Here is a 57,671-nt window from a genome sequence, read left to right on the forward strand (position 1 = left end):
ACTGGCAACATGTTGCTGAATTATATGCTAAAGCTATAGCTTAATTTTGATAGCAGATTTCGGAATTTCTATTTCGGATTTATAAAATTTATATTTAAAGGTGGCAATCATTTGCTGCCTTTTTTTTGTTATTACTCAAATTGTCATTGCGAGCGTAGCCCCATAGCTGTGGGGATGCAAACATGCATTCTTGCGATTGCTTCGTCGTTCCTCCTCGCAATGACATAAAAGAAGACCATGAAAGCTAACGTACTCGAATCAGCCGATAAACCTATCACCTGGAAAGAAGTTGAAAAACCAGGCTTAGCTGCCGGCGAAGTATTAGTGAAAATTAAGGCCGCCGGGTTAAACCGCCGCGACTATTGGATAAGTGTAGGCAAATATGCCGGCTTAAAATATCCCATCATATTAGGATCGGACGGGGCAGGTGTGGTTGCTGAAACAGGTGAGGGTGTAGACTTGTCGTGGTTGAACAGGGAAGTAATCATTAATCCCGGCAATAATTGGGGCGACGACGAAAATTTTCAGGGAAGAGACTTTAAAATATTGGGCTTGCCCGATGACGGTACCTTTGCGGAATATGTAAAAACCCGCGCCGAATATCTATACGACAAACCAGCTTATTTAGATTGGGAGCATGCAGCTGCATTTCCGCTGGCCGGGCTTACAGCTTTCCGTGCGCTTTTTACCAAAGGCAAAGCCAAAAAAGGGGATACGGTTTTAATATCGGGCGTTGGCGGTGGTACCGGAGCTTTCGCTTTACAGTGGGCCGTGGCCGCAGGTTGCAAGGTGTTTGTTACCTCAGGCAACAGCGAAAAAATTGAACGTGCACGTCAATTGGGTGCAGCCGCAGGCGTCAACTATAAAGCGCAGGATTGGGCCGAAGAACTGCAACATCTGTCGGGTGGTTTTGATGTGATTATAGACAGTGCCTTAGGCCAGGGCTTTGCTAAATTCACTGATTTGGCTAAACCCGGTGGCCGTATAGTTTTTTTTGGCGCAACAGCGGGCGACATGCCAGCAATCCCCGGACGCAAGATATACTGGAAGCAATTGCAGATTTTGGGTACTACGATGGGTACCAAAAAAGATTTTGAAGTGATGCTGGCCTTTATGAACGAGCACCAGGTGATCCCGGTTATTGACGAGGTTCATCCGCTTGCCGAAGCAGCGAGGGCTATTGACAAGATGAGCACATCGTCCCAATTTGGCAATATCATCCTTAAAGCATAAAACTCAATGCTGCAATTAAGGGTTGACGCAATACTATGGGAAACTGTCGATACAGCCACTTTTTTTCTAGATGAGGTATCAGGTAAACGAATTAATTATAAGGCCGGGCAATTTATTACTCTGGTGTTCACACATCGCGATAAAGAAATTCGACGGTCATACTCCTTAAGCTCGTCGCCTGATGAAAAGCAACTATCCATCACTGTAAAGCGCATAGCCAATGGCGAGATATCGCGCTTTATGCTGACTAAAGTAAAGTTAGGTGATGTCCTTAATGCGGTCGAACCTGCGGGGCGTTTTACTGTGGTCAATTTTACTGCCCGGAAAGATATTGTATTTTTTGCGGCAGGGAGCGGCGTAGTGCCTGTTTTTTCGCAACTCAAATATATCCTGAATCGCAACGGCGATAGCAGGCTTACGCTTTTTTACAGCAGTCAAGATCAGGCTTCGATTTTATTTGGCGACGGATTGAACGACCTGCAAACTCGCCATCCCGACAGACTGAAAATTATTCACCTGTTAAGTAACGAAGGCAAACGATTAAATAACGTAAACGTTGAGCACCTTGTAAAACAATATATACATTTCAATTTAAATAAAGCAGAGTTTTATGTGTGCGGTCCGTTTGCTTACATGCGCATGGTACGGCTTACACTGTTATATATGGGCCTGGGAAACGCGCAGATCCGCAAAGAGAATTTTGTACTGGAAACCGTGCCGGTAACAGCTGGTTTTATTAACTATCCCCCGCGCTACATTCACATAAAATTTAATAACGAAATTCATGATTTAATGGTAGGCGAGAACCAGACCATATTGCAGGCGGCACTCCAGAATAACCTGCAGCTGCCTTACAGCTGCCGCGCCGGTATTTGTTCGGCCTGCACCGCTAACTGCACAAGCGGCAAAATTGATATGCCGGTTAACGATGTGCTAACTGATCTTGATCTGTCGCAGGGTTTGATATTGACGTGTACGGGGCACCCGATTAGTGATGATGTGGTGATTGAATTTTGTAGGTGATTTCTCTCCATTTGTCATTGCGAGGAGGAACGACCAAGCAATCGCACGCATTAGCAGTCCTACTTGCGGTTGTCACGCTCCGCTACCCATGACAGCTCTAAAATATATTTCAAAATAAGGTGTCAGCTTTTTTTTAATACGTATTGTCATATCTCCTTCAAAGCCTCACGGGTTAGTAAACAGCAATGACATAAGTAACTCCTAGGCTTTTCCGGTCAACTGCTTATTATGCATGCGCCGATGCACCACCTCTTTTACTTTTTTGCCTTTTTTATTACGCTTACCCCACCATATTATAACCCCGGTTATGGGTAAGCTGGCGCAGATCAGGCTGGCCAGGAAAGCTATGATCTTTGTCGGTAGCCCCAGTATCTGGCCTACATGAATATCATAGTTCATGTCGTTTACTTTTAAGCCTGCGCTTTTATTTTGGTGCATTAGTACCTTTAACGGCTTAGCGGTAAACTGATCAAAATCGTAAGTGTCGCTTTTGTAATAGTGCAGCGCTTTGTAATAAGCATTAATGGTTATTGTGCCGCCGGCTTTTTTGGTATCGCCATACATAATAAACATTTGTGCTTTTGCCGAATGCTGCTGTGCATAAAGGAACCCTTTATCCCAGGCGTCAATAGGCATTTGTGGTCTATGCAGCGAATCTGATACCGGAACCTGTTCTTCGGCAGTATAAGTCTGGCCAAGGTTTACCGCCTTGTTAATGCCTTTGGTTATCCACTGAAAAGCAATCGACAGGCCGGTTAAGGCTAATATCAGCGCTATGCTGCAGGCGTAAAAGCCTAATACGTTATGCAGGTCATAATTAACCCGGCGCCAGCGGCCGTTCCATTTTATGTTGAAGCTGCGTTTGCGGTCGCTTTTGCGTTTGGGCCACCACAGTACAATACCGGTTATCAAAAGAAACACAAAAGTCACAATCGACCAACCTACAATCTGCTTTCCGATTACCGGCGGTAGTAGCAGATACAAATGAATATATTCTACAACTACAAAAAAGTTGCGCTCAATATCTTCATCATGCAAAAATTTACCGGTGTATGGGTTAAGATTAATGTAATGCATCCCCAGTTTAGGTACCGGCAACATTACTATAGCCGGACGGTCTTTACCATAATAACCCACAATTGGGTCCTTCTCAGCCGTCGGGTAATATTTAAAAGCAATCTCCCTAAGTTGTGACGGTGGCAAAAAGGGCTTTTGCTCAACCGTTACCTTGCGGTAATCGTAAAGCGCATCCTGTATTTCATCCTGAAAAACAAAAAGGCAACCGGTAATGCTTACTATAACCACCACCAGCCCCGATATAAACCCCAGCCAGCGGTGTATGAAAAGGATGTTCTTTTTTAGCGGTGTCATATAACGGCCGCAAGGTACACCTTTTTTGTTATTATTTAGAATAAGTTTAAATAAAGATAATAAGCTCGCAATCTGAGATTACGCTCCTGAATATCTAAGATTTAAACTTGGCCGTTGTATTGGTGATATGTGCTAAATGATGTTTGCCATGCCAGGCATAAAGCGCCAGGTTTCTCTTAAGGCTGATCTCCGCACCGGTTTCCGGATGGATAAAATAGCGGTTCCATTGCTCGTCTGTTAAACTCTCAAACAAAGCCAACATGCGCTGATGAATGCCTTCAAGCAGGATCAGTGATGGTTCGATCGGTAATTTATAGTCGGCCAGATGCACCCAGTCGGCCTGTTTATACGCTTTAATGGTTGGGCTGTCCTCGGTCAGTGCCCACTTAAAACGGATAAGCCCATTCATGTGACTATCAGGAAGATGGTGTACAACTTGTCTGATCGTCCAGCCGCCGGGGCGGTAGGGGGTGTCTAACTGGGTATCGGTTAGCCCCGTTACAGCAGTGCGAACTTTGGAAGGCAGCCCGCGGATATCATTTATCCAACTTTGTATTGCCTCCTGGCTGTAAGACTCGGGTATCGAGAATTTGCCTACGGGATATTGTAAAGGGTCGATAGATTGGGTAATGCTCATGGTTTGTGTTAAAAAGCCAAAGTCGGATGTTTTTTATTAAAATTTGTCGCCTGCTGGTAAATTCTGGCGGCCTCCAAAGTTTTGCCCTCGCCAAAAAGCTGTCCCATAAAGGTGATACTGGTTGGCCTGCCCGCTCGGTTAAAACCGTTAGGTAAAACTACGCAGGGGTTACCGGTTAAATTGGTCAGCGTTAAATTTGCACTGAAAGCCGGTGTAATATAAATATCTAATCCTTTTAGCTTATTATACCATTGCTGTATCAACAAAGTACGGGCACGACTGGCCTGGATATACTCAACAGCCGGAACAAACTGTGCCGTCCGGAAAATATTGGGCCAGGCGTATTTGCTTTGTCGCACCAGCATATCGTCTTTATGATTCAATACTAACTCCTGGAAAGCGGCACCAGCTTCGGCATCCAGCATCATGGCGATTGCGCCTAATGGCATATCAGGTGTTTCTATAGGTACCAACTCTGCACCTAGTTCTTTTAATTTAACTAAGGTAAGTGAGCCGTTAGTTTTATTGGCATAACGGTTTTGAAAAGCCGCTTTCAGATAACCTATCTTCCATCCCTTAAGCGAGTTTACGTTACCGTCATAATTGAATGGGGCAGCTATTGTACTCAGGTCCTTGGGGTCGGTACCCTGCACGGCGTTAAAAACAATGGCAGCATCTTCAACGCTGCGGGTTATTGGCCCTAACTTATCCATGCTCCAACTTAGCGCCATTGCACCATATTTGCTAACGCGACCAAACGACGGACGTAATCCGGTAGCGCCGCATTCTGTAGATGGCGATACGATGGATCCCAGCGTTTCTGAACCGATGGCAAAAGGCAGACACCCGGCGCTGACCGCCGACGCCGGCCCTGCAGATGAACCACTCGAACCCCGGGTAATATCCCAGGGATTGCGGGTCATGCCACCAAACCAGGTATCGCCCATAGCTAACTCACCTAAAGTAAGTTTGGCAAGCAGCACTGCTCCGGCGTCGCGCAGACGTTTCACTACTGTTGCATCTATCCCTAATTTCTGATCAATATAAGGCGAAGCGCCATAGGTTGTTTTTGAATCGGCCGTTGATAATAAGTCCTTAACGCCATAGGGGACACCATGCAATACGCCACGATATTTTCCGGCTCTTATTTCGGCGTCGGCCCGGGCAGCTTCTTTAAGCGCCTGTTCCTCGGTAAAATTAACTACAAAAAGCAGTTTAGAATTATACTTCCTAAGTCGAGCGATATAAAATTTAGTCAGCTCAACTGATGTGATTTGACGGGTACGAAGTAGTTCGGCCAGCTCGCGAACATTATAGAAGGCCAGTTCATCTTTATTGGCAGGTAATTTAACGACATTTATTTTTGATAGTTTGAAACTATTGGTATTGTCCTGCGTAACAAAGCCTACTGGTACCGGATTAAAGTTGAGCGACGGTACCACGCTATTCGGTATATTTAATTTCCGCAGCGCCTGATAATCACGTACCCGGTCATTCAACGAGTTTAGCATAGAGTCGCTTTGAGCGGTGGTAAAATCCATGCCGATAATTTTTTGCGCCGCGGCAACAACCTGAATGGTTATAGGGCTTGATTGCACCTGGTTCCATACAAAGGCACCGAAAATAAAGCTCAAAATGAGGCTTAACGGTAAAACTATATACTTTAAAATAGAATTTTTTGCCATAAGTAAAAGGTTTGCTCTAATTTAGCATTTTATACGTGTTTATTGGCTGATGGTTAAAAAGTTATTTGTCTTAGTTTTTATTTTTTCTTCTTCATTTACTTTTGCAGAAACCATTAAAACTGATGTATTGGTAATTGGTGACGGTGCTGGCGCTGTGGCTGCTGCTATTCAAAGCTCGCGCAGTAAACTAAATACCGTACTGCTGGTTAGCGGCGGCTGGATGCCGATGCTACAAGGTAAAAATATGATCACGGTTAGTGATAACCGTACTATCCCGTCGGGCATTTGGGGCGAATTCAGAAAACAGGTGCATCAGTTTTACAAAAGTAAACCAGGCTATGACACTACTTATACGGCTCCTCTGCAGTTTGAGCCTTTTACGGGCGCGGGGATCCTCAAAAACATAGCTGATACCACAAGCCGTCTTAAGATAAAATTAGATGCGCCTTATAAAGCTATTGAAAAAGATGGAACGGGTTGGGAGGTGACATATACACAAAATGGCAAAGTGTATTATGTAAAAGCAAAAGCTTTGATTGACGCTACAAATAGCAATGAACTTGTCAGGCTGGCCGGTGCGTCATTGCCGCCTCCATTAACTTATGGTAATAATTTATATCGCACTTCAATAGCAGCCGGAGATGATATGCCCGTGCCAGCAAACGCCGGTAACGATGTCAAGCGATCAGCGTCATATTTGGTCCCTATGAGCCTGTTGGTAGTAAAGAATGCTGATAATTTATTTGTAACCGAAAACGTGCTGCAAAACAAACCTAGCCTGCCTATGCAAATGGCAATAGGCCAGGGCGTAGGTGTAATGGCAGCTTATTGTGCTTTTTTTAAAACCACCAGCAAGAATTTAAAGGTACGGGCTATACAAAGCGAGCTATTGGATTTTAAAGGATACCTGTTGCCTTTTGATGATGTTAGTCCAAAGGAACATTATTTCAGAGCGATACAGCAAATTGCGGTGACGGGGTTGTTAAAAGGCCTGGTTAGTAAAGTCAAGAATGATCAGACAGCATATTTGTTTCTGCCTGATTCGGCAGTTTATACAGCCGAGATCAAGCCGGTGCTGATTGAAATTTACAGTCGCGCCTTTATCTGGTTTAACAATACCAAACCGGGCATTAAATTCACTACAGGTAATCTGTTGTCGTTTATCAGTGAAATCACACTGACTGATCCGCAGTCTTTCCAAACTACCATGCAAAAGGAGTGGAGTGGCAAATACAAATTCAAATCAGGTTTCGATCTGAAACATGTAGTTACCCGCAGAGAGTTTGCTATACTGGCTAATCAATATCTGAATCCGTTTGCGCGTACCGTCGATCTAACCGGCCGGATGATCAATTAAACTAAATTAATCTGCATCAAAACGTTTCAGGATCTTCCTGCCCAGGTCAAACGTAATTCTGAATGCTTCCTGGTTATCATTAAGATGCCCTGGCGAGAAGTGAAAGCTACCGATAAACTGCCCTTTGATCCTGTCAAACATAAACGGCGTGTAAATAATGTCAATGCGGTTGTAGGTAGGTTTTGAATAGAAAGAATCGCCGTAGTCAATAGTGCTGCCCTGGCCATGATAAAACTCTTCATATAAAGCTATTTTATGATAGCTCAGATAAGCGCTAAATACAAAACCCTTTGGCATGCGAAAACCATCAACGCCACGCGCACGCTCAAATGACATTAATCCGCCGGCTTCAATAGTCAGTGAGTCTAAAAAAGTTCTGTGGCTAAAGTCGAGGCCAAGTTTAATTTCACCAGCACCGTTATCGTTAATCCTGTCGTTGGGTACAGGAATTTCGGCACCTGCGTCATGCATCAGGAAAAAGTAATGTGACACATAGAACGGACCATAAGCAACCGGCCTGTATTTGCCAGAAAAGCCAAACAAAAACTGCTCGCGGCGGGTGGTGGTTTGGCGGCTAACCCAATCTATCCAACCTGTTTCCGTAAAATTTTCAGTTTGATACCGCGCCAGCAAGCCCTCAATATTAGGGCGGTAGTAGCGCAGCGTATCATTGAGCAAAGCACGCGGATAATTGTCAAGCAGGCCCTGGCGCGGAAACTCGCCTGCGTAGAAGTTCCATTTGGTGCCGGTATATTTATAGTATGCTATGGGGTCAACTTTACCAAAAAAAGGTTGTGCGCCAAACTCATGCAAGGCGTTAACGCCCACGATAAAATGGTTCAGGCTATCCAGGTTCAAGCCAAAATCGAGCGCGGTGCGGGTACCTGAATAAGTACGTGAGCGGGGGATGAAAGCTTTATACTCGCGGTTATCTAAAAAGCCCAGGCCGTTAAAATTAACATCCAAACTTTGTTGCGCTAAAGCGGCTTTGCTGGTAACAATTGAAATGAAAAGAAATAAGCAGATTTTTTTTGACATAGATAAACTGTTTAATTGACCACCAGAGATATGATCCTGCTGTTTTTACTGCCTTTAAAAGGGTCTGTCCGAATAGAAAATATCATATCGTATTTCCCTTTTTGAGGTGCGGTGATATTGAATGTATAATGCGTGCTCTCGCCGGGCTTTAAAACGATATTATTAAAATCGTCGCCGCTTTTTTGCGCAACGCTTTTGCCATTGTCCTCAAAAAATACCGCCCCTAATAAGGCTTTGTGCAATTGCCCTTTGTTGCCAAAGTTTATGGTGTAAGGATATGGATTTGTGATGGTTAAATCAATAGCCTTTTGCTCCCCAGCACGTAATATTAAATGGGTTATACCTGCATCTATCTCTAATTTTTGATACGTGCGCACATTATCAATCCAACCGCCATACCATGTTCCTGCTTTAACCTGTATCTGTTCGTTGACATCTATTTCGGGTGCATCAAGCAGATAATAGGCGCGATGATGCTGTAACCTTTCTTCAATTGGCCAGATGTCATATTGTGTGCGCCGATAATAACGCGAGTCGTATGAAAACGCTTTCAGGCTATTGGTGTAATAATTATACTTCGATGGGTTTTGGAAACCTTTGTCGGTGATCAAATAATTATCGCCAATTTTTTTGTGGATAGTTTGTGCCCAGTCTTTAAAGCCGTAATAACTTTTAATCTGGCCGATTTGGGTAACTACCTGCCATTGAAATAGCATGCCCAATCTTAATCCCACAACAAAAATTATGTTGATCACGGCTGCGATATTGAACCATTTAGGTACACCGCCTTTTTGATTAAAGCGTATAAGCGACAATATAACCAGCGGTGCAAAGGCTATCAACGTCCAATGCGGCTGGGCTTCGCCCCTGAAAGTGGAAAAGAAAAAGAAAGAGAAAGTACCAATTCCGTTCACCAATAAACAGCGGATAAAGGCATCCTTAATTTTTACGGTAAAGGCCGAATAAAACAAGAACCAACCTATAAAGGGCCCGGCCATAAGCAACTGACCAGGAATATACAGATAACTGTTCTCGGCGCTGTAAATTTTCATAGCCTGCTCATATAAATGGTAGGTAACCGTGGGGAAGCCATGGCTAATCTGCCATAAAATATGGGGTATATAAAGAACCACTGCCAAAGCCGCAATAAACCAAAACGAAGGCCGCTTGAATAATTTAATGTTACTGATAACAGTAAAAGCAATAAGCAGCACCGCGTGATATTTACTATAAAACATGCAGGCAATTACTACACCCAGTATGGTTGCCAGCCACCATTTGTCTTCATCGAGATAACGCTGGTAGAAATAGTAAAACAGCATAGCAAAGAAAAACAAAGGTGCATCGGGCGTAGTGGTAAAGCCGTAAATATGCAGAATAAGCATGCCTGCTACTACCAGCACAAAAGCCCTGGCACTAACCGCGTATCGTTTTAGAATGAGCCATAAAATATAAATACTGATGCTGCTGGCGATGATGGTAAGCGATCGCAGGCAAAGCTCATTATGCCCCAGGCTATCGCCGATGCGAATGAACAAGGCCACCATGGGTGGATGGTCAAAATATCCCCAATCCAGAAAGCGCGAATACATCCAGTAGTAAGCTTCGTCGGCATGAAGCTCAAGAGTAGCCGCCTGGATGATGTTTAATGTCGTCCAGCATAACAAAAAGTACCAGACAGGTTTTTCAGATTGTTTTACTGATGGGGTGGATGATAACATTTAAATGTATAATTTCAGCAGAGGCAAATGTATACAAATATTTGCTCAGGCTAACAGAAATGTAATAGCGGCAGAACTACAACATTAGCGATTGCCTTATCTTTTCATGAAGAGGTACATATAGATATCCGGGGTTTTGAAGCGGGTTATTTGATTGTTCCCGAGCCGGTTGCATAATGCATTTACGCGTTTGAATAGCACGATCATAGATTTCTCGCTATGCTCGAAATGACAACGGAGTATAAAAGAAAAGCGGCCCGAATGTGCCGCTTTTCTTTTTACTTCTCCAGAGAAGATTTTAAGCGGCTATATTCCCAATAATAATCTTGCCGGGTCTTCCAGTAATTGTTTAACTCTTACCAGAAAGCTTACTGATTCGCGGCCATCGACAAGGCGGTGATCGTATGACAGGGCAACGTACATCATCGGGCGGATAACTACCTGGCCGTTTATGGCGACGGGACGCTCAATAATGTTATGCATACCCAGGATGGCAGATTGAGGCGAATTGATGATCGGTGTTGATAACATTGAACCAAACACTCCGCCATTGGTGATGGTAAAGGTTCCGCCGGTCATTTCTTCCAATGATAATTTGTTGTCGCGGGCTTTAGTAGCTAAAGTGACAACCGCTTTCTCTATCTCGGCCAGGCTCAGGCTGTCTGCATTACGGATAACTGGTACTACCAAACCTTTAGGCGCAGATACCGCTATAGAAATATCAGCAAAGTTGCTGTAAACAACCTCGTCACCTTCAATGCGCGCACCAACAGCCGGCCAGTCTTTCAGGGCCTCAGTTACCGCTTTAGTGAAGAATGACATAAAGCCTAAGCCAACGCCATGTTTTTCTTTAAATTTATCTTTGTATTTGGCGCGCAGGTCCATGATAGGCTGCATGTCTACCTCGTTAAAGGTGGTCAGCATTGCCGTTTCATTTTTTACCGTTACCAAACGCTTAGCCACAGTTTTGCGAAGTGGCGACATTTTTTCGCGGCGTTCGCTTCTTTCGCCGGCTGGTGCTGCGCCAGGCGCGGGTGGCGGAGTTGGCGCCACAGATGGCGCAGATGCTGGCGCTTTTACAGGTGCAGTTTGTGCAGCCAGTGCATCCTCTTTAGTGATACGGCCGTTAACGCCGCTACCGGTAATTGATCCGGCTTCAACGCCTTTTTCGGCCAATATTTTTGCAGCAGCAGGCGATGGTGTACCCGATGCATAAGTGGTTCCTTTTTCGGTTGAAGCAGAAGCAGGGGCTGTTGCCTCTGCTTTGGCGGCTGGTGCGGCTTCAGCTTTGGGTGCCGGCGTAGCGGCGGCCCCACCTTCTTCGATAGTGCAAACAACAGCGCCAATAGGCAAAACATCGCCTTCTTTGGCTATTGTTTTTAATACACCTGCTTTCTCAGCGGTAAGTTCAAAGGTGGCTTTATCAGATTCCAGTTCGGCAATGGCTTCGTCCATGGCTACGGTATCGCCGTCTTTTTTTAACCAACTCGATAACGTTACTTCTGTTATTGACTCGCCAACCGGCGGAACTTTAATTTCTAAGCTCATATTGTTAGGTATGTTATTTATCGTTATTTCCTGTCATCAGGTGTTAAAATCTTGATCTTGTCCCATAGCAAAGCTGCAATATTTCGCATCCCTTTATCACTGGGATGTGCTGCAACGCCCGCGTCCGCAAACAAACCTAATGAAAAGTTTGATCCGTCGTTTACTATTGACTTCAATAAAACATACGGCGGATGTTTTATCATTACGTTGTCAACTACGCTACCCCAAATCGATCCCCCACCTAAAACAATAACATTTGCATTGTCAGCTTTAAAATAATTGATCAGCGCTGTATACCGCTCATTAAACATTTGCAAGTCTATATCAGCCGATACATTTTCGCCAATGCGGATGAGCACCAGATCGGGCTTAATAGCCTTCAGAGTGCCTAATTCAGCATCAAGATCATAATGCAAGGGGTCAACCTCAAAAGGCTCTATGTTTTTGATCTTGACCTGCACATTAGGGTTCTTAACCTTAAAATGATTGATCAGGATATGCACATAGTCCGAATCCTGCATGGTAGCCGCCATACCCCAATTGCCAAACCAACCTATAGCTGTATTGTTCGGCGAGTAGGTAATGCTGTTGCCCAATATGACAACGTTATAAAATGTTAAAGTACTATCAACAGGTTTGCTCTTAACGTTTGTTTCAAGAGCTTGCTGTTTCTTACAGCATATCAGAAGCGGCAAAAAAGCCAGGGTAAGCACTCGCCATTTCATCATACAATCAATCTGCGCCTGCAGCGGCCATTTTCTTGGCTGTTGCTTTTACTGCTTCTTTTACTTTTTTGCCTGCAGGCGATTCGAATGCTTTTGATATCAAATACAGTTGCTGTGCGGCATGTTGTTTGGCAAAGCCGGTAGCAGTGCTTGCACTTTCATTTCTTGAGATCACATTATCAAAACGCAAAGCTTCTTCGGTACGCGATTTGCGCCATAAATAAGGCCAGGCACCCATGTTCTCGGGTTCTTCCTGTACCCAAATAAAATCAGTAGCCTTATTGTATTTGCCTCTGATTGCTTCTATTTGCTGTATCGGAGTAGGGTAAAGCTGCTCTAAACGTATAATAGCAACGTCTTTTCGGTCATCTGCAGTTTGTTTTTCCAGCAGGTCATAATATATCTTGCCAGAGCAAAATAATACACGTTTAACTTTTTTGGCGTCTGCTTTAACATCGTCAATTACCTCTTTGAAACCGTCGTCGGTAAAGTCGGCCAGCGGCGATACGCATTTAGGTGCACGCAATAAACTCTTAGGGGTAAAAATCACTAATGGCTTCCGGAACTCACGGTAAATCTGCCGACGCAGCAGATGGAAGAAGTTAGCCGGCGTGGTGCAGTTTGCTACCTGAATATTATTATCGGCGCAAAGTTCCATAAAGCGCTCTATACGCGCTGATGAGTGTTCAGGACCCTGACCCTCATAACCGTGTGGTAATAACATTACCAGACCGTTGCCTCGCTGCCATTTGGTTTCGGCACTAGCTACGTACTGGTCAACAATAGTCTGTGCGCCATTAAAGAAATCGCCAAATTGTGCTTCCCAAATGGTAAGTGCGTTGGGATTTGCCAGGGCATAACCATATTCAAAACCTAAAACGCCATATTCTGACAGCAGTGAATTATAAATATGAAACTTCTCACCCTGAATGTTATTCAGCGGGCTATATTCTTCTTCTGAATCGGCCAAAGTTAATACTGCATGACGATGGGAGAATGTGCCGCGTTTAACGTCCTCGCCGCTTAGGCGTACAATATGTCCCTCGCTTAATAGCGATGCATAAGCCATTAATTCGCCCATGGCCCAGTCAAACACCTGCGTTCCGTTAACCATTTTGTTGCGTTCTTCAAACAGCTTTTCAATCTTCTTGAAGAACACTTTATCTTTAGGCAATCCGGTTATTTTTTTACCGATAGCCAGAAAATCTTCCTTACTTATAACAGTTTTAACCGGAGCTGTAAAATCTCTCTCTGTAGCCAGGTGTAAACCATTCCAGGCACCGGCAAACATAGGTATCGACTCTGTAAAACGATCCTGAGCTTTTGACTCGTCAAGGTCTTTTTGCAAACGGGCGCGGAAATCGGTCTCCATTTGTTTCACCTCGTCATCTTTTACCACACCTTCGGCAGTTAGTTTAGTCATGTAAACCTCGCGCGGGTTAGGGTGGGCATCAATGGCCTTGTATAACAATGGTTGGGTAAATTTTGGCTCATCAGCCTCATTATGCCCATAGCGACGGTAGCAAAGGATATCAATAAACACATCACCGTGGAATACCTGACGATACTCCATAGCCATATTGATCACGTAAGCCAAAGCTTCAACATCATCGCCATTGACATGGAATACAGGAGCTAAAACGGTTTTAGCCACGTCCGTACAATAAGTACTTGAACGTGCATCAGTAAAGTTGGTGGTAAAGCCTATCTGGTTATTAATTACCAGGTGAATGGTGCCGCCGGTACGATAGCCATCCAGTTTTTCCATTTGCAACACTTCATAAACAATACCCTGACCGGCTATCGAAGCATCTCCATGTATTAATATTGGTGCGATCTTACTGTGATCGCCATTATATTTAAAGTCAATTTTTGAGCGGGTTAAACCCTCAACAACCGGGTCGACCGCCTCTAAGTGCGACGGGTTTGGGCATAGGCTAAGGTGTACTTTTTTACCATTCTCGGCTTCAACGTCAGTTGAAAAGCCCAGGTGATATTTTACGTCGCCACCCGCGGTTGAATCTTCATCATAGTTTTTACCTTCAAATTCAGAGAATATCTCTTTGTAGGTTTTTTTCATGATGTTGGCCAGGACGTTCAAACGTCCGCGGTGCGCCATACCAATGGTGAACTCCTCGATACCCAAAGTAGCGCCTTTCTGGATCACTGAATCCATTGCCGGTATCAATGCCTCTGCTCCTTCCAGCGAAAAACGTTTTTGTCCCAGGAATTTAGTGCCCAAAAAGTTTTCGAAAATTACCGCCTCGCTAACTTTGCGCAGCATTAGCTTTTTATCTTCGACAGAGAATGATGGTTTGTTGCGCTGGCTTTCCATGCGCTCCTGAAACCATTTTACTTTTATAGGGTTGCGGATATACTGATACTCTGCACCGATAGTGCCGCAATAAGTTTCTTCCAGCATCTGCACAATATCGCGCAGTTTGGCAGGGCCCAAACCAACCTCAATACCGGCATTAAATACCGTATCCAGATCGTTTTTTGACAGGCCGAAGGCTTCCAGTTCTGTGCCTGGAAAATGCTGACGACGCTCGCGTACTGGGTTAGTCTTTGCAAATAAATGACCACGGCCCCGATAGCCGTCTATCATGTTTAAAACATTAATTTCTTTTAAAAAATGATCAGGGGTTTCGGCACTTACAGTTTGTGCCTGCGATCCGCGTCCGAAATCAAAACCTTCGAAGAATTTTTGCCATCCAAAATCAACCGAGGAAGGGTCTTGTTTGTAGGTTTCGTATAAAGAATCAATAAAAGCAGCGTTATTACTATTTATATAATTGAGGCTATCCATGGTAAACCAATCTTAAGATGTTGCAAAAGTAAGCATAACGTATTATAAACATTAAATTTAATTACAAAACATTTACCACTTTACGCACAAAAATCGTGTAAACGATAAAACAAACAATAATGTTATAATTATGCTTCAAAAGCGTATAATATTGGCTTTAAAAGTGTCGTTTTTTGCAACAAATTACTCTGGTAAATCTATTCTTCGGAAAGAACGGTTGATAAACCTGTAATAAAGTGTATTGTTTGAAAGAATTCATACACAACATACAAAGCTTAGGCCGCCGGCGTACCATCTTAGTTTAATTTCTGGAGGTGAAATTTGCTTCAGCGTGGACTCATCGGGTCTACGCTTCGCTGGAACACCCTTGTCTTCTGCAAGCGGGCGTAGGGGGCGCTTTAATTATTAATAATGAATATTGAATTTCGAGTACCTCATAGTTTATTATTGATATTCAGTATTCGATATTTTCCAACCCTCTTTGCCAACGGCGAAAAGGGAGTATATTACATTACAAAATAAAGTCGGGCCGATGGCGCTTAAAGGATAATATCCGATAGCAAACCATTCATCATTCAACATTTGGTTCAAAAATATTCAAAAGATTATACCGCCAGTTCAGCACCGGCCCAGGTGCTGATAAACTCGCTATTGGTTTCGAGTTCGCCGGCTTGTTTGGCCAGGTTGAAGTATTTGTTGTCGCGTGGATCATGGCCCAGTCCGGCTACAAAGGCCCAGTTGCCCCAATTGCTGGCAGGCGAGTAGTCGATCAATTTTTCCTCAAAGTAAGCCGCGCCTTTTTTCCAGTCAATGTCCAGGTTGCGTACAAGATAGCCTGCAACCATCTGACGGCTAAAGTTACTGATATAGCCGGTAGCGTTGAGCTTGCGCATGCTGGCATCAATAAACGGAATACCGGTGTTACCGCTTTTCCATTTTTCAAACAGCCGCTGTTTTTCGGGCGATGTTGTTTCGGGCTGTGCATCGGTGGTAAAATACTGCTTGCCGTGTTTTTTAAACATAAACCTGAAATAATCACGCCATAACAGCTCTAATCGGAGCATGCCGGTGTTATGTGCGTTCTTGTCGTGCTCATGTTTAACTACGGCCCAATAAACCTCGCGCATGGATATGCAACCTAATGCCATCCAGGGCCCTAATTTAGATGAGCGGTCAACAGTTGCGCCGTTGCGGCCCTTAGTAGGAGCCACTTGTTGATTGTTAGCAAAATATTCTTCCAGGCGCGCTAATCCTGCGGTTTCGCCGCCGGTAAATTTTATGCGTGCGCGTGCATCGTCAAGCGGTTCATCCAACCCTAAATCGTTCAGGGTGGGCAGTTCGCCGGCATCGTTTATTTCAGGAGTAACTAAATTATCAGGCGCCGGTAGTGAGGTACGTACATCGCTGTCGCGCTCCACTTTCTTCTTGAAAACAGCAAAGCTATCCGGAATATCTTTTATCGGAAAGGGAAGATCTTCTTTATGATATAAGGTGTGACCGATGAAGTGCTTGAGGTTCAGTTTAAGGTTCCACAATGCGGTTTCTACTTCTTCAGAGATATTGGTCTCCTCATAAGCCACCTCGCGGTGATGGTAAACTTCGTTGACACCATATTGCTGAGCCAGTTGAGGCAATACCTCGGCGGGGTTGCCGGTACGGACAATCAGCCCACCGCCTAAACCTTCCAGATTTTTGCGCAAATCAGCAACCGACTCTATTAAAAACCGCGCTCTTAGGGCACCGGTTTTAGGCGAGCCATCGGCATTGGGCTTGAAATAATAGGGATCGAAAATATAAACAGGCAATACTTTGTCGGCTTTACGTGTTGCTTCTAATAATATTTCATTATCATGAACACGCAAATCATTTCTAAACCAGACCAGTATTATTCTTTCGCTCATATAGATTTAAGCACCTACAAATTTGCAATTTATTTGGGTTATTACAGCCGGTATATACAACTTTATGACATGAACCCAACATTTGAACGTGCTAACCCACAAAACATCGGCGTAAAAAAACTGTTCAGTTATAGATAAAAATGCCATTTAGTAGTTTTATGGTCTTTAAATTATCCGGTAATTTATTCATCACGGCTGCAATAGAAAGTATACGCAAATTATATATCAATTACGGCCAGCTAAAAAAGCGATAAACTTTGGCAATTAAACAATTCGCAGCAATTTTTGATATGGACGGCACCATGGTAGATAATACGCCCTACCATTTCAAAGCATGGCAAACACTTTTTAAAAAGTACGATAAAGGCGAACTCAATAAAGAAAGGTATAAAGCCGAAATAAGCGGTGTGCCGATTATGGACACCGTAAGGATTTTATTTCCGGATGCTGACGACGCTTTTCAAAAAGCCATAGCGCGCGAAAAAGAGCAGCTTTACCAGGAATATTACACCCCTTACGTCAAACCTGTTAGCGGACTGGAAAATTTGCTGATAGAACTAAAGGATGCCGGTGTAAAACTGGCTATGGCGTCATCCGCTTCGATGCATGACATTGACTTTGTGCTGAACCATGTGCCTGTAAGGCAATATTTTGACGTAATAATTGATGGTGATCGCGTTAGCAAAGGAAAACCCAATCCGCAGATATTTTTAAAAGCCGCCGCCGACCTCCATATGCGGCCTGAAGATTGTATTGTTTTCGAAGATTCAATGGCGGGCATCAAAGCCGGTAATGCCGCCGGCATGAAAGTAGTGGGGGTAACTACAGCGCACACCGCTGACGGGCTGCAACCTTCAAGCCTTGTCGTTAAAGATTACACAGAATTGAGTTTGCAGAAATTGCAGGCACTGTTTAGACCCTAAATAGTGCTTATTATTATATTTACCAAAACTTAGAACCATGCAATTAAAGAACACTTTTAGTCACCAGGTATATTTCTGGTTAAATGATAAAGCCGACCTGCCCAAATTTATAGAGGGACTCAACGTTTTGGTGCCCATTAAAACCATCCGTCAAATTCATATTGGCGTGCCCGCACCAAGTGAGATGCGCGATGTGATTGAGCGCAGTTATGATGCCTCGTTATGTGTTTTGTTTGATAGTCTGGCAGACCATGATGACTACCAGATAGACCCGCTGCATGATATTTTCAGGGACCAATATGCTGGGCCGCTTTGTAAAAAGGTGATGGTTTTGGACAGTATCGACGCTTAATTGAATAGATATAAACAGATACCGTTGTTAGCGTAGCAATAAAAAATACGTCGTCGCAAGGTACGGAGCAAGCTCTCCAGTTGCTAATCAATGCAAACAATGACTATCTGTTATAGTGGTTGCTTCGTTCCCCGCAATGACGAAATTGTTAGTTGAGCGGCTAACCTTAAAACTGGTTAATACTGCCGCTGCCTGATTTTGATTTCGAAATATTTTTAGGATTACCGCCATAATGTACGCCGCCGGAACCTGAAACATGTGCATTTAAACTATTACTGGCATACACCGTTGCACCGCCTGAACCGCTTACAGAGGCGTTGACATTGGCCGATTTAAAATCGCGCGCCGAGTAACTTCCTGAACCGCTTACATGTACATTTTGATTTTCGCCGCTGCCCGATAGTTTTAAACTGCCCGAGCCACTTATACCTGCATCAAGGTCTTTAGTAGTTAATTTGCCCTGCACGCTACCTGAGCCGCTTAACTGCAAATGCATGTTGCCGTTTGCGTTCAAGCCGTCTTTAAAGGTGACATGGCCTGAGCCGCTAAGGCTGATACCGTCAATGTTTTTTACGGTTACATAAACCACAACCTTTTTATTGTTGAAAATGTTGTGATTTTTGAAAATGTTACGCCAGCTTGTGTTCTCTTTACTATAAATACGCAAAGTGCCATTTTTAACCTCGGTCAGCACCAATTTGATTACATCATTGGGTGCCTCAATTTTTACAGTTTCAGTATTCCCCTGCGTAATATAAACATCGTATGATCCGGAAACATCAACAGCATGAAAGCCCGAAACAGGCCTGTCTTCGGTTTTTGCCGCAAAGGTTTGCCCGGCAGCAAAAAGCACCAGTGCAATTAAAAATTTAATAGTCTTCATAATAGTTTAAGTTTTGTTTTTTCTATAGGACGTTATTTATTTTAATAACGTTACAGAAAAAATGAAATTAGTCTATCATCACACCTATATAATAATTAAAGGTATCAACCTCCAGGTTGTCTTTATTAAGCCCCTTGATATTTACGGGAGTAAAGCTTTTAGTTGGTTGAATAAATTGCCATTCGCCGCCCTTGCCTCTTACCCTCAATGGCATAGCAAAACCCCGGGCTCCGGCTATCCATTTAGCTAACAGCTTGCCCTGTAACTCTGTAAACTCAATTACAGGTATTTCGGTACTGTGCAGGTACTGATCAAAAACAGGCAGCAGGTCTTTGCCTGATTGTTGGCTGATATAGCCGGTAATATCGTTATAGGTTACGGTTTTATGATAGAAAGTTTTATTCAGCCCACGCAGAATAGAGCGCCATTTTTCGTCGTTATTGATAATGGTGCGGATCATGTTCAAAAGCACTGCACCTTTGGGATACATATCGCCCGAGCCTTCTTTATTAACATCGTAGTAACCAACAACCGGCTCATCATTGGCAATGCCTCTGCGCAATCCGTTCACGTAGATTTGTCCTTGCAGTTTGTTTGATATGTTTTCAATAAATAACGATTCGGAGTAGTTGGTAAAGCTTTCGTGAATCCACATGTCGGCAATGTCTTTTGAGGTGATGTTGTTGCCAAACCACTCGTGCCCGCTTTCGTGCACAATGATAAAGTCCCAGGTTAAACCAAGGCCGGTTCCTGACAAGTCAATACCCTGCGGTTTGCCGCGATGCCCCGCATAGTACCCATTCACATAATGATTACCGTAAGCTACCCCGCTTTGGTGCTCCATACCTAAGTGCGGAGTTTCAATCAGTTTATAGCCGTCTTCATACCAAGGGTAGGGGCCAAACCAGTATTCAAAAGCTTTCAGCATACGCGGAACGTTAGCTGCAAAGTGTTTTTTTGCTTTGTCGACGTTATAATCCAATACCCAGAAATCAGTGGTCAGCTTGCCTTTTTCGCCATTATATATATCGCCAAAATGTGTGTAGTTGCCGATGTTAGCCTCAACATCGTAATTATTAATAGGATTAGACACAAACCAGTCGAAACGGGTGTATCCATCTTTTAAAACAGTATTTTTTCGCAGGCGGCCGTTAGAAACATCTATCAATCCTTTCGGTACGCTGATACTGATCAGTATACTATCAACCTCATCCGCCTGATGGTCTTTATTAGGCCACCAAATGCTGGCACCCGCGCCTTGACAGGCGGTGGCCACCCAGGGGCGTTTCAGCGAGTCGGTAGTATATACCACGCCGCCATCCCAGGGGGCATTCCTGGCTATAGTTGGGTTACCCGAATAATACACGGTAAACTCATCCCTGCTGCCTTTGGTTATGGTATTAGGGAAGGTTACGAAAACTGCATTAAACTGGCGGGTGAAAGGCAGCTCTTTACCTTTGTAAATTACTTTACCAACTTTCAGGTTGGCATACAGGTCAAACTGCAGTTTGGTAAAATCCTGCGTAGCAGTAAATTTAAAAAGGTTGCTGCCGTTGATGAATTTATTGTCGATATCAAACTTAACATCGAGGTGGTAGTAGTTGATATCATAGCAGGTACGTAGGGGAGTCAGGTTGCCGCGCAGTGAGTCGGCGCGGGTAAAGGTTTCCTTCTTTTTCATCAGCTGTGCATTTACACTGAATGACACAATCAGCAAAAGGACCAAAATTGACCGAAATAATTTCATGGAGATCAGGGAATTTTTACCAAATATACTTTATCTTTTGCGTATAAGTCTGAGAATAGCCGCGCAGGCAGCGCCCGATTTTTCATCGCCATCATAAAAACCGATTATCTTCCCTTTTAATCCGTAAGCATCGGCAGCGTATACTTTGCCGTCGGCTAAAAATGCGGCAGGTTTGTTTTTAAGCTGATAAGCGTCGGCATTAAAAATAGTTTTGCCTTCAATAAAACCAATTACCTTGTCCTTTAGTTGATAGCCATCGGCGGCATACACCTTTCCACCCTCAATAAACCCGGCCGCCTTATCTTTTAAGCCATACTTATCGGCAATATAAATCTTGCCCTCGTCAAAAAAACCGCGAGGTGTGGTTACTTTAAGCTCATAAGCATCAGCAGCATATAAGGCTTGTGCGTGGACGGAGATCGTCCAAAGCAATAATGAGAAAGTAATGGAGGTGAAGGCTTTCATACATCATAAATATAGTGTAAAAATCATGACAATTAATTTAACTAATCTCTAACCAACCAATCACTAATGTCTAAAAAATGTACCTTTACGCCACAAACACTACTACTATGCAATATGATGTTATCGTTATAGGTTCGGGTCCGGGTGGCTATGTGGCTGCTATACGTTGTGCCCAGCTTGGTTTAAAAACAGCTTGTATTGAAAAATATGCCACTTACGGAGGCACTTGTCTTAATGTAGGCTGCATCCCATCGAAGGCGCTGTTAGATTCGTCCGAACATTATTACAATGCCGGGCACGCTTTTGCCAGCCATGGTATTAACCTTAAAGATCTGAAGGTTGATATAACCCAGATGATGAAACGTAAAACCGAAGTAGTAGCTAAGAACACCGCCGGTATTAGTTTTTTGTTTAAAAAGAACAAGATTGACGGCTACCAGGGCATGGGTTCATTTAAAGACAAAAACACCATTGTCATTACCAAAGAGGATGGCAGTACTCAGGAAATTACCGGTACCAACGTTATCATCGCTACCGGTTCAAAACCATCAAGCCTGCCGTTTATTAAGATTGATAAAAAACGCATTATTACCTCGACAGAGGCTTTATCATTGCCTGAAATACCTAAGCATCTTATCCTCATCGGCGGTGGTGTTATTGGTTTGGAGTTGGGTTCGGTATATGCACGTTTGGGGGCCAAAGTTTCTGTAATTGAGTTTATGGACGGCATTATCCCAACAATGGATAAAGCATTGGGTAAAGAGCTGCAAAAGGTTTTGCAAAAACAAGGCATGGAGTTTTACCTGGGCCATAAAGTAACCGGCGCAACGGTAAAAGGTAAAGAGGTAACGGTAGCTTTCGATTCGCCACAAGGTGAGAAAAAAGAGCTTAAAGGCGATTACTGCCTGGTGGCGGTGGGGCGCATAGCTTATACCGATGGTTTAGGTTTAGATAAGATTGGCTTGGCGGTTGAAGAGCGAGGCCGTAAAATTACCGTCGACGACCACCTGCAAACCAGTGTTAAAGGTGTTTATGCCATTGGCGACGTGATTCGGGGAGCGATGCTGGCTCATAAAGCAGAAGACGAAGGTACTTTGGTTGCCGAACGCATCGCCGGCCAAAAACCGCATATAAACTACAACCTGATACCGGGCGTAGTTTATACCTGGCCTGAGGTTGCTGCTGTAGGCCAGACCGAGGAGCAGCTGAAAGAAAAAGGCGTGAAATATAAAGCAGGCTCATTCCCGTTCCGCGCCAGCGGCAGGGCGGTAGCAAGCGGAGACATGGACGGTTTTGTTAAAGTTTTGGCTGATGCTGCTACCGATGAGATTCTGGGCGTACACATTATCGGTCCGCGTGCTGCCGATATGATTGCCGAGGCTGTAGTAGCCATGGAATATCGCGCCAGCGCCGAAGATATTAGCCGCATGAGCCACGCGCACCCAACTTATACCGAAGCCCTGCGCGAAGCTTGTCTGGCTGCTACAGAAAACAGGCCGATACATATTTGATTTTGTAAAGAATAGGAATTATTCGCTTCGATGTCATCTGGAACGTAGTGAGATATCTATACGCATACAAGAATTGCGTGCGTATAGATATCTCCTCGTTTGATTTTCTTAGTGAGATTTCTTTATACCAACCCGCTTTCCTTCAACCAACTTTTCAACGTATTCACATCAGCCTGCATCGAAGCTAATACCTGCTCTTTAGGTAACTTTAGTTTATTAGCACCGGCATTTGCACCGCCGAGCGGATATTCGTAGTGCATAATGATTGGCCCTTTAAAATCAAATTGCTTTAGCTGTGTTAAATAAGCTTTAAAATTAACCATCCCCTGGCCAAGCGGTGCATTGGCTATGTCCCAGCCCTTGCCGGTTTTCTGCCAGTAAAAATCCTTGATAGTGGTTGATTTGACGTAGGCCTTGATCAGATCCAGATTTTGCGGCCATGACATGGCACCGTCAATAGTAGCGTGATGTATATCAAACTGGCAACCTATCCATTGCGGCGATTGGTCTTTGATTGCCTCATATAAATCCCAGATGGAGTTACCAAACCTGCCGGTATGATGCTCGTAGTCGCCACGCACGGCATAACGCTCATTTACCTTAGCCAGCATAGCAAAACGTTTTTTAAGCTGATCGACGTTTTCCAGGGTGCTTAGCTTTTTATCATAGCCATACCAGCCCATGCGGTAGCTTTTAATACCATAGTGCGCTGCGGTTTCTAAAATTTCGTGCGTATGCAGGTCGTTCGCATCAACTATATCTGTAGTAATTGAGTTAACTTTTAAGCCGGCTTGTTTAACGGCATTTACCGCCTGGGGCAAATTATCTTTTACCCGTTCGGGCAATACGTGTCCGCCTTTGCGTACGGTTAAATCCACACCCTCAAAACCCAATTTAGCGGCTTGATTGGCCATATCTGAATAATCAAGCCATTGCAGGTGCTTCGAGAAAATGTTCAGGCTGATCCTGTCATCCGCTGCGGGCATATCAATGGGTCTGATCGTCTTATTATCAACAGCCGAAGCTATATTTCCAAGTGGTAACGCAGCCATGCCGATAGCGGCAGTTTTAATAAAATTTTTTCGTGAGATGGCATCTTTCATAGCAGAAAAGTAACAGGTTTATTCAAAGCTACAAAATACAAGCAAAGAAAAGTTTAAACAAAAGCCCCCCGCGGTTATGCAGAGGGCTTGAGATAGGGGTATTAAATTTAGTTTGATTGTTTTATTGAATCACAGCACGGAAGATTTTATGTGCTGATGTGGTATTATTTGTACAGAAAATATAGTAATAACCATTTGATTTTTCTGCACCATAAATAGTATAGCCCGAAGGAACCAGGTATTTGGTAAAGTTGCTACCGCCATCTTTAGATAAGTTAAAGGTTAAGCCGCCATACATAACTTCATCACCATTAATTTTAACTGTATAAACAGTTTCGTCGGTAACTTTGGTCCACGCATCGCCCTGGTTGGTTGATTTGTATAAACGCTGGTCGGCAACACTTGGCGAGGTTGATGGTGGCGTATACAGTACAAATACCGCATTGTTATGTGCTTTCATAAATTCCTGCTGGCCAAAACCGTAGAGATAATAACCGGCGGCAGCTTTGGTAGCTGTCCAGGTTTTTCCCTTATCGGTAGAACGATAGAACGGTTTGGCATTTGAATTAGGCAGATTTCCGTTTGCATCAATAGCATACCAGTATTTAGCCGCAGCGTCGCTGGTGATATAGTCTAAACCGGCCAATTGCGCAATAACAGCCGTTGTCCATGTAGTACCGCCATTGGTTGAGGTGTATAAAACATTTGAATTTATAACATTTACGGTGTTACCCATAGCCACAATGCCGGTAAAGCCTATATCGGGGCTGTTGGCATTAGGGGTTAGCTTGGTCCAGGTGCTGCCGTCTTTTGATTTGGCAATACCATAATTTGTGGTAACATAAAATGCCGAGTCGTTGGCTGCGACTAATTTGATCTCTAATAATGTTTTATTGAAAGGTAAGGCATTGTAAACGTTAGTAAATGTTGTCCCATTGGTGGTTAAGTATATATAGTTTGATTTAAGGCCACCTGCAAAAATAGTTTTGGTACCAAGCGTTGCAGCCTGGTTATAGTTTGATATAGTTGCGGTAAAGCCCAGGTCTTGCCACGCAACGCCATTACCAATCACAATATCAGAAGTGCTTGTTGCAGTGTGTCCGCCTATAGTAACAGTTATTCGCCCTGTAGCGGCACCTGTTGGAACAACTGCGCTTATTTGAGTAGCTGACGCCGCAATTACCGTAGCAGCAACATTTTTAATCTTCACCACATTGTCGGCTTTTGTGGTAGAGAAATTACTACCCTTAATAACAACGGTATCACCAATTTTTGTAACCGCCGGTGCAAATGATGTGATTTTGGCAGGCAGTATATAAGTGAAGGTTGGCCCGGTTAAAATATCACTGTTTTTTACTCTTAGGGTGACCGCGCCGGTAACGCCCTGTTTAGGTACGATTGCTTTTATTTTGGTTGTATTGGCAGATATGATCTTAGCATCGGTACCATTAAATTTCAAAATATTGTCTGCAATTGTAGCGCTGTAATTTACCCCTGTAAGCGTAACAGTATCACCTTCTGCACCCGACAAAGGCGTCATGTTTTCAATAGTTGGCTTAACCGTAACAGGTGTAGGATCAACAATATCTGACTTAGCTTTTACTGTAGCAGTATAATTTAATACAGTATAGGTCCCCTTTGATGAAAACTCACCGCTGATGGAATTCAGGAACTTAATGTCCCATTTTACAGTAATGTCGTTGCCGGTAATGCTAATATCAATAGCGCCCGAGATAGCATAAAAAGTGTTTTTGCCGGTGGTTCTGTACTTAACGTAGGTTTGCGTGGTTGTAGATACTGTGCCAGTGCCATTCACTCTTAAGCCCGGAACACCTGGGTTTGATGAGGTGCCTAATTTTTTGGTGATGGTTTGTGTGCCTGCTTTAACATCGGCAATAAAGAAAACTAACTGATCGCCGGCGCTGCTTAAAGTGTTGGTAGTTAAAAGAGCTTTTGTAGCATCGCCATCGGTTGAATAATATGTTGATGACATTGACGATTCATTAAGCGAAAGTGTCCGTCCGTCAACAACACCTGAAAAACTGGTTTTTGGTTCCGTCGATGTAGGATTAGTTGGTGCAACAGGTTGTGCGTCTTTTTTGCACGAACTCATGACGGCAATAAGCAGCATCAAGCCGCCTATTTTTAATAGGGGTTTTTTAATCATGGTTGTTTAATTAATAGGGGTTATAAATAATTATGATCAAGTATAACAACAATTTTACAAATTCAAAAAAAAATCTAATAATATTTTAATGTCTATATGAATATATAAGAAATAATATTGGGATAATATTCAAACCGGTAGTCAAAGCTTTATTTGAATAATTTGTAGCTTAGTGCAACCATTAACCTAATCGCGGTGATCGGCAGCAAATAGCGGATGAATCTAAGAACCTTTACATATAACCTTATTTGCCTGCTCGGATTAAGCTCAATAAGCTATGCCCAAAATATCAAGCTTAAAGACATTACCAAAATAGAACTGGTTAGCAGCGGCCCCTGGTGGGCTTACACAGGTATGAAATGGGTAGAAGTTTTGCCCGAAGGAAAGGAATGGAATTGTTATCATCTCAGAAGCCAGCTGCCCCCTAAATTATTAAGAGATTCAACCCGTAGGCTTATTAAAACAATACCTGTAAAAGATTTGGAGCGATTACTGGCATATATAAATAATCCCGACACCACACTAAAGTTTGAACAATTCGATGTTTCAACTGAAGAACTAAAGAAATATATAGACACCCTGCAAACTGCTGCAAAAGAATCGTTTCAATTTCATCACAACAAAGAAGACAGCTTGATGATTAATTTAACTGCCGAACAAAAAGCTTACTTTTTAAAGATAATTAAATCAAAGCAAGCGGTTAAAGAGGCTGGTTTAAAAGCTTTTCATCCTTTTATTGATGATGACCGGTCATATTATGGAATGATTTTTACCTACAAAGACAAGCATAAGGATACCGTATCGGCTTACGTAAACAGCTACCATTTATATCAATTGCCCTGGAAAATAAAAAATAAACACAGCTATAATGCGCACCTTACTGAGTTATTTGAATCGATTATCGGCCATGAAGGATTTGACAAAGGAGAAAAAAGCAGGTTAGTTTATCGCATTGATTATGAATTATTTCGGAGATGGGTTATAACAAAAATTTCATGGGATGATTACAAGCTTCGTCATTCGTCAAACTATCAAAGTTTAAGCAAAACTTTAAGCCCTGTTATGGGCATGATCCGTTTTAAATCAGCCTCCTTACCTTTTAATATACAACTGCAATACAGATATCCATCTACAGATACCTTAAAAACGAGCATTTATAATGACTGCGAGAAAGAAATAGTGAGTTTATATAAAAGAGGCGGATTCTTTTTCGACTATATGAAAGCTCATCCAACAACTATAGCTTTTGTTGAAAGTTCCACACCTAAGCTTATTGAGCAGGCTAAATTTGTTTATCCAAATATCTCTAAGTTTGAAAGCTGCGAAATTAAATATGTTTATACAGCAGCAGATTTTTACCAGGGCTATGATTTAACAAGAAGCTCTCGGTGGTTGTTGCTTCCGGATGGAACGATGATTTTACTTTCCTGCAGCAACCAACTTATTCAAGATGGGGATAAGATATTTGCCGGGTTCCCGCCGACCGATGATAAAAGTAAATGGTATTTTTGCATAGTTTATGACAAAGAAGGCCATAAAATAGCTAGTGGCAAATCGGCGGATAGAGCTGAATCGAAATAACTGTTATCCCCATTTTCTCCAAATTAATTCCGAAATTCGCCCCCATGTTGCAAATTCAACAAAACGTATCGTTAAAAAACTTTAACACATTTGGGGTTGATGTAAACGCCCGCTATTTTGTTGAGATCAATCACCCCGATGACCTGGCCGAGCTGTTTATGGATCCCCAATGGCATGAAATCGGGCGACTGGTGATAGGTGGTGGCAGCAACATGCTTTTTATTAAAGATTTTGATGGCCTGGTCATCCACATGAACATTCGTGGTATCGAGCACCGTATTAGTCACGACGAGGTATTCGTTGAAGCCGGCGCCGGCGAGGTTTGGAATGACCTGGTAAATTACTGTGTACAGCGTGGCTTTGCCGGGCTGGAAAACCTGAGCCTTATTCCCGGTTCTGTCGGGGCATCGCCTATACAAAATATCGGTGCTTACGGGGTAGAGTTAAAGGATGTGTTTAGCAGCTGTAAAGCTTTTGAAATAGCTACCGGCAATTTTCACACTTTTACCAAAGCCGATTGCGGATTTGGTTACCGCGAAAGCGTTTTCAAAAATGAGCTGAAAGGACAATATATTATTGTGTCTGTAAAGTTTGATCTGTCGCTTATCCCTCACTTAAATTTAAGATACGGCGCTATTGAGCAGGAGCTCGGCAATAGGGGCATTACAGATCCTACTATAAAAGATGTGTCGCAGGTAGTATCGCATATTCGCGTAGCTAAACTGCCTGATCCCTCAACAATAGGTAATGCGGGCAGCTTTTTTAAAAATCCTGTTATCACTGCCACTGAGTTTGAGCCTATCAAACAAAAATTTCCTGATGTAGTAAACTACCCTGCAGGCGATGGTCTGGTAAAACTGGCAGCCGGCTGGCTTATTGAGCAATGCGGCTGGAAGGGCAAAGTTGTCGGAAATACCGGTACCTGGAAAAATCAGGCACTTGTTTTGGTAAATCACGGCGGCGCTGCCGGCCAGGAGGTGTACAACTTTTCGTCGCAAATTATAGACAGTGTGTACACCAAATTTGGCGTTACCCTACAACGCGAAGTAAATATCATAGGTTAATTTTATTTCATTTTAGGAAATTATTGGCATTGTAATCGAATTGTCAGGTAGCTTAAATTCATATTTTTATGTCATTTTATATATCTGTATATTAGATACTTGTGATATTTTTAGTGTATTATTTACACTATTTAAATTATCTATACTTAAGCAATCGGTCGTTGTAATTGACTTGGCACAATGGTATGCCCTTTGTCTATAAACCAATACAAAACATTTACAGATGACAAAGATTGAGTTTAACACCCTAGTATTGCGCCAAGCGAGTTCTTTAAGATCTTACGCCCTACATTTTACCCATGACGCAGATGATGCTAACGACCTTGTCCAGGACACGATGTTGAAAGCCATAACTTATTACAATAAGTTTAAAGAAGGCACCAATTTAAAAGGGTGGTTATACACCATCATGAAAAACACTTTTATCAATAACTACCGTCGTTTTGTTAAAATGAGCACTTTCGTTACTAAATCTGACGAAATTTCATCGCCAAACCTGGTGTTTAGCTCAACAAAAAACCATGGCGAAGCTAAATTTGTGATGGACGACATTAAAAAAGCACTTGAGCGTTTACCTCAGGATTATTACGTGCCTTTTACCATGTATTTTGAGGGTCATAAATACCATGAAATTGCCGATCACCTGTCAATCCCTATCGGTACGGTTAAAACCCGCATCCATGTGGCCCGCAAGCTGCTAAAGAAAAACCTGAAAGCTTATGACAGTGGCATCAAAAAACCGGTTTACGCAGAAAACTAAGAATTAATTAACTCAATTTACTATAAAAGCAGAAGCCCGCTCTCAAAAGCGGGCTTCTGCTTTTTGATGCCGTTTGTTTCACTGTAGGTATAGCGTTCAGGCGTTTTTACTATTTGTCCTGGTAACTACCAAATAACTTTACCAGCTTATCCGGATAATCAGATATCAGGCCATCTACTTTCAAATCAGCCAGCGCTTTCATTTTGTCTTCGTCATCCACTGTCCAGGGAATAATCTGTACGTGGTTTTGATGAGCCGAGTTAACCATATCTGCGGTAACAATTTTCTGTTCGGGGCTCAGAATAGTTGGGGTAAAGCCAAGGGTTTTAATGCTGCCTTCGTAGTTGCCCGATTGAATAAGGAAAGCTGTCTTTACCTTTGGCATCTGCTGGTGAAGCACCTGTAAGGTGCGCGGGTCAAACGACTGAATTATCACCCTGTCGGTAATATGTTTTTGGTTGATGACATTCATCAATAATTTAACAAACACCTCCGGAACGGGATTATCTATGTTGTCGCCTGCCGCGCTGCTTTTGGTTTCAATATTGTAATACACCGGTTTAAGGCGATGTACCTTAACATAACTTTCGACACTGTCTATCAGATCGGCCAGCAGCGGTTTGTAGGTTTTAACTTTTTGTTGCTGCGGGAAAGCCGGATAATCCTTCACGCCTTCAATGAACTGCCGGATATCGGCATAGGTCATTTTGTACAGCACGTATTTCTTTGCATCGGCTTTGGCAATATCGCTGCCGTCTGGCTTTTGCATAAAGGCAGCATTCATGAAACCATCATGCGATACCACAACTTTGCCATCGGCAGTGATATGGGTGTCCAGTTCCAGCGTACGCACACCGGTGCGCACACCATTCAGCATAGCGGGTATGGAATTTTCAGGCATTAGTCCGCGGCCGCCGCGGTGTGCCTCCGTATCAAATGTTTGTTGCGCTTGGGCCGATACAAATCCGAAGCCAATTAATAATGTTAGCAGACCTTTCATAGCATTATGATTTATGCGCCACCCATTTAACAGCATTGCGCAAAAGTGTTTGGTAAGGGATGATATTATGCGAGGCACCGTCGTGACCAAGTGCAATACAAACAATGCGTGTTTTGGGGTTTTTGACGATGAAAACAGATGGATAAACTATGATCGAGCCGGCAGCACGGTTATTAGCCAAAACTTCTATACCCGGTCCTGAAGGGTCAACGTCATAATGATAACGTTCATCTTTTAAAGTAAAATGCTGTTCAACGCCCTGTGTAACCGGATGATTGGGGTTAACAACATCTTCGTTGAAACTACCATACTCATCGTGCGTATTTGCTCCGCCGCTAACCAGCTGCAGGTTATATTCGGGCCAGCCTAACCAGTTATACCATAGTGCAGGGTGCCCCAGCACCAGGCCTTTGCCGGCATCGGCAAAATCAAATATAGCTTTGCGCGACGCGATATTTATTGGCTGATTGGTAACCAGGTAAAGAACATCGGCACCCTTTAAATAATCCGGTATCGAGTCGGTATTGCTGGTGTAAATTACCGAACACAGTCCATCACGCTCCAAAGTAGCTGCGTCTACCTGTTTATACCAATGATTAAAATCGTGCGAAGTACCGCCCCCAACAATAAGCACCCTGATCTTTCCGGCTGCCGGCATAGGCCCGCAAAAAAATAACGCAACGGCGCATAGTAATAGTTTGAATTGTAGGGTTCTCATTTGCTTAATAGACTGCTAATATAAGCATAGTATTATATTTTGACTAAGTAATGTAGCCTAAAGCGCAAGGGATTCTGCGATGGGGTAGAGAAGGGTTTAATTTGATATTTTATGCTTATTTACTTTCCTCAATCAGCGATAAGATATTACCCGCCGGGTCTTTAAACCAGGCAATGTCCGGACCGTGGCCCTCGCCGCGCATAATGCCTTTTTTGTCGGTGTCAAGGTGTTCATTGTGGTATTGTTCAAAGGTCATGCCTTTGACAATCAGCGCGTCGACAGCCAACTCCAAATTGGGCACCAGGATGTTAAGCACCGTAAAAGTGGCCGGTTGATGATCTGGCTTTGGGTAAACCATAATATTGCCGCCGCCTTTAATATGCAGCTCCATCACACCCATTGGGTTATCGCTAACTTCAAGCCCTAAAACTTCGCTGTAAAACTTTTTGGCAGCTTTCAGATCGTTTACTGAAAAACTGCTGAATGTATTTGAATCCTTAAACATAATTTTGTTTTTACTAAGTTACTTTTGATACGGATGATACGTAATGGCTGAAAGGGCCAATTGTTAGGGGCATTTAAGACTTTAACATCCCTGTAAATCAATTAGTTTTAGTAAAGTACAATTCCATTAAATAAAGAATAGCTTTGCCCTGAACCTCAAGCATGAAACCAATACTACCTGCCATTGTCATAGCACAATTTTTTTGCACCTCTGTCTGGTTTGCCGGCAATGCCATTATGGGCGACGTCGCCAGACAATTGCATCTGGAGCCGTCTTATCTGGCGCACCTAACCAGCTCGGTACAACTGGGTTTCATCGCCGGTACACTTATTTTTGCCATCCTGAGTGTAGCCGATCGCTTTTCGCCGGTAAAAGTATTTTTTTGCTGCGCGATGATTGCCGCGGTGATCAACCTGGGCGCAAGTTTAAATAGTATCAACACAACCTCGCTTATTATCTGCCGCTTTGCAACAGGCTTTTTCCTGGCGGGTATTTACCCCGTCGGCATGAAAATAGCATCCGACCATTACCGGCAAGGCCTGGGCAAATCATTAGGATTCTTGGTTGGTGCCCTGGTACTTGGTACGGCCTTTCCGCACTTTTTAAAAAGCATGACGGCTGGCTTGCCTTATAAACATGTCATTTACGGCACATCCATTCTTTCGGCACTGGGCGGCTGTGCCATGTTATCATTAGTCCCGGACGGCCCTGACCGCAAGCAAGGGCAAAAATTAAATTTCAGCAGATTTCTGGACGGTTTTAGCAACCCCAAATTCAGGGCAGCGGCGTTTGGTTATTTTGGCCACATGTGGGAGCTGTATGCCTTTTGGGTTTTTGTCCCCGTTTTCCTGGCGGCTTATAAAGATCATTACCCGGCGACGGATTTGAACATCCCCTTACTGTCATTCCTTATCATCGCTGTAGGTAGTTTATCCTGCGTGGCAAGCGGCTATCTATCGCAAAAGTTTGGGCCAAAAAGGACAGCCACCATCGCGTTGCTCACATCCGGTATTTGCTGTGTAGTCTCGCCATTGTTTTTATTTGCTAACGCGATGATTGCCTTTATCATCTTCCTGTTCGTCTGGAGCATGGCTGTCATTGCCGACTCGCCGCTGTTTTCCACGCTCGTCGCCCAAAACGCCTCTGCCGAAACCAAAGGTTCAGCGTTGACTATCGTTAACAGCATTGGTTTTGCTATAACCATCGTCAGTATACAACTGGTAACCGCTTTACGTACCGCAGCTAATGCGCAATATATCTACATGATATTGGCCGCAGGGCCGGTGTTGGGTTTGATAGCATTAATGCGCCAAAAAACTTCGCCCTGTTAAGTGCCCATACTTGCGATGCGATAAAAGCGCACACGCAGTATCTGATCTATTTTAAATCCCGATATTGCTGCAAATTCAATACCATGCCCGATTTCAAATTAGAAGCAGCCAAAACAGCCCTGCAATTCATCAAACCCGGACAAACCATAGGCGTTGGCGCCGGCTCGACCATTGCCAACCTGCTGGAATTGATTGCTGCGGATAAACAACTGGCAGCATCGCTCACATTTGCCACGTCATCATTTAAAACTGCGGGTTTGATCCTGCAATACGATTTCCGCTTATTGGGTAGCGAGCAGGTTAAACACATCGACATCTATTTTGACGGCTGCGACCAGTTTGATGCGAAACTCAATGCCCTGAAATGCGGCGGTGGCATTCATACCTCCGAGAAGATCATGGCCAGCCTTGCCAACGAGTTTGTTTTAATTGGCGATGCTTCAAAATCTGTCGAAAAATTAGATACCACCTACCCGCTGGTGCTCGAGGTTTTGCCGACAGGTTTGCAATTAGTTTACCAATGGCTGGCCAAAAACATCCCAACGGCTAAAGTTACCATGCGCCTGAGCACACAGAAAGATGGAGCCGTGATCACCGAAAATGGTAATTACCTGCTGGATGTTTATTTTGCTGAGACGATAACAATTGAAAAGATGAATGCAGTAAAAATGGTGCCGGGTGTGGTAGAGCACTCGCTTTTTATAGGCTTGGCAAAGAAAGCCGTTATTGCTGGTGAAGGTGGAGTGAAGGTTTTGTCGCCTATTCCCTAAATCCGTCTTTATCATTTTCGAGCGTAGCGAGAAATCTATATACACGCTAAACGCTGCGCAATGTATAGATTTCTCGCTACGCTCGAAATGACATAGCTTTTTAATATTTACGCTACATCTATCATCTTCTTGAGGAATTGTAGACAATTAAGTAGAATGTCATTTCGAGCGTAGCGAGAAATCTATACACACCCTAATTACCGTTGATTGACTCGTGTATAGATTTCTCACTCGTTCCTCGTTCGAAATGACAAATTTGCTGTCCAACTACGCCTCTCCCAATCCAATTGTAACCAAACAATTACGTTACAAATAGCATAAATTTCATAGTATTGAGATACCAAACAAAACAACCAATTAATTGCCTTCTTTAAAATATCTCTGTTATGAAACTAAAAGATACTTTTTTAGCATTATGCATGCTGGTCAGTCCGGCTTTTGCCCAACACAAGTCGGCTGCAACTGCAGGTAAGTCGATAACCGGCAAATCGCCTGCCGATTATGTCGACCTGTACATCGGCTCCATTAATCCTAAAAACCGCAGTACTGCGCCTGTTATTAAGGCTCCGGGTGGTAACATGAATATCTTCCCGACGTTTAACCCGGCTGTCGAAGATTTTTACTTGTCAGACAAGATTTTCAATTTTCCGGTGGGTTTTGGCAGTCTGATGATCAGCAAAGGCGAGTTTAAACCCGGCGCCCGTGAGAATGCTTCGCACTTTGACCATGATATGGAAACGGCTACACCATACTACTATCAGGCCCTGCTGGAAGACCCGAATATCAATACCGAATACACTCTTACCGATAATGCGGCTATTTTTCGCTTTACTATTCCGGCTAACCAGGCTACCAACCTGATGTTATCGGGCAATAGCACAATAGAGGTTAAGGGCGAAAAAGTACTGGAAGGCTCGGGTGCTTCATTTGGCGGCCGCCGTGGCGAAGCAGCAAACAAAAGATATTTTTATGCCGAAATAAGCAAGGCAGCCTCAAGCCACAGCACCTGGAAGGAAGAAGCTCCTGCTGGCGGCAATGGCGGTAGGCGTGGTGGTAACGGCGGTGGTGGCAGCGGTACGTACCTGCATTGGGACGCATCGTCACAGCCGATGACCTTAGAGTTTAAAGTAGCGCTTTCAAATGTTAGCGCTGAGGATGCCAAGGCAACACTTGATAAAGAGATCGGCAAATCAACCTTCGACCAGGTAAAAGCTAAACTGAAAGACCGCTGGAATGCCGAACTGAACCTGATCAAAATTAAAGGCGGCACCGAACGTCAGCGCGGTATTTTTTATAGCACCTTATATCGTACCCGCGCTTTGCGTATGGGTAACGTTTGGGATACCTACCGCAGCGCTTACGCTTTGCAGGACTTGATCGAACCAAAAGAATCAGTAAAAGCCATCAATAGTTTTATAGATGCTTATGAGAAAACCGGTTGGCTAACTAATTCGGGCGCCATGATTGGTAACCACTCTACCTCGGTTATTGCAGAGGCTTACCTAAAAGGCTTGCGTGGTTTTGATGTAGAGAAAGCTTATGCCGGCATGCGCAAAAATGCTACGGAAGGTACCATGATACCATGGAAAGACGGCCCCGGCACTACAGAATTAGAGAAATGCTATTATGAAAAAGGCTGGTACCCGGCCTTGCCTATTCGTAAAGATGCAGACGAAAAGAAACCGGTAGGCAAATATGATAAACTGCCTTACAACGTTAAATGGACCCCCACCTTAGAGGTAGAAGAGTGGGTGCCTGAAGTTGACTCGTGGCACCGCCGCCAGTCGGTTTCTGTAACGCTGGAGCATTGCTATGACGATTGGTGCCTGGCGCAAATGGCCAAGGCTTTGGGTAAGCAAGACGACTATCAACTATTCATGAAACGCGCGCATAACTACCAAAACCTGTTTAAACCGTCTATCGGCCTGATGGCCCCAAAAACTGCCGACGGCAATTGGGTTGAGCCGTTTGATCCGAAAACTTCGGGCGGCTTTGCGGGCGAGGGTTATTTTGCGGAGTGTAACTCTTGGGTATATACCTGGAGTGTACAACATGACATACAAGGTTTAATCAATCTGGAGGGCAGTCGCCAGAACTTTGTAGATAAACTGGACGAATTGTTCACTACCGGCCACAACGGTATGGATAAAATGGCCTTCCAGGGTCAGTTTCCGGATATGACCGGTTTGGTGGGTATGTATCCGCAAGGCAATGAACCGGCCTATCACATTCCGTACCTGTACAACTATGCAGGCCAGCCGTGGAAAACCCAACAGAAAATACGTTTGCTGATGGACCTTTGGTATGACATTACCCCGCAAGGTATAGCAGGCGATGAGGACGGCGGTGCTACCTCAAGCTGGTATGTATTTAACTCGATGGGATTTTACCCGCAAAATCCGGCCAGTGCAGTGTTTGATATTGGTAGCCCAATATTTGAGGAAAGCACCATTAACGTAGGTAGCGGTAAAACTTTTGTCATTGAAGCCAAAGGCGCATCGGCACAAAACAAATACGTGCAAAGCGCTACGCTTAACGGCAAAACCTGGAACAAGCCGTGGATGAAAAGCAGCGACATTACAGGCGGCGGTAGATTGACCCTGGTAATGGGTCCGCGCCCTAACAAAAACTGGGGCAGTGCGCAGGCAGATGCAGCGCCGTCAATGTCGGCAGCGACGGTTAATTAAGATATCTGATGAAAAGCCCCCCGCATAGCGGGGCTTTTCATATAAAAGAATAGCTGATTTCGAGCATAGCGAAAATCTAAATATATTATTAGGCTCGCGTTTTTACTGTCCGCTTGTAGACGCGAAGCATCGCGTCTCTACGTTTTTCATTTTTCGAAGCGTGTAAAATGCAAAAGAATAAAAGTTAGTAGAGACGCAATGCTTTGCGTCTTTTTGAAGCGACTCGTTTACCGACCGCTTCGTAGACGCGAAGCATCGCGTCTCTACGTTTGGTGGCATTAAACAACAAACGTTGCACAAAAATATTACTCACTTTCTCTCAAACCACGTATTCTTGTAAATCCAATTATATCTTCATGAAAAAGATCACCTCATTTACCCTCATTTTATGGCTGATAAGTACCGCCGCTTCTGCTACTGTAAAGCTGCCCGCCATCTTTGGCGACAATATGGTTTTACAGCGCGGCATCCCGGTGCCCATTTACGGTTGGGCCGATGCGGGCGAGCGGGTGACCGTCGATTTTAGGGGCAAGACCTATAAAGCTACTACCGGTACCGACGGCAAATGGGCGCTCAAACTAGGCAATTACAAAGCCGGCGGGCCATACCAGATGCACATACAGGGCAATAATACCGACATTACCTACAGTAATATCCTGATTGGGGATGTATGGCTGGCCTCGGGACAATCAAACATGGAGTTTGGCATACAAACCGAGAAGCGCGCTGCCAATGCTATAGCTAATGCAACCGATAACCAGATCCACTTTTTTTATGTGCCGATGAACCTGTCGCTTAGCCCGGTATATGATGTAGTGAAACAACCATCCGACTCGCCGAATGGCAAATGGCTGGTGTGCTCGCCCCAGGTGTTGGCCAATCCCCGCTTTGCCTGGCATGGGTTTTCGGGTGTGGGGCTTTACTTTGCCGAAGCTTTGCGTAAATCTGAAAAAGTGCCAATGGGCATGATCGGCAGTTATCGCGGCGGTACGCCGGTAGAAGCCTGGATCAGTGTCGAGGGATTGAAGGAAGAACCGGCCTTTACCCGTTATGCAGACAAGCAGAAATGGCTGGTTGACCACTTCGATGAAGCAACCAAAACTTACCCTTCGCGGCAGGCAGCCTATCGCGACAGCCTGAAAATATGGAACGCCGAAGTAGGTGATGCCTATAACCAAACGCTGAAACAATGGGACAAAGATGTTGCCGCTGCCAAAGCCAGTAACCAGACGCCGCCGCTTAAGCCCAAGCCAGCGCGCCCGGCGCCAACACAACCCGCCGACCCGCTGGGTGGATACCAATCGCCAACGGTTTGCTACAATGGTGTTATAGCCCCGCTGGTAGGTTATGGCTTGAAAGGTGTGATCTGGTATCAGGGCGAAACCAATGGCGACGGCATGAGTGACGCCGTAGATTATAAGGAACATTTTCCAAGAATGATAGCCGACTGGCGCGCCAAATGGGCACTGGGCGATTTCCCTTTCCTGTTTGTGCAGCTACCAAATTTCAGAGGGGCGGCTATCACCCCGTCTCAGGATAACTGGCCGTGGGTGCGTGAGGGGCAGGCTAAAACCCTGTCGCTGCCAAATACCGGCATGGCTACCATTATTGATGCGGGCGAGGCGCTGGATGTCCACCCAACTAATAAACTGGTGCCCGGTAACCGCCTGGCGTTGGTGGCACAGCAAAAAGTGTATGGCAGGAAGGTTGTAGCTTCGGGGCCGGTTTATGAATCAATGAAGATCCAGGGCAACAAGATCATCATCAGCTTTGATGAAATACATAAAGGTTTGACCGCCGGCTCTTTGGTGGGCGACGATGTAGTGAACAGCGACGACAAAGAACTCAAAGGTTTCGGCGTAGCCGGCGAAGATCATAAATTTTACTGGGCCAAAGCCCTGATAACCGGCAATACCGTTACAGTTTGGGCCGACGAGGTACCGGCTCCGGCATCTGTACGCTATAACTGGGCCGATAATCCTCCGGGAAATTTATATAATAAGAACGGTCTTCCCGCAAGGCCTTTCCGCACAGACGATTGGCCGCCATTTGATCGTAAATAATTAACAGAGTATATCATTTCGACCGGGGTACCAGGGAGAGATCTAGACACACCCAGGTCTGCGGTGAGTTGCGTGTGTCTAGATCTCTCCCTGTTGTTCGAGAAGGCATAGTCTATTAGCTTCCGATATTTTTAAGGTTTGATCTTTTGTTGCTGTAAGCGATTTATTCAGGCATATTGAAAATAAATCAATGATTTTAACATAAAATGCCGTTAATTTAGCCAATAATTTTGTGTAGCGCTAAATACGCCATATAAATACCTTAACAACCAAATTTCTACAAACAAAACTATACATTCATGAAAAAAAACCTGCTGTTGGGATGCTTAGCAGTCTTGTCGACTTTCAGATTTGCATCTGCGCAAGAAAGGAAAGCACCTTCGTATCCGTTAATTACGCATAATACTTATTTCAGCGTTTGGTCAAATACCGACAAGCTGGCCGAGTCGACCACCACACATTGGACCGGTGCCGCGCAATCACTGATTGGTATTATCAATGTTGACGGTACCGACTATCGTTTTATGGGTAAAGAGCCTGAACAATACCGCACTATCCTGCCTGCGTCTGACGAAAAGGATTACTCGGTAAAATATACTTTCACCGAACCGGCCGGCGATTGGACAGCACCGTCGTACGCTGCTGCCGATTGGAAAGAAGGCATGTCGCCAATTGGTGATGGCCGCGGCTCAAACATCAGATGGAGAACGCATGATATCTGGGTGAGAAGAACTTTCACTATCACGCAGACCGACGATATTAATAAACTATTCCTGAAAGCTTCTTGGGATGATAATATAGAAGTTACCCTTAACGGCAAAAATATATTTACCCGCGTTGGTGTAAGTAAGGGTTTTGAAATGGCTCCCCTTGACAAAGACAAACTGAAAATAGGAGAGAACATTATTGCCATGCACGTAGTAAATACCGGTGGAGGTACTCGTGCCGATATTGGTTTGGTTGACAAACTAAAACCCGTTATCGCTAAAGAATTGGAAGAAGCTGATCAGAAAAATGTAAGTCTTACTGCTACTCAAACCATCTATACGTTTAAAGCAGGTAAGGTTAATCTGGATGTGACTTTCACATCTCCGTTGTTATTGGCTAATCTGGATCTGTTATCTCGCCCGGTTACCTATATCACTTATCGTGTAAAATCTAACGATAATAAAACTCACGCTGTAAAGGTGTTTTTCAGCGCTTCAACCAATTTAGCGGTTAACCAGCCTAAACAGGCAGTTACTGCTTCGCAATCAAGTACTGCAGCTTTATCAATCTTGAAAGCCGGTACTGATGAGCAGCCTGTATTGCAAAAGGCAGGGGATGACGTGCGTATTGACTGGGGTTACTTGTATGTAGCTGCTCCAAAAGCAACCGGCGCTAAACAATTCATCACTACCGAAAGAGAATCGGTTTTAAATTTCCGTCAGGGTCAAACAAAAACTACACAAACAAAAGGTACTCAGTTGGCCCTGAATACGGTTATTCCGTTTGGTAATGTTGGCACTACCTCTGTGGCTAAATACGTCGAAATTGGTTATGATGATGTTTACTCCATGCAGTATTTCAACACCAATTTGCGCCCGTGGTGGAACCGCACAGGAAAGGAGACTTTCGTAAATCAGCTTACCAGGGCAAATACCGAGTATGCTTCTATATTGCAAAAATGTGCCGCCTTTAATAAAACGATGTATGCCGATGCAGTTAAAGCCGGTGGCAAAACCTATGCCGACCTGTGCGTGCTGGCTTATCGTCAAAGTATAGCAGCTCACATTTTGGTGCAGAGCCCTAAAGGCGAGATCCTGTGGTTCTCGAAAGAAAACTTTAGCGGTGGCTTTGTTAACACCGTCGACGTAACTTATCCGTCGGCTCCGCTGTACCTGATCTATAATCCTAAACTGATGCAGGGTATGCTGAACGGTATCTTCTACTTTAGCGAAAGCGGCAAATTTAAACATGATTTTGCCGCACACGATTTAGGTAGCTATCCGCATGCCAACGGCCAGACTTATGGTGAAGGCATGCCGGTTGAAGAATCGGGCAATATGATCATTCTGACAACCGCTATCTGTAAAGCACAAGGTAGCCCGGCTTACGCTAAATTGCACTGGAAAACGCTGAGCACCTGGGTGAATTACTTAACCAGCGAAGGCTTTGACCCTGCTAACCAATTATGTACTGACGACTTTGCCGGTCACCTGGCGCGTAATGCTAACTTGTCTGTAAAAGCTATTGTAGGTATAGATTGTTATGCGCAGTTAGCCGAGTCGTTGGGTGATAAAGCTACTGCTGCTAAATATCGCGCGATAGCGAAAGATATGGTAGGCAGATGGCAAAAATTAGCCGGCGACAAAGATCACTTCACCCTGACCTTTGAAAACCCCGGTACCTGGAGCCAGAAATATAACCTGGTTTGGGATAAAGTTTTAGACCTGGACCTGTTCCCTCAATCAGTTTATGATACCGAAACTAAATATTACATCAGTAAACAAAATGAGTATGGCTTGCCTTTAGATAGTCGTAAAACCTATACCAAATCCGACTGGATTTTGTGGACCGCTACCTTTGCGCCAACTCAAAAAGATTTTGAAAAATTGATCGATCCGGTTTATAAATATGCTTTGGAAACGCCAACCCGCGTACCCCTGAGCGACTGGCATGAAACTACCAACGGCAAACAAACCGGCTTCCAGGCCCGTAGCGTTATAGGCGGTTACTTCATGAAATTGCTGGAATACAAGATGCACAACAAAAAATAATAAGCTGATATTTAATATTACATTCATATTGCAAAAGCCGCTACAATAGCGGCTTTTGCGTTTTTAGGGCGTTTTAAGCCCTTTATTATTTGATTTATTGACTAATATTCATTTACTTAGATTAATAAACCAATTAGTCCACAAACAACTCTATTAACATTATCAATAATATATGCGTGGTACTTTTTTGTCGCTGGCTTTTTAGCCTGACGCAGCAATCAGGAAAGCTATTATTAATGTAATGTTACCTTATCGCAACGCTCATGAAAATAGCTTTACTTGCATGCGCTTCTTTGTTTATGTCAGGATTTTTAAATCTTGTTCAGGCCCAGTCGGAATCGAACGAAGTTGCAACTGATTCATCAACCTACGACCTGGGGCGGCTTACCCTTAAAAAGCGCAATGTACAAGCTGTAACCATCAAAGCGGCCGATCTGGAAAAGATGCCTTTTACGGATTTGAAATCTGCTATAAATATTTATACCTATGGCGTTTACAGTGCTCATCAAAGTTATGTTTATGTGATAGACGGCATCCTGAATGCTGATGTCAACGCTTACAGCATATATGACATCGACGAGATAACCATGGTACAGAACGCAGCGGCGGTACTAAATGGTGTTGATGCCACTAAAACCCTGATCCTGGTAAAAACAAAGCACGGCGGCAGCGAAGCCAGGGGTGTTACCATAGCCGGGCAATCAGAGTTTATCAGGCTTACGCAAAGATCGCCTTATACATTTAACAACAGTAGCGCTAAATACCCTAAAAGTAACGACATGTATCATCAGTACTACGTGTCGGCTTATGGTAACTCGGATATGATCAAGGCAGGCATATCTGCCGAAATATTGCATAATACATTACCCTATGGGTATTATGTATTGCCAGCGTCGACAAATACACCGGCGGCGCCAATAAGCTCAAACCGCTTTAAGTTTAATGGTTATTTGGACGTTAAATTGGGCGATGCCAACCTGTTAACCGTAAACGCCGGCTATGTGCCGCAACGCGACCGTTCAAACAATGCTGATGAATTGGCGGCTTTAGCCGGCAGCTCGGCAAAGTACGTTAATAGTTTTTATAACAGCCAAAACTTGTTTTATACCGATGTTAAGTTAGCTACCATCATAGCAGAGGGCTTTACCAATAAAATTAGCGCCGGTTTTGAACGCCTGCGCGATCATGGCGAGTCGTTAGCGGCAAGCTACAATGCCAACGGAACCCTGCAAGGAGCGGGCAGCAGGCGGGATTCGACCAGCTCTGTTAATAGTTTTGTTGCAACAGAAGATATCACTTACCGTGCACAACTGGAAAATTTTTCGCTACAGCCTAATGTTAATTTTACTTTCAGACAGGTGAATAACCCGCATAGCGCTCAATTTGCGAGCGCTTCTAATGGGGCATTCCGCAATTTTTTGGATAACAATTATACAACCAAACAAAAACTGGGAATTTTGACACCGTCAATAGCCTTTAGCTATTTAGACTGGTTAATTGTGCAAGGTGGTTTCCAAACTTATTTTAACAGTACCGCAAAGCCAACCGTACAAGATCATGACCAGACACAGCCGTTGCCTTTTGCTTCTGTAAGCATTGATTTGTTAACGCCGTTGCAATTGGACACCGACCAAATGCGGTTGAATATTTACGGATCATATGCCAGAAACTTTAATTACTCGAATGATAAATATGGCAGCCTGATAGATCAGCTTTATATTCATCCGGGAAATAATGCAAGGTTTGACAGTCAGCCCGATCCCTACCAGGTTTATACACAAATACAGGGGGGCGCTGTGTTTTCTGTTTTGGAAAACAAATTGTCGTTCAGCTACAATTATAGCTTGAAAAGATTTAGCACCACGCAGGTTGTTTTGATCAGGTTGCCGGGGTTTACGGATATGTTTCAAAACACAGAAGCTCGTGTTGAGCTGCATCGTGTCGGCATCGACTTCGCGCTGCCAACCGATGGCGACTTTAGCTGGCGCACCAGCCTGAACGGTACTTATGTACTTATGCGCGACAACTATAAAGTACGAAACTATCTGCCCGAATATTTGCGATTAACTTATCCGGGCAAACCCTTTATAACCGGTGGTTTTGTAAATCATCTGAATTTCAAAAATGCTTATCTGGATTTTGGGATGATTTACGCGCTTAATCAGGCATTACTTGCGCATACGGCGTATTCAAGAACCTGGGTTGTTACTGGTAAGGTAAATATTTTTAATCTGCAGAATATCGACCTGGGTTATAAATTGCAGGTAAAGGCGGTTAAAAGCCTGGAAGTGTATGCTAATGCCCGCAACCTGATACAAAGCGATCAATTTAAATACATAGAAAACCGCAGATACATCGGCGCCGGCTTCAAAGTGGGGTTATGACGTCCCTCTGGCTAACCCAGCATTGAAGCCTATAGTTACTGAAGTTTAGCAACAAAGCCCGCATTAACGGGCTTTGTTGCTTATTTGCTAAAATTAAGTATTTGGTCGAGCGTTGATGTGCTGTCTGTCTGAAAGTAGTGAATTTTCAATCTGGTGCTTGTTAGTGTTGTGATATTAAACCCGCCGTCAAAGTCAACATAGTTGGTATTGGTAAACACCAGTTTATTGTTGGTTATTTTCCATTTTCCATTGTAAGCTTTGGTGCTTTCCATGATAGATACGGTGCCATCTGCTTTAAAATCAAAGTAGTCGGCCGAGGTAAAAGCTGTGGTGTCCTTCTGGTTTGTACCCAATGTGGTGTAATTGTCAATAGCGGTTTGCATGGTCCATTTACCAAGGATTTGCTGAGATTGGCTGGGCTGCTCCGATAGCTTGGTGCAGCTTGTAAACATCGCTGCCGTAGTTATGGTGTAAGCAACCAGCAGAGTCAGTAGAGTTTTTTTCATAATTGGGCTTAATAGTTTAAATTTTAGGCTTATACGTTTGTACGGAGTTTGTTAAATATGTTTAATTCAAGGAACATTGACAAAAGATGAGCTGATCTTAAGCAGATTGTTTTTTTGGGAGACCTTTACTCATTTAATGGCATGATAATAAGCTTTATGTTGCTTAAAACTTTTTCATGATCTTAACCAGGCTTTTGGCAATAACGGCGCAGCCTTTATCCGAAGGATGCAACCCGTCAAAAGTTAAACCGATAGCCTCAGTAGGGTACGGGTAATCATCAGTTGACGGATTAAACGGAATATCGATAGATTTTGGATAAGGCAAATCAGCGTACTGGTCTGTTTGCACATCTTTTACTCGTTTAAATTTAACCAGCTTTGGCAGCGTAAAATCGGCATTATGATACAGGTCATCCACCGGTATGTTTTCCAGTTTCCCGCTAGCAGCAATAGCATTAGCTACAGCTTCCAGGGTCTGTCCGTTCTTTTCGCGATAAGAGCCGTAGGCATTATTCTTTTTATCAAACAGGTAAACAAAATCAACCCGCTGCAATGGAGTCATTAAAACAATTTTGGCTTCAGGATTTAACGCCCTGATCTTATCCATAATAATCCTGAATGACCCATAAATTGTGTTATTACCCTTGTTGTTTTGGTAATCGTCAATAGTGCCTATAGGGCGTCCCTGCCACCAATCATTGGTACCCAGGAAAATAGTATAGACATCGCCTTTAGGGATATTTAATTTATCAAAGCTACCGGCAATACCGCCCGATGTCCAGCCATTGTAGCCTTTGTTGATATAGTGAATATAGGGAAGCTTTTCGGTAACCTGCGTAAGGTAACCTTTAGTCAGGCGATCTTTTGTTTCGTTTTTATGATCATTCAGATAGGTTATTGAATCGCCTATGGCTACCCAGGTTAGCTCCTTACGGGTAAACGAACTTAGCACAAAAATGGCGCAAATTAAAACAAGTATCTTTTTCATATCACAATTATAAAAATCTGCAAAAATTATCTGCCCACTACCGGGAACTCTGAAATGCGCAGCTTGGTACAGCCATAAGGCACCAGTGTTACTTCTTCATCTTTCTCTTTCGGCGTGCCTTCATTATAAATTACGCTGTAAGGCATCGGGCCCGTCATGTTATTATACAATGTCCAGTTAGGGATGCGGCGTGCTTTTACGGTAAGCTGTAGCGGCGCACTAGCTAAATCCCATGGATAAGCACTAACCTGGTCTTTCTTCTGCAGCGCAAATGCTTTCTCAAGTTGATTGTTGCGCGTTTCAATCAAACCATAGTTCCAGGGTGTGGTTGGGCGCACTTCATAATACTCGCTGCCATAGGCAATAGGGTCACGGTCGTTTTTAACCAGTTTAATGTCTTCGCCAATCTTCAGGGCATATACCAGCGGACCGCGCTCTATAGACACCGAGTTTTCATACCAGGTATTTTTGAAAATGTGCATCGGTAATTGCAGTTCAACTACGTCGCCGTTTTTCCAATCGCGGTTTATTTTCACAATCTGGTTGCCGGGCGATTGTTGTACTTCGGTACCATTAACCTTAATGGTCGCATTTTTACACCAGGCCGGTATGCGCAGATGGAAGGGGAATGATACTGATTTTGCATTTTTCTTTAAGCTCAGTGTAAAACGGATATTTTCATCAAACGGGTAATTGGTTTCCTCTTTAAAAGTAACCGGCACGCCGTTAGCCACATTGGCATTAACGTCACTGGCCGAATAAACCAATGCCGCCAGTCCGTTATCGGGCGTTGCGTACCACAGATTTTGGGTAAACTTAGGCCAGCCCTGGTGCATGTTTGAGGTGCAGCAAGGGTAACCCGAAAGTAAACCATAACAAACATCGGTACCCGCATGGTTAACGTTAAAGTTATGTGCCGCACGGGTAAGCATCACCTGGTTAGCCTGCTGAAAATATTGACGTGTCATGTAATCTTCAGAGGTTTGGGCGGGCAAGGCGTTAAAAGCTATTTTCTCCAGTCGGTCGGCATAGTCAACTCCGCCGGTAATCGCCAGCGAATTCTCCAAAGTAAACATCATCTCAACAGCTGTACACAACTCAGAGCCCTGGGTAGGGTTGTTGCCATGCAGCGACTCATCGGCACCAAAAAGACCATGCGCCATGCCGTTATATTTGGTCAGGTCGTGCAGTCCTTTTTGCATTGCATCCACATATTGTTGCTCCGGATGTTGCTGATAGTAGATCAGCGGTTCTTTCATACCCTCGGCTAAATTAACGCCGTGAGCACTACCCAGGCGGGTTAACATTTCGCCTTTCAGGAAAGCACCGGTAAAATCAAAAGTTTGTTTATGTATCAGGTCGCCCAGATCCAACAGAAATTTATCACCTGTTATATTGTACAGCCAATAAACCACCATCAGGTTGTCGCCGCCGCGCCATTGGCCCCAAAAAGTCCAATGGTTAAGTGGTTCTTTAGGCAGTTCTTTAAGCTGATATTTGAAATAGTTGGTTAACAGGTTGATCACCCGTTTGTCGCCGGTAGCAGTGTAGTATTGCTGCAATACTTTAAGCATTACCATTTTTGGCCACCAGTCGCGGCTATTGTCGCGTTGTATGCCGGGCTCGTTCGGGTAATCCTTCGATGGGCCAAAATAACCGTCAGGCTGCTGGCTTTTAATGCTCCACTCAATCCAGGGTTTTACTTTGGCTATAAGCTCTTTATCTTTCAGGATGTAAGCCAGCGGCAGCAGGCCGTCTATCCAGTAAGGGCCGCGTTCCCATTGGTCGCCATCGCCACCTAGCCAGCCATTGCGTTTACCCATTACCAGCGGATACAACTTATCCAGATTGCCGGTGGCACCTTCTTTTTGCCTGATCAGCATTTCGCGCAGCCAGCCGTGTGGGGTAATAGCACCCAGCGGCAGTTCAATGTATGGGCTTTGTCTTAACGGTGCTTTGGCCAATGTATAATTTTGACTGTAGCCAATTTGTGGAACAACAGCGAAACAAACCAGTAAGGCAAGCAGATAGAAACGTCTCATAAAAAGGAATAATTTGGCCCTAAACTTAAGCAGATTTATTTAAAATCGGCGCAACAAGTAAGTATTGCAAAATAACTTTTGAAACTTCGGACAGCGTGGGTGATCATTAGACGCAATGCATTACGTCTAATATGCTATCGGGCTTACCAGCGTGTAAATCAATGATCCAAAAAACCACTTAAAAGTCAGAAAAAGTGATCCAAAGTGATCCAAATTCTAAAGGTAAAATTGTTAATATATTAATTATCAGTTAGTTAATTTCTTATAGTGATCCAGGTGATACACATACACACTTGGATCACCATCACTTGATTTCGGCAGCTATCAACGGACCAACCCAAACGTTTTCAGATAGGTATATACGTAGCAACCGGCGCAAAAACCTGCTAATGATTCTAAAGCTGCAAACACCATCAGGATTGCCAACAATACCCTGGCAACGGTGAATAACCCGGTAAGCAAAGCGATAGTTATCGCCAATGAAAATACCAGGCCGACAAAAGCCGCAAAGCGTTTAGGCGCCCTGTCAACCGGTTTGGGTTTTCTGCCTGATGCCTTGAGCAGCCATCCCGCAATAAAACTTAGCGGGCTATACTTATTGAGATTAAGCGCTCGCAAAATAAAGTCAACCAACATGAATAGAGATAAGCCCCAATTGAGCGTTACAAAACAAATAATGGCCAACAAAAGTACTACAAAGGCCACCAGCCTTGCCCGATGTTCATCAACGGTTACAAAATCAACCGGGCAATCTAAATTATCATTTGCCATAGCTATTGTGGCAGTTTTCCGGGTATAGACTGATGAGCAGCTGCGCTGCTTTTTGCACCTTTAAAACCGTACCAGTAGGTGGTAGCGGCAAAGTCGGCAAAGCCATCTTTCCAACCCAGAGTTTCAATGCTAAAGCGAAACGATTTGCTGAATGGTACAGCGTCGAGGTTGCGGGTACGGGTAAATGTGTTGTAACCAAATGAGTCGGCGTTGTCAGCACGTGGTGCATTGGCAAAAGGTGTTTGATATAGCACCACCGGCGCCCACGAGGTATTGTAATAATCTTCAGTACCCGTGCCATATTCCACAGGGAAAGCAGCCCCATCAACCCAGATCTTTTGGTCGCCTTCGCCGTACCAGACATGCATGTGGTTGTACACTGCAAAGGTTTCGCCCATAAAAACGCCGCTGCCTTCAATGGTATTCAAGTCCCAATCCATAGGATAATCTTTATCTGTCGGATAAACCGGCACATCAACATGCCTTAGCGGGACATTAACCCGGTTCTTCCAGTCGGCATGGAAATACATGGTATATTTATTCCAGTTCCATTTACCGTTGGCCGCTTTAAGGGATACTTTAACCGCTTTATCCCCTAAATTTAAAACCGTTATTTTGGCTGTATGCCGGTAAGGCATTACCCAACGGCTGATGATCTCGCCATCGGCTTTTACGGTGCGGTACCAGCTCTTCAGCGGTTTGCCGCCTACGCCCGATCCGGAGAAATCTCCGATAGGGCACCATACAGTCTGCTCGCCATCAAAATCTATCTTCAATATCGTCGAACGCAATGCTTGCGCATAATCCGCTGAGTTATCAGTTTTTATGCTGATGGAAAGCATCTGTATACTCGACGAGCCATGAGGCAAATCTACAGAAGCTTGGTTGTTAGGCGCTATTTGCTGATCAATGTCGGTAGTGGGCCCTGTTATTATGCTGTCAGGGTGTAATAGTTTATCATTTGTCTTGTCGGCCAGGGCCTTGAGCTCATTGAAATGTTTTAAGGTAAAGGTTTCGGCATGCCTCACTTTAAGGTAATTGATCTGATAATAACGTGGCTGACTATCCTTGTCTTTATCTTCAAAAGTGACTTTGCAATGCTTAGCGTAAGGCATAGGCAGGTAGAGTGTGCTGCCTCCTTTTTCTTTAGGTTCATAGCTGGAGTGAGGCTGCAATAACGCGCGGCCCAATGGCAATCCTATCTTCATCAAATCATAAGCGGGGATAGTAATTTCTGGCTCAGCTTTATTGTCAAAATAAATACGGATAATGCCATCGCGTTTAAAAGTAGTTAGCCAGAAACGGACAATAACGCCCGGGCCATCCGCATCCATCATCACATGCTCCTGACGGCCGTCCACTATATCGGTACGGATATACTGCGAAGCGTCCTTGTTAGTAAACCACCCCGGCTGGTCAAAGGCTACCGAACGGCGGTCATAACTACTTGCCTGGTATTCTCTGAGGTGGCCTCCCGGTTTCAAAGCCCGCAAGGTATTGTTGGTCATAAAGTTTAACAGAGATTTACTAGTATCCACAGCGCAGCCTGTAAATAGCAGCGACGATAATAAGGTTAGAAAAACGGTCTTCCGGTTTTTGCGCATATACAATGCTAAAAAAATAAACTGATATTAAACAGTTATTTGGTGTTCGGCACTGTACGGCCGGTTGTAACGGTACCGAACAGTTAAATGCACCGCAAATTTATTGGTCAGTGGTTAATAAAAGCACCGATATTATACCGTTTTCATCAACACCAATTGAACATCTATCTGTCAATAATAAATTACCACTAAATTTATGGTTATTTAACCTCTGCGTCGAAAGCGCTGTTGATAATTTGTCCATTCCGTTTTGCCTGTATCCAGATACGGTATTTACCTGGTTGCGGGAACGTATAGGGAAAGCTAACCTGATGTTGCATCCCGCCCATTTTGGTTGAAGACATCGCAGGCATACCGGCCATAAGTAATTTTGTGCGATCAGCTTCATTCATAGCGTTCAAGTGCGCTACAAAGCGGTCAATGCTGTCTGCAAATTCTTTTGGTTTTGGCAGATAACTATCTAACGGTTTATGGAAAGCAATCCTGTCTAACAAAGCTTTTTGCGAACCCATCGAATAGCTCCCCGCCGGGTGCAGGTGGATATAAACACTGCCGTCATCTTTCAATATTACGGCATGTGCCGGCATACCCATATAAGGTTCCAGTTTGGCAGGCTGGCCGTTCGGTGCCAATATCTCAAAGTTTAGTTGAGTAAGCTCATTGGTTCTTAACTGCAGGCCAGGCTTTTGCACCCAGATAATGGTTGACCCATCATTTAGTTTGGTTGCTATGCCGGGCAATCCACAAGTGGCGGCGCCGGTACGGGCGGGCATATTTTTATTTACCGGGTTAGTAATATAGTAAGTGTCGTCAGGATCAGGTATGGCGCCGACTGGATTTGTCATACCTGCCTTTTGATGGGTATGATCTTTAATTTCCAGTGTATCTACGATAGTTTCGGCAAAGCCGCTCAGGCGTGTTATATCAGCATACACCCAATATTTGCCAGCAGGCAGATCGGGTGTTTTGGCTTCAAAAGTAACGGAGTCAACACGGCGCGGATGAAGATGCGCAAACACATCCAGATCGCCGGCTTTGACCAGGAACAGGTGCATCAGCTTGCCGTGGTCGGGTATCAGGTAACTCATTTTACGCGTAATGTTCATGCGTTTTGAGCTGGTTATGCTGTTGAGCTGATCAATATCTATTGATAGCCGCAGTGTGCCATTTTCAGTATTAACCGTAGTTGTGGCCTGTAACGGCCGATACAAGAAGTGGTTATATTTCGCGGCAGCAGCATTCCACCAGATGCGTCCACCCCATAATATCAGCAGCAAAATAATGAGCGCACTTAGGCCACCAATCAACCGCTTGCGGCGGATGTGTTGAGTCAATTCAGATCCAGGCTCCAGCTGGCTATCAGCTACGCTAGATGCTATGATGGTTACCATAAGTAATACTAAAAAAGCAGCCATAGCCAGCAAACCCCAGCCTAAGCCGGGGGACATGGTTTTTTTAGCTGTTGATATGGCCATAACAGGCACCAGAACAGTGCCTTTACCTTTAGGGCCGTCAATGGTAATATCGATGCTCGAGGTACCGATATTCATGAACCAGATCTTTACATCATAACGGCCGGGTTGATTTTTGGCGGGAATAGCTACGTCTGCGCGAGGTGTACCGTCAGTGCCTGCAGTCCAGTAAACGGGTTTGGCGCTCACTGTTATGCCTTTGGGTGATTCTTGCAGGAACACACTCACCTGGGCAGTGCCGGGTATAACGTCGGGCGGATTGATACTTACAATTACTTTGTAGGGGCCGGCATTGCCCTCAAAGGTTACACTGGGGCTGCCCACATGCGCGTAGGTGCTGCGGGCAATAAAAAGCATAGTGAGAGAAAATATAAATCTTTTCATGTAAGGTTTAGCGTTTGATTGATTTCATCCAACGGCCCCAGGTTAAACCCAACCATGCCGACAACACCCCAAACACCATCGCGATAGCTAAACCCTTGATTAACACGACTCCCGTATCATTATTCCATGGCGCAATAGTATAACGGTATTCGTAATTGGGGTCTGAGCCAAAATACCATGAATTGGTGCCAAAGAACCAGTTTCTTGAATAAGGCGATGCCAGGAAATCGCCGAACGGCCATTGCACTGTAAGCAGTATCAATGTAAACGTAACGCCCAGTGCCAAAGCTTTTATAATTGGTTTTTGGCCTTGCAGGCGATGATTAATCAGATCAATCATCAAAGCCGGGAAGATTAGGAGCAGCGGGAAATGGAACGCCTGGTAATTATTAAAATGATAATATACCGGCCCTAACTTAGGCTCGGCATGGAACAGGGGTAATACCCAAACCAGCAGGGCCATGAGTATCATGTAAACTGCGGCCATGCGCGTGGCGCCCCATTTACTGGTAGATGCACGGGATATAGCCACCAGGAATAACGGGAATAAAGCCGAAGCCACCTGGTAAAACAGCACCTTATGCATATCATGCCGGGTAAGATATTCTGAGACGATGGTGAACAGCATCACCAATAAAAAGCCGGATGACAACATGAAGCAAACCGCCAGGGCCTTCTGCGAATAAGTGTTAGCCGGGGCCACCCGGTTTTGCAAAGCCATCACACTTACCATGGCGCCAAACTGGATATTGATCATTCCTAATAGCAACACGGTGTGCGGCGGCGAGAGGATCTGTACATCCAGGCCAAAGGTATTGTGCCACCAGTCATCAAACGGGGCGGAGGTGATCATGGTGAAGGCACCCCAGATGCAGAACAGCGCACCCAGCGACCCATAGAAGAAGTTCCAGAACTTGATAGATTGCTGCTTTTGTTCAGCTTTGCCGGCAAAGGTAAGGCGCAGTACGTAGTAGCCCGAGAATAAGCCCGACGTAATGGCACCCAGGTAGGTAACCAAATGCGGCGGCGCAAACAAACCATCGCGGCCTATGCTCATGTGCCAGGAGATGTCCCATATCAACCCAATAACTATGCAGAACGAGGCGAAGACCACGGCATAAACGTAGATAGGCAGCGCACGGCTGCTTCCGGCCCTTGGTTGAGATAAGGTTATGGTACTCATTGTATTGGCGTTTAAGCGGTGGTGTCTGCTTTACAGGCACCGCAGCAAGATACGCCAAAATATCAAACATAAAAACAGTACCTAAAAGCCTGGGCCGGGTTGCGGGTTGCCGGTTTCATTTGGTGGCGATGGTTGTGGCGGCAGCTCTTGTGGTACTTCCTGCACTTCTCTTTGAGGGAGGTCAGGCTCATGTGGGTCGTGTGGCTGTTGTATCTCGGGACGCTCGGGATTTACCGGCCTTTCGTCTGGTTCGTTGGGCATGGTTTGCTTTTTCATAGTAATAAATAAAATGATCGGGGCGTTTAATTGTTTTAGTGAAATAAGTGCGGTGGTGTTTCACTAAAAAGTGAAACACTTTGAAACACTTGAAACACTTTTTATAGTTAAATTGCTGAAAATAAGAAAGTTGTAAAAATTGAGTGAAACACTTTGAAACAGTACCAATACTTTAGGTAATGGTAGTTAACTGCTTGTAAATAAACTTATTGATGCTATTTTCAGATTTTTTGACTAAATGCGAGTGAAACACCCTGAAACTTCAATTAGTTAATTAGTTGAGCAGAGATAAGTTATTGATAATTCAAATTAAGGGTTCATTTGTCAAATAACAGAAACCAAAAACAGCGCAGTTATGTTAAACTTAAAAATACACACTTATGAAAAATCTATTTAGAAGACAGAATAATACGCCCCTGATAATCCTGGGCGTAACAGGTGTAGCGGCAGCCGGTGCTATTGCTTATTTGTATTTAACTGATAGTGGCAACAATACCCGCAATAAGATATCTGACTCGCTGGGAGATACTATCGACAAAATAAGCCACAGCCTGAAAGACGAGTTCAAGAACATGGCATCAACTTTTATAAGCGATAAAACAGGAGTCTCAAGAAGGGCCGTAAAAGCGGTGGCCGATCATGTAAGCAGATAGCTATTTGACCCAGCCTTCATATCGAAGAAACCGGATAAGCCGGGGATCGTCCTTTGATAATACCGGCATCCAGCCGCCCAGCAACCCGCGTGTCCAATACAGGCCCTGCGGGTTGCCGGGCTTGGCAAATTTATATTGGTAAATAGTGGCCCTGATATACCGCGGCGCCCTGCCGTGGAAGGGGTCATTGGCAAACAGGCTCAAGGCTGTCGCGTCATGATGTAAAAGCTTCCAGGCTAAATTGTAGGTCCACGGATATTGCTCTGCCGTACCCATTGATGCAAACCACATCTGCCAGTCGAGCCGTAATTGGTAAGGCGCTACCTGCGGTGGGCGTTTATTCAGGGCTACCGGCAGGCCTTTGTATAAATATGGTGTCCAATTGGCTTTATTGCCGGTGGTGTCGTCCAGTGTCCCCTCAAAGATCACGTTAAAGCGTTGCGTTCCTACACTGCCAAAGGCGCCGTAAGTATTTACCAGTTCAAAAGGCTCGAACGACCGGTTCATGGCCTGGTTAGGTGATAGAATATTATAAAGCGGCTGTATGCTCAAAATGCCGACGATGCCTGTAATTACCCATGCAGTTATTGTCATTGGTTTTGATTCTTCGGCCTGTTCGTCGGCCACGCGGGCCTTTGCGCTCAATTTTTTGGGCAATATCAGTACCCAGAAGCTATCGTCAAAACAAGCTAAAGCCGGTATAATAGTCAGCCAGTTGAGGAAAGACAGGTTGCCGCTTAAGATGATGAATACTTGCAGCAGCACAATAATAACCCCTGCAATGTGCCTGCCGATGCGGGGCCAAAACACAAAGAAGGGTGCAACCAGTTCGGCCAGCCAATTGAACCAGACGCCAAGCTTTAACAATATCCGCGGTAAAAAATGAAACCAGCGCGTAAGCGGACCGGGGATAGGCTGTGTTTCAAAATAATAGTAAAGCGCAGTAGCATTGCGCCAGGTTTGGTCGCCCCGAAATTTGATCATACCTGCACCCACCATAACCCGCCAGGTAAGCCAGCGGAACAAAATGATAATGGCCCACGGCGTCGGCCTGTTAGGGAAAGGCCGCATATCGAGCAGCGGGCAAAGAAATATCGCCAGGAAACCTGTTTCGGTTAATTGTATTTCCCAGCCGTAGCCATACCAATCCTGCCCGGCGTGTACTATAGACAAATACAGAAACCACAACACCGCCATTAAGGGCGCATTGGCAAACCCCGCGACAACCACCAGCGAAAGGATGAAGCCTGCCCAGGCTACAGCCTGCAAAGCGGCATCCGAGTGCCAGAACCAAAATAAAGAAGGCAGCTTCCAAAATCCGGCACCCGTCGACCCGTATGATTGCCGGATAGCATCAAAAAAATTTCCAACCGGCAGCAAACCGTGCTCACCGATAAGCGGAATAAGCTGGTTTATTGCCACCAAAAAAGCAACCGCGTATACCGTACCCAACAAACGCAGCAGCACAAAGCGCGTGAGCCAGTAGGTGGGGGCAGTGTCGGTTTCCCGGGTGATGCTCATGGTGTTTAGATAAAGATAAACCTTTTCGGACGATGAGGACTCATCCGGTCTACGCTTGCCGGACCTCCCTCTCTTCCCCTTCGGCGGAAAGAGGGGCCAAGAATATGTGCGATTCCCTCCCCCGGGAGCCAATGATTGATTATTTCAGTGTCTACAAATATGTCAATTCAATCAATAATATCAAAAAGGCGGTTTTTGATTGGGCCGTTACCATTGACATGGTAAAAGTATAGCCATGATTCGACGCTCCCCAACGGTCAAACCAATTAGGGAATACCTTTTAAATCTCGATAAAAAAGTAATGGAAGGGGAGTATTTAAATCATGCTCAAATAACGGCTTTTTTTGATATTTGCAAAGTCATGGGATATTTTAGCATCAGAATTATTTTAAAAATGAACACTATGAGAAAGTATTTAGAACCCCTGGACTTAATTGGTGGCAAGAACGAGCAATTTATTTGGCTATACGGCTAAAGAGTTACAAGAGGCACTCCGTGAATTAGGTATTAAGTACAGTAACCAAAAGCAAGCCATATTCAAACTGGAAAAATATGACCTAATCAGAATTGGATTTGTTGATTTGTTCTTAGCGATGGGTAACAGCAAAGCCTATGCTAAAAATGTAGGAAATATTGCAAAGACAATAGCTAAAGAAATAAAAACAGAAGTTTATAACGATATTGATATTTCAATAGATTTTAATCAAACAATCAGAAACGTATTATTCCTGATTTAAAAAGCTATAAAAAAGAATAATAGTGCAATACTTAATAAATTCAATCAAGCTGGTGAGAAAAAAATTGGATTTAAAGGCTTAAAAAAGGATAATTTTGGCAAATTATTAGGTGCAGTTGCTAATGTTGGTCAACCACCTAAAGATTAATTTATTTCAATAATTCTTTATCATATTCACTAAGTCTGATTATAAGATTTAATCTTTGTTCATCAGTTAAAGTATCCATTTTTTCATTTCTATACATCCTGTAAACTGTCGGACTATATTGAGAACTGTCGGGAAGTTTAGATAAATTTAATTCTTTTCTTAACTCATTTCGCAACTCGATTAATAATTCGTTGAAGTTTTCCTTACCCCCCGACATGGTAAATTTATTAGTCAATGCTATTAATTTTTCATCACCCATTAACTGTATGCTATTTACAGCTGATTCTGCGTAATTCAGGTAAACATAATCATATTTATTATGTTGCAATCCCTTTCTGTCAATGTCTCTATGGTCAGAGTTTTCCAATCTAATATATGCGTCAAGCAATAGCTTTACTTTTAAAGATCTTTTTGATTCATTAACAGATTGAACATTGTTCATATATCCCGTTATAAACCAACTTATTATTGTTAAGCCGAAACCTACAGCAAGAATTAGATTTTTTTGATAGTCAGCATCTTTTTTAATCAATTTTGTAAAAACCACTACAAGAATTATTGCCACAATAACAATCGCTGAAATGATCGGTTTCAATCCTACTGGATCGGGTATAAAAATTAGACAAAAAACTAAGATTGCAAGCGCTACGCCTACTTTAAGTAATAATCTATTCATATTATAAATTCGACAAAAAAATTGAAAATCAACAAGTTATAAAAATAGACATATAGCAGATAATAAAAACATTAAAATAATAAACAGGTATCGTTTATCTTTTGCTCTAATAATACAGAAAGCCCAATAATACCAATTAATAATAGCAATAAACCTATTTGTATATAAGTGGGGTATTTTCAAAATTATCCGCACTTAGGGTTAGATTTGGCGTAAATTTATATATCATTCCCTCGCCAGGGGGGGCTTATACGCTTGACTTGACGCCGAACCCCTCCCTGCCTAGCTCTCAACATCCGCACCCCTCCCGGGGGAGGGAATTTTTATTGCATGCTCAAAACAGCAATCCTCGCAAGTGTAGACACTTGCGCTATAAATCCGGTTAAGCCTGAACGCTTAACCGGGCGGAAGCGAAGGCGAGGAATATCGAACATCGAATGATGAATTCTGAATGATGAAATACTTCACATTCAATTCATCATTCGATATTACAAATTAAACTGCCCTCTTTTCCTACTTGCGGAAGAGAGGGGCGTTGAGCGAAGCGATGTGGGGTGAGTCCCCAAAGCCGGGGTTTATCTCGCGGGCTTTTCTCCGCCATGTTCGCGGTTTTTCAGCTCGGCGGCTACGCTGCTTTCCGTGGTCGCGGCACTTTTAGCTTTTTTTTGTATTCGTTCTTCTCTGTTGGCATTAGTCCGTTGCGGGCTGACAGCCGTCTGTTTCTTAGTTTCCATAACAGATCAATTTGGTTACTAATTCAACAGGGTGGTTTTTATAAAGTTTACAAATTATTAAACAAATAGCCCAGGTATTACTTATTTAAATAAACATCGGCTATGACAAAGAGAGAAAACGTAAGCACTTTTCCGCGCAAGGGCAAGCCGTCGGGC

General features: G+C 44.0%; 47 protein-coding genes (2 of these 47 cut by a window edge). 19 read left to right on the plus strand and 28 right to left on the minus strand.

Annotated elements, in window-relative coordinates; translation table 11 throughout:
- The 3 genes from ABD772_RS06565 to ABD772_RS06575 form a co-directional block, all read left to right on the plus strand.
- Nucleotides 1-44: the end of a superoxide dismutase gene (locus ABD772_RS06565; RefSeq protein ID WP_345101991.1), read on the plus strand. It extends 568 nt beyond the left edge of the window; only the last 44 of its 612 coding nucleotides appear in the window; its start codon lies off the left edge, out of view; its stop codon occupies nucleotides 42-44.
- Nucleotides 45-237: 193 nt separating this feature from the next.
- Nucleotides 238-1,233, plus strand: coding sequence for a zinc-binding dehydrogenase (locus ABD772_RS06570; protein ID WP_345101993.1), 996 nt, complete (start codon nucleotides 238-240; stop codon nucleotides 1,231-1,233).
- 6 nt (nucleotides 1,234-1,239) lie between these two features.
- Complete coding sequence (locus ABD772_RS06575; protein WP_345101995.1) at nucleotides 1,240-2,256, plus strand: 2Fe-2S iron-sulfur cluster-binding protein; 1,017 nt, start codon at nucleotides 1,240-1,242, stop codon at nucleotides 2,254-2,256.
- A gap of 201 nt (nucleotides 2,257-2,457) precedes the next feature.
- Here the strand turns inward: ABD772_RS06575 and ABD772_RS06580 are convergent, their stop codons facing one another.
- The 3 genes from ABD772_RS06580 to ABD772_RS06590 form a co-directional block, all read right to left on the minus strand.
- A complete protein-coding gene (locus tag ABD772_RS06580; protein WP_345101996.1) occupies nucleotides 2,458-3,627 on the minus strand; it encodes a PepSY-associated TM helix domain-containing protein in 1,170 nt (389 codons plus the stop codon).
- A 94-nt stretch (nucleotides 3,628-3,721) separates the two neighbouring features.
- Nucleotides 3,722-4,264, minus strand: coding sequence for a YfiT family bacillithiol transferase (locus tag ABD772_RS06585; protein WP_345101998.1), 543 nt, complete (start codon nucleotides 4,262-4,264; stop codon nucleotides 3,722-3,724).
- An 8-nt stretch (nucleotides 4,265-4,272) separates the two neighbouring features.
- The gene (locus ABD772_RS06590) at nucleotides 4,273-5,949 is read right to left on the minus strand and encodes an amidase (protein WP_345102000.1); all 1,677 of its coding nucleotides are present in this window, start codon (nucleotides 5,947-5,949) and stop codon (nucleotides 4,273-4,275) included.
- Nucleotides 5,950-5,998: 49 nt separating this feature from the next.
- Here ABD772_RS06590 and ABD772_RS06595 point away from each other — a divergent pair, with 49 nt between their 5' ends.
- The gene (locus ABD772_RS06595) at nucleotides 5,999-7,306 is read left to right on the plus strand and encodes an FAD-dependent oxidoreductase (RefSeq protein ID WP_345102002.1); all 1,308 of its coding nucleotides are present in this window, start codon (nucleotides 5,999-6,001) and stop codon (nucleotides 7,304-7,306) included.
- A 6-nt stretch (nucleotides 7,307-7,312) separates the two neighbouring features.
- On the opposite strand, the gene ABD772_RS06600 is transcribed toward ABD772_RS06595, so the two are convergent.
- The 6 genes from ABD772_RS06600 to ABD772_RS06625 form a co-directional block, all read right to left on the minus strand.
- On the minus strand, nucleotides 7,313-8,344 hold the full coding sequence (locus tag ABD772_RS06600; RefSeq protein WP_345102004.1) for a hypothetical protein: 1,032 nt from the start codon (nucleotides 8,342-8,344) through the stop codon (nucleotides 7,313-7,315).
- 11 nt (nucleotides 8,345-8,355) lie between these two features.
- Nucleotides 8,356-10,065, minus strand: coding sequence for an ArnT family glycosyltransferase (locus tag ABD772_RS06605; protein WP_345102005.1), 1,710 nt, complete (start codon nucleotides 10,063-10,065; stop codon nucleotides 8,356-8,358).
- 306 nt (nucleotides 10,066-10,371) lie between these two features.
- Nucleotides 10,372-11,613 carry a 2-oxoglutarate dehydrogenase complex dihydrolipoyllysine-residue succinyltransferase gene (odhB, locus tag ABD772_RS06610; protein ID WP_345102007.1) on the minus strand — a complete coding sequence of 414 codons (1,242 nt, stop codon included), beginning with the start codon at nucleotides 11,611-11,613 and terminating at the stop codon, nucleotides 10,372-10,374.
- Nucleotides 11,614-11,636: 23 nt separating this feature from the next.
- Nucleotides 11,637-12,341 carry an SGNH/GDSL hydrolase family protein gene (locus ABD772_RS06615; protein ID WP_345102009.1) on the minus strand — a complete coding sequence of 235 codons (705 nt, stop codon included), beginning with the start codon at nucleotides 12,339-12,341 and terminating at the stop codon, nucleotides 11,637-11,639.
- A gap of 4 nt (nucleotides 12,342-12,345) precedes the next feature.
- Nucleotides 12,346-15,147 (minus strand): 2-oxoglutarate dehydrogenase E1 component, encoded by a 2,802-nt coding sequence (locus tag ABD772_RS06620; protein ID WP_345102011.1) that lies wholly within the window; start codon nucleotides 15,145-15,147, stop codon nucleotides 12,346-12,348.
- Between the two features lie 605 nt (nucleotides 15,148-15,752).
- Nucleotides 15,753-17,048 carry a DASH family cryptochrome gene (locus ABD772_RS06625; protein ID WP_345102013.1) on the minus strand — a complete coding sequence of 432 codons (1,296 nt, stop codon included), beginning with the start codon at nucleotides 17,046-17,048 and terminating at the stop codon, nucleotides 15,753-15,755.
- A 257-nt stretch (nucleotides 17,049-17,305) separates the two neighbouring features.
- Here ABD772_RS06625 and ABD772_RS06630 point away from each other — a divergent pair, with 257 nt between their 5' ends.
- Nucleotides 17,306-17,971, plus strand: coding sequence for an HAD family hydrolase (locus ABD772_RS06630; RefSeq protein WP_345102015.1), 666 nt, complete (start codon nucleotides 17,306-17,308; stop codon nucleotides 17,969-17,971).
- Between the two features lie 37 nt (nucleotides 17,972-18,008).
- Nucleotides 18,009-18,323, plus strand: coding sequence for a Dabb family protein (locus ABD772_RS06635; protein WP_345102017.1), 315 nt, complete (start codon nucleotides 18,009-18,011; stop codon nucleotides 18,321-18,323).
- Nucleotides 18,324-18,489: 166 nt separating this feature from the next.
- On the opposite strand, the gene ABD772_RS06640 is transcribed toward ABD772_RS06635, so the two are convergent.
- The 3 genes from ABD772_RS06640 to ABD772_RS06650 all read right to left on the minus strand — a co-directional run bounded on the left by ABD772_RS06640 (nucleotide 18,490) and on the right by ABD772_RS06650 (nucleotide 21,418).
- Entirely contained in the window at nucleotides 18,490-19,206 is a 717-nt protein-coding gene (locus ABD772_RS06640) for a head GIN domain-containing protein (protein WP_345102019.1), read from the minus strand.
- Nucleotides 19,207-19,273: 67 nt separating this feature from the next.
- Nucleotides 19,274-20,953, minus strand: coding sequence for a M1 family metallopeptidase (locus ABD772_RS06645; RefSeq protein ID WP_425562820.1), 1,680 nt, complete (start codon nucleotides 20,951-20,953; stop codon nucleotides 19,274-19,276).
- A 30-nt stretch (nucleotides 20,954-20,983) separates the two neighbouring features.
- A complete protein-coding gene (locus ABD772_RS06650) occupies nucleotides 20,984-21,418 on the minus strand; it encodes a hypothetical protein (protein ID WP_345102023.1) in 435 nt (144 codons plus the stop codon).
- Between the two features lie 107 nt (nucleotides 21,419-21,525).
- On the opposite strand from ABD772_RS06650, the gene lpdA reads away from it, so the two are divergent.
- Nucleotides 21,526-22,929: a dihydrolipoyl dehydrogenase gene (gene lpdA, locus ABD772_RS06655; RefSeq protein ID WP_345102497.1), complete on the plus strand. Its 1,404-nt coding sequence runs from the start codon at nucleotides 21,526-21,528 to the stop codon at nucleotides 22,927-22,929.
- A 122-nt stretch (nucleotides 22,930-23,051) separates the two neighbouring features.
- On the opposite strand, the gene ABD772_RS06660 is transcribed toward lpdA, so the two are convergent.
- Both ABD772_RS06660 and ABD772_RS06665 read right to left on the minus strand, forming a co-directional pair.
- Nucleotides 23,052-24,032: a sugar phosphate isomerase/epimerase family protein gene (locus tag ABD772_RS06660; protein ID WP_345102025.1), complete on the minus strand. Its 981-nt coding sequence runs from the start codon at nucleotides 24,030-24,032 to the stop codon at nucleotides 23,052-23,054.
- 121 nt (nucleotides 24,033-24,153) lie between these two features.
- Nucleotides 24,154-26,199, minus strand: coding sequence for an IPT/TIG domain-containing protein (locus ABD772_RS06665; protein ID WP_345102027.1), 2,046 nt, complete (start codon nucleotides 26,197-26,199; stop codon nucleotides 24,154-24,156).
- Nucleotides 26,200-26,415: 216 nt separating this feature from the next.
- On the opposite strand from ABD772_RS06665, the gene ABD772_RS06670 reads away from it, so the two are divergent.
- The 3 genes from ABD772_RS06670 to ABD772_RS06680 all read left to right on the plus strand — a co-directional run bounded on the left by ABD772_RS06670 (nucleotide 26,416) and on the right by ABD772_RS06680 (nucleotide 29,604).
- On the plus strand, nucleotides 26,416-27,780 hold the full coding sequence (locus ABD772_RS06670) for a hypothetical protein (RefSeq protein WP_345102029.1): 1,365 nt from the start codon (nucleotides 26,416-26,418) through the stop codon (nucleotides 27,778-27,780).
- A gap of 44 nt (nucleotides 27,781-27,824) precedes the next feature.
- Entirely contained in the window at nucleotides 27,825-28,844 is a 1,020-nt protein-coding gene (gene murB / locus ABD772_RS06675) for a UDP-N-acetylmuramate dehydrogenase (protein ID WP_345102031.1), read from the plus strand.
- A 223-nt stretch (nucleotides 28,845-29,067) separates the two neighbouring features.
- Nucleotides 29,068-29,604 carry an RNA polymerase sigma factor gene (locus tag ABD772_RS06680; RefSeq protein ID WP_345102033.1) on the plus strand — a complete coding sequence of 179 codons (537 nt, stop codon included), beginning with the start codon at nucleotides 29,068-29,070 and terminating at the stop codon, nucleotides 29,602-29,604.
- 109 nt (nucleotides 29,605-29,713) lie between these two features.
- Here the strand turns inward: ABD772_RS06680 and ABD772_RS06685 are convergent, their stop codons facing one another.
- From ABD772_RS06685 to ABD772_RS06695, 3 genes are all read right to left on the minus strand, one after another.
- On the minus strand, nucleotides 29,714-30,604 hold the full coding sequence (locus ABD772_RS06685) for a glycerophosphodiester phosphodiesterase family protein (protein WP_345102035.1): 891 nt from the start codon (nucleotides 30,602-30,604) through the stop codon (nucleotides 29,714-29,716).
- 4 nt (nucleotides 30,605-30,608) lie between these two features.
- On the minus strand, nucleotides 30,609-31,322 hold the full coding sequence (locus ABD772_RS06690) for a ThuA domain-containing protein (protein ID WP_345102037.1): 714 nt from the start codon (nucleotides 31,320-31,322) through the stop codon (nucleotides 30,609-30,611).
- Between the two features lie 115 nt (nucleotides 31,323-31,437).
- Nucleotides 31,438-31,827, minus strand: coding sequence for a VOC family protein (locus tag ABD772_RS06695; RefSeq protein ID WP_345102039.1), 390 nt, complete (start codon nucleotides 31,825-31,827; stop codon nucleotides 31,438-31,440).
- Between the two features lie 161 nt (nucleotides 31,828-31,988).
- Here ABD772_RS06695 and ABD772_RS06700 point away from each other — a divergent pair, with 161 nt between their 5' ends.
- The 6 genes from ABD772_RS06700 to ABD772_RS06725 all read left to right on the plus strand — a co-directional run bounded on the left by ABD772_RS06700 (nucleotide 31,989) and on the right by ABD772_RS06725 (nucleotide 43,821).
- Nucleotides 31,989-33,158, plus strand: coding sequence for an MFS transporter (locus tag ABD772_RS06700; RefSeq protein WP_345102041.1), 1,170 nt, complete (start codon nucleotides 31,989-31,991; stop codon nucleotides 33,156-33,158).
- A gap of 83 nt (nucleotides 33,159-33,241) precedes the next feature.
- The gene (gene rpiA / locus ABD772_RS06705; protein WP_345102043.1) at nucleotides 33,242-33,928 is read left to right on the plus strand and encodes a ribose 5-phosphate isomerase A; all 687 of its coding nucleotides are present in this window, start codon (nucleotides 33,242-33,244) and stop codon (nucleotides 33,926-33,928) included.
- A 386-nt stretch (nucleotides 33,929-34,314) separates the two neighbouring features.
- Nucleotides 34,315-36,615 carry a GH92 family glycosyl hydrolase gene (locus ABD772_RS06710; protein ID WP_345102045.1) on the plus strand — a complete coding sequence of 767 codons (2,301 nt, stop codon included), beginning with the start codon at nucleotides 34,315-34,317 and terminating at the stop codon, nucleotides 36,613-36,615.
- Nucleotides 36,616-36,971: 356 nt separating this feature from the next.
- Nucleotides 36,972-38,678 (plus strand): sialate O-acetylesterase, encoded by a 1,707-nt coding sequence (locus ABD772_RS06715; RefSeq protein WP_345102047.1) that lies wholly within the window; start codon nucleotides 36,972-36,974, stop codon nucleotides 38,676-38,678.
- A 299-nt stretch (nucleotides 38,679-38,977) separates the two neighbouring features.
- The gene (locus tag ABD772_RS06720) at nucleotides 38,978-41,437 is read left to right on the plus strand and encodes a glutaminase family protein (protein ID WP_345102049.1); all 2,460 of its coding nucleotides are present in this window, start codon (nucleotides 38,978-38,980) and stop codon (nucleotides 41,435-41,437) included.
- A 263-nt stretch (nucleotides 41,438-41,700) separates the two neighbouring features.
- Entirely contained in the window at nucleotides 41,701-43,821 is a 2,121-nt protein-coding gene (locus ABD772_RS06725) for a TonB-dependent receptor (RefSeq protein WP_345102051.1), read from the plus strand.
- An 80-nt stretch (nucleotides 43,822-43,901) separates the two neighbouring features.
- On the opposite strand, the gene ABD772_RS06730 is transcribed toward ABD772_RS06725, so the two are convergent.
- From ABD772_RS06730 to ABD772_RS06765, 8 genes are all read right to left on the minus strand, one after another.
- Nucleotides 43,902-44,327 (minus strand): lipocalin family protein, encoded by a 426-nt coding sequence (locus tag ABD772_RS06730; RefSeq protein WP_345102053.1) that lies wholly within the window; start codon nucleotides 44,325-44,327, stop codon nucleotides 43,902-43,904.
- A gap of 163 nt (nucleotides 44,328-44,490) precedes the next feature.
- Nucleotides 44,491-45,315: an SGNH/GDSL hydrolase family protein gene (locus ABD772_RS06735; RefSeq protein ID WP_345102055.1), complete on the minus strand. Its 825-nt coding sequence runs from the start codon at nucleotides 45,313-45,315 to the stop codon at nucleotides 44,491-44,493.
- 26 nt (nucleotides 45,316-45,341) lie between these two features.
- Complete coding sequence (locus ABD772_RS06740; protein WP_345102057.1) at nucleotides 45,342-47,357, minus strand: beta-L-arabinofuranosidase domain-containing protein; 2,016 nt, start codon at nucleotides 47,355-47,357, stop codon at nucleotides 45,342-45,344.
- 324 nt (nucleotides 47,358-47,681) lie between these two features.
- On the minus strand, nucleotides 47,682-48,128 hold the full coding sequence (locus ABD772_RS06745; protein WP_345102059.1) for a DUF4395 domain-containing protein: 447 nt from the start codon (nucleotides 48,126-48,128) through the stop codon (nucleotides 47,682-47,684).
- Nucleotides 48,129-48,130: 2 nt separating this feature from the next.
- The gene (locus ABD772_RS06750; protein ID WP_345102061.1) at nucleotides 48,131-49,636 is read right to left on the minus strand and encodes a glycoside hydrolase family 172 protein; all 1,506 of its coding nucleotides are present in this window, start codon (nucleotides 49,634-49,636) and stop codon (nucleotides 48,131-48,133) included.
- Nucleotides 49,637-49,932: 296 nt separating this feature from the next.
- The gene (locus tag ABD772_RS06755) at nucleotides 49,933-51,588 is read right to left on the minus strand and encodes a hypothetical protein (protein ID WP_345102063.1); all 1,656 of its coding nucleotides are present in this window, start codon (nucleotides 51,586-51,588) and stop codon (nucleotides 49,933-49,935) included.
- A 7-nt stretch (nucleotides 51,589-51,595) separates the two neighbouring features.
- The gene (locus ABD772_RS06760; protein ID WP_345102065.1) at nucleotides 51,596-52,771 is read right to left on the minus strand and encodes a hypothetical protein; all 1,176 of its coding nucleotides are present in this window, start codon (nucleotides 52,769-52,771) and stop codon (nucleotides 51,596-51,598) included.
- An 81-nt stretch (nucleotides 52,772-52,852) separates the two neighbouring features.
- Nucleotides 52,853-53,047, minus strand: coding sequence for a hypothetical protein (locus tag ABD772_RS06765; RefSeq protein WP_345102067.1), 195 nt, complete (start codon nucleotides 53,045-53,047; stop codon nucleotides 52,853-52,855).
- 380 nt (nucleotides 53,048-53,427) lie between these two features.
- Between ABD772_RS06765 and ABD772_RS06770 the strand changes: the two genes are divergently transcribed.
- Nucleotides 53,428-53,700 (plus strand): YtxH domain-containing protein, encoded by a 273-nt coding sequence (locus ABD772_RS06770; protein WP_345102069.1) that lies wholly within the window; start codon nucleotides 53,428-53,430, stop codon nucleotides 53,698-53,700.
- Here ABD772_RS06770 and ABD772_RS06775 read toward each other — a convergent pair whose 3' ends face one another.
- A complete protein-coding gene (locus tag ABD772_RS06775) occupies nucleotides 53,701-55,221 on the minus strand; it encodes a lipase maturation factor family protein (RefSeq protein WP_345102071.1) in 1,521 nt (506 codons plus the stop codon).
- A gap of 437 nt (nucleotides 55,222-55,658) precedes the next feature.
- Between ABD772_RS06775 and ABD772_RS06780 the strand changes: the two genes are divergently transcribed.
- Nucleotides 55,659-55,958 carry a hypothetical protein gene (locus ABD772_RS06780; RefSeq protein ID WP_345102073.1) on the plus strand — a complete coding sequence of 100 codons (300 nt, stop codon included), beginning with the start codon at nucleotides 55,659-55,661 and terminating at the stop codon, nucleotides 55,956-55,958.
- 148 nt (nucleotides 55,959-56,106) lie between these two features.
- On the opposite strand, the gene ABD772_RS06785 is transcribed toward ABD772_RS06780, so the two are convergent.
- Both ABD772_RS06785 and ABD772_RS06790 read right to left on the minus strand, forming a co-directional pair.
- Nucleotides 56,107-56,781, minus strand: coding sequence for a hypothetical protein (locus tag ABD772_RS06785; protein ID WP_345102075.1), 675 nt, complete (start codon nucleotides 56,779-56,781; stop codon nucleotides 56,107-56,109).
- 575 nt (nucleotides 56,782-57,356) lie between these two features.
- Nucleotides 57,357-57,515 carry a hypothetical protein gene (locus ABD772_RS06790; protein WP_345102077.1) on the minus strand — a complete coding sequence of 53 codons (159 nt, stop codon included), beginning with the start codon at nucleotides 57,513-57,515 and terminating at the stop codon, nucleotides 57,357-57,359.
- A 102-nt stretch (nucleotides 57,516-57,617) separates the two neighbouring features.
- Between ABD772_RS06790 and ABD772_RS06795 the strand changes: the two genes are divergently transcribed.
- Nucleotides 57,618-57,671, plus strand: partial view of a hypothetical protein gene (locus ABD772_RS06795; protein WP_345102079.1) — the 5' end (the start) only. The gene runs 168 nt beyond the window's last position; only the first 54 of its 222 coding nucleotides appear in the window; its start codon is at nucleotides 57,618-57,620; its stop codon lies off the right edge, out of view.

The sequence above is a fragment of the Mucilaginibacter panaciglaebae genome (genome assembly GCF_039539265.1).
Taxonomy (GTDB): domain Bacteria; phylum Bacteroidota; class Bacteroidia; order Sphingobacteriales; family Sphingobacteriaceae; genus Mucilaginibacter; species Mucilaginibacter panaciglaebae.

What these genes read in the sequence shown, in the direction of transcription:
- ABD772_RS06600 (WP_345102004.1), bottom strand. Translation starts at nt 8,344, where the DNA reads ATGTCAAAAAAAATCTGCTTATTTCTTTTCATTTCAATTGTTACCAGC.
- ABD772_RS06690 (WP_345102037.1), bottom strand. Translation starts at nt 31,322, where the DNA reads ATGAGAACCCTACAATTCAAACTATTACTATGCGCCGTTGCGTTATTT.
- odhB (WP_345102007.1), bottom strand. Translation starts at nt 11,613, where the DNA reads ATGAGCTTAGAAATTAAAGTTCCGCCGGTTGGCGAGTCAATAACAGAA.
- ABD772_RS06665 (WP_345102027.1), bottom strand. Translation starts at nt 26,199, where the DNA reads ATGATTAAAAAACCCCTATTAAAAATAGGCGGCTTGATGCTGCTTATT.
- ABD772_RS06730 (WP_345102053.1), bottom strand. Translation starts at nt 44,327, where the DNA reads ATGAAAAAAACTCTACTGACTCTGCTGGTTGCTTACACCATAACTACG.
- ABD772_RS06650 (WP_345102023.1), bottom strand. Translation starts at nt 21,418, where the DNA reads ATGAAAGCCTTCACCTCCATTACTTTCTCATTATTGCTTTGGACGATC.
- ABD772_RS06620 (WP_345102011.1), bottom strand. Translation starts at nt 15,147, where the DNA reads ATGGATAGCCTCAATTATATAAATAGTAATAACGCTGCTTTTATTGAT.
- ABD772_RS06680 (WP_345102033.1), top strand. Translation starts at nt 29,068, where the DNA reads ATGACAAAGATTGAGTTTAACACCCTAGTATTGCGCCAAGCGAGTTCT.
- ABD772_RS06595 (WP_345102002.1), top strand. Translation starts at nt 5,999, where the DNA reads ATGGTTAAAAAGTTATTTGTCTTAGTTTTTATTTTTTCTTCTTCATTT.
- ABD772_RS06685 (WP_345102035.1), bottom strand. Translation starts at nt 30,604, where the DNA reads ATGAAAGGTCTGCTAACATTATTAATTGGCTTCGGATTTGTATCGGCC.
- ABD772_RS06740 (WP_345102057.1), bottom strand. Translation starts at nt 47,357, where the DNA reads ATGAGACGTTTCTATCTGCTTGCCTTACTGGTTTGTTTCGCTGTTGTT.
- ABD772_RS06625 (WP_345102013.1), bottom strand. Translation starts at nt 17,048, where the DNA reads ATGAGCGAAAGAATAATACTGGTCTGGTTTAGAAATGATTTGCGTGTT.
- ABD772_RS06645 (WP_425562820.1), bottom strand. Translation starts at nt 20,953, where the DNA reads ATGAAATTATTTCGGTCAATTTTGGTCCTTTTGCTGATTGTGTCATTC.
- ABD772_RS06660 (WP_345102025.1), bottom strand. Translation starts at nt 24,032, where the DNA reads ATGAAAGATGCCATCTCACGAAAAAATTTTATTAAAACTGCCGCTATC.
- ABD772_RS06710 (WP_345102045.1), top strand. Translation starts at nt 34,315, where the DNA reads ATGAAACTAAAAGATACTTTTTTAGCATTATGCATGCTGGTCAGTCCG.
- ABD772_RS06765 (WP_345102067.1), bottom strand. Translation starts at nt 53,047, where the DNA reads ATGAAAAAGCAAACCATGCCCAACGAACCAGACGAAAGGCCGGTAAAT.
- ABD772_RS06695 (WP_345102039.1), bottom strand. Translation starts at nt 31,827, where the DNA reads ATGTTTAAGGATTCAAATACATTCAGCAGTTTTTCAGTAAACGATCTG.
- ABD772_RS06735 (WP_345102055.1), bottom strand. Translation starts at nt 45,315, where the DNA reads ATGAAAAAGATACTTGTTTTAATTTGCGCCATTTTTGTGCTAAGTTCG.
- ABD772_RS06640 (WP_345102019.1), bottom strand. Translation starts at nt 19,206, where the DNA reads ATGAAGACTATTAAATTTTTAATTGCACTGGTGCTTTTTGCTGCCGGG.
- murB (WP_345102031.1), top strand. Translation starts at nt 27,825, where the DNA reads ATGTTGCAAATTCAACAAAACGTATCGTTAAAAAACTTTAACACATTT.
- ABD772_RS06580 (WP_345101996.1), bottom strand. Translation starts at nt 3,627, where the DNA reads ATGACACCGCTAAAAAAGAACATCCTTTTCATACACCGCTGGCTGGGG.
- ABD772_RS06750 (WP_345102061.1), bottom strand. Translation starts at nt 49,636, where the DNA reads ATGACCAACAATACCTTGCGGGCTTTGAAACCGGGAGGCCACCTCAGA.
- ABD772_RS06615 (WP_345102009.1), bottom strand. Translation starts at nt 12,341, where the DNA reads ATGATGAAATGGCGAGTGCTTACCCTGGCTTTTTTGCCGCTTCTGATA.
- ABD772_RS06770 (WP_345102069.1), top strand. Translation starts at nt 53,428, where the DNA reads ATGAAAAATCTATTTAGAAGACAGAATAATACGCCCCTGATAATCCTG.
- ABD772_RS06670 (WP_345102029.1), top strand. Translation starts at nt 26,416, where the DNA reads ATGAATCTAAGAACCTTTACATATAACCTTATTTGCCTGCTCGGATTA.
- ABD772_RS06570 (WP_345101993.1), top strand. Translation starts at nt 238, where the DNA reads ATGAAAGCTAACGTACTCGAATCAGCCGATAAACCTATCACCTGGAAA.
- ABD772_RS06745 (WP_345102059.1), bottom strand. Translation starts at nt 48,128, where the DNA reads ATGGCAAATGATAATTTAGATTGCCCGGTTGATTTTGTAACCGTTGAT.
- ABD772_RS06575 (WP_345101995.1), top strand. Translation starts at nt 1,240, where the DNA reads ATGCTGCAATTAAGGGTTGACGCAATACTATGGGAAACTGTCGATACA.
- lpdA (WP_345102497.1), top strand. Translation starts at nt 21,526, where the DNA reads ATGCAATATGATGTTATCGTTATAGGTTCGGGTCCGGGTGGCTATGTG.
- ABD772_RS06725 (WP_345102051.1), top strand. Translation starts at nt 41,701, where the DNA reads ATGAAAATAGCTTTACTTGCATGCGCTTCTTTGTTTATGTCAGGATTT.
- rpiA (WP_345102043.1), top strand. Translation starts at nt 33,242, where the DNA reads ATGCCCGATTTCAAATTAGAAGCAGCCAAAACAGCCCTGCAATTCATC.
- ABD772_RS06775 (WP_345102071.1), bottom strand. Translation starts at nt 55,221, where the DNA reads ATGAGCATCACCCGGGAAACCGACACTGCCCCCACCTACTGGCTCACG.
- ABD772_RS06700 (WP_345102041.1), top strand. Translation starts at nt 31,989, where the DNA reads ATGAAACCAATACTACCTGCCATTGTCATAGCACAATTTTTTTGCACC.
- ABD772_RS06755 (WP_345102063.1), bottom strand. Translation starts at nt 51,588, where the DNA reads ATGAAAAGATTTATATTTTCTCTCACTATGCTTTTTATTGCCCGCAGC.
- ABD772_RS06790 (WP_345102077.1), bottom strand. Translation starts at nt 57,515, where the DNA reads ATGGAAACTAAGAAACAGACGGCTGTCAGCCCGCAACGGACTAATGCC.
- ABD772_RS06585 (WP_345101998.1), bottom strand. Translation starts at nt 4,264, where the DNA reads ATGAGCATTACCCAATCTATCGACCCTTTACAATATCCCGTAGGCAAA.
- ABD772_RS06590 (WP_345102000.1), bottom strand. Translation starts at nt 5,949, where the DNA reads ATGGCAAAAAATTCTATTTTAAAGTATATAGTTTTACCGTTAAGCCTC.
- ABD772_RS06715 (WP_345102047.1), top strand. Translation starts at nt 36,972, where the DNA reads ATGAAAAAGATCACCTCATTTACCCTCATTTTATGGCTGATAAGTACC.
- ABD772_RS06785 (WP_345102075.1), bottom strand. Translation starts at nt 56,781, where the DNA reads ATGAATAGATTATTACTTAAAGTAGGCGTAGCGCTTGCAATCTTAGTT.
- ABD772_RS06720 (WP_345102049.1), top strand. Translation starts at nt 38,978, where the DNA reads ATGAAAAAAAACCTGCTGTTGGGATGCTTAGCAGTCTTGTCGACTTTC.
- ABD772_RS06760 (WP_345102065.1), bottom strand. Translation starts at nt 52,771, where the DNA reads ATGAGTACCATAACCTTATCTCAACCAAGGGCCGGAAGCAGCCGTGCG.
- ABD772_RS06635 (WP_345102017.1), top strand. Translation starts at nt 18,009, where the DNA reads ATGCAATTAAAGAACACTTTTAGTCACCAGGTATATTTCTGGTTAAAT.
- ABD772_RS06605 (WP_345102005.1), bottom strand. Translation starts at nt 10,065, where the DNA reads ATGTTATCATCCACCCCATCAGTAAAACAATCTGAAAAACCTGTCTGG.